Below are 43997 nucleotides of genomic sequence, written 5' to 3' on the forward strand. Positions count from 1 at the left end.
CCTCCTTTTCGGTATCCTCATGACCCTGCCCATCGGGGGCGGGGACATGCCGGTGGCCATCAGCTTCTACAACGCCTTCACCGGTATGGCCGTGGGCTTTGAGGGCTTCGCCGTGGGGAACCCGGCCTTGATGGTGGCGGGTACCCTGGTGGGGGCTGCGGGTACCCTCCTCACCGTGCTCATGGCGAGGGCCATGAACCGCTCGGTGTGGAGTGTCCTGGTAGGGGGCTTTGGCGTGGAGCAGGAGGCGGGGGAGGTCAAGGGAAGCCTCAAGCCCATCGACGTGGAGGACGCCGCCGTCATGCTGGCCTACGCCAGTAAGGTGGTCTTCGTGCCCGGCTACGGCATGGCCCTCTCCCAGGCCCAGCACAAGGTGAAGGAGCTGGCGGACCTTTTGGAGAGCAAGGGGGTGGAGGTGAAGTTCGCCATCCACCCGGTGGCGGGGCGGATGCCCGGGCACATGAACGTGCTTTTGGCGGAGGCTGGGGTGGAGTACGACAAGCTCAAGGACCTCGAGGAGATCAACCCCGAGTTCCCCACCGTGGACGTGGCGGTGGTCATCGGGGCCAACGACGTGGTGAACCCTGCCGCCCGCCGCCCGGGAAGCCCCCTTTACGGCATGCCCATCCTGGATGTGGATAAGGCCAAGAACGTGATCGTCATCAAGCGGGGCCAGGGCAAGGGCTTTGCCGGGGTAGAAAACGAGCTCTTCTACGCCGACAACACCCGGATGCTCTACGGGGATGCCCAGAAGGTGTTGACCGAGTTGATCCAAGCCCTGAAGCGGCTCTAGCGGTTCGCTGCCCCATGCGCCCCCCGGGTTTGGCCGGGGGGCACTTCCCTTGGGGTCAGGGGGCTTCTTGACCGCCTGCCTTGCCCCTGGTATAGTGCTCTCTGCGGTCGGTCCGCGGTAGCTCAGCAGGTAGAGCGGCCGGCTGTTAACCGGTTGGTCGCAGGTTCGAGTCCTGCCCGCGGAGCCAGATGGGGGCCCTAGGGCCCCCTGGGTCTTTTTTTGGGGAGGGGAAGAGGGTATAATCATCCTTCGTGCGGCCTGCCGGGCCCGGAGAGGAGGTGTAGATGCGCAAGTACGAGGTGAACGTCATCCTGAGTCCCAACCTGGACCAAAGCCAGCTCGCCCTGGAGAAGGAGATCATCGGGAAGGCCCTCGAGGCCTTCGGTGCCCGGGTGGAGAAGGTGGAGGAATGGGGAATGCGCCGCCTGGCCTACCCCATCGCCAAGGACACCCAGGGCTACTTCCTCTGGTACCAGGTGGAGATGCCCGAAGACCGGGTGAACAACCTGGCCCGGGAGCTCCGCCTGCGCGATAACGTGCGCCGGGTCATGGTGGTGAAAACCCAGGAGCCCCTCCTCACCAAGGCGTAGACTGTTCCCATGGCAAGAGGCCTGAACCGCGTTTTCCTCATCGGTACCCTTACCGCCCGTCCGGACATGCGCTACACCCCGGGGGGGATGGCCATTCTGGACCTGAACCTGGCGGGTCAGGATACCCTCCTGGATGCTTCCGGCCAGGAGCGGGAGGTGCCCTGGTACCACCGGGTGCGCCTTCTGGGCCGGCAGGCGGAGATGTGGGGGGACATCCTGGAAAGGGGCCAGCTGATTTTTGTAGAAGGCCGGCTGGAATACCGGCAGTGGGAGCGGGAAGGGGAGAAGCGGAGCGAGGTCCAGATCCGGGCGGATTTCATTGATCCCTTGGAGGGGCGGGGCCGCGAGACCCTCGAGGACGCCCGGGGCCAGCCCAGGCTTCGCCACGCCCTAAATCAGGTGATCCTCATGGGCAACCTCACCCGCGATCCCGATCTGCGCTACACTCCCCAGGGGACGGCGGTAGCCCGGCTGGGCTTAGCCATCAACGAGCGCCGCCCGGGCCAGGGACCGGACGGGGAGCTGCTTCCCCGTCAGGGGAACATCTTGAGGACCCACTTCATAGAGGTTCAGGCCTGGCGCGACCTGGCCGAGTGGGCCGGGGAACTCAAGCGGGGCGAGGGGCTTTTGGTGATCGGCCGTTTGGTGAACGACTCCTGGACGAGCTCCACCGGGGAGAGGCGCTTCCAGACCCGTGTGGAAGCCCTCCGGTTGGAGCGACCCACCCGTGGGCCTGAAAGGACCGGCGGAAGCAGGCCCCAAGAGCCAGAGCGCTCTGTCCAGACGGGTGGGGTGGACATCGACGAAGGACTGGAAGACTTCCCGCCGGAGGAGGATTTGCCGTTTTGAGCACGAAGAACGCTAAACCCAAGAAGGAGGCGCAGAAGCGCCCTTCCAGGAAGGCCAAGGTCAAGGCCAGCCTGGGGGAGTTTGACCTTAAGGATTACCGTAACGTGGAGGTGCTGAAGCGGTTCCTGTCGGAGACGGGGAAGATCCTTCCCCGCCGCCGCACGGGGCTTACCGCCAAGGAGCAGCGCATCCTGGCCCGCACCATCAAGCGGGCGAGGATTCTTGGGCTTCTTCCCTTCACGGAGAAGCTGGTGCGCAAATAGGGGGTGGACATGAAGGTCATCCTGCTTGAACCCCTGGAGAACCTGGGCGATGTGGGCCAGGTGGTGAACGTGAAGCCCGGCTACGCCAGGAACTACCTCCTGCCCCGGGGCCTGGCGGTCTTGGCCACGGAGAGCAACCTGAAGGCCCTCGAGGCCAAGATCCGCGCCCAGGCCAAGCGCCTGGCGGAAAGGAAGGCGGAGGCGGAGAGGCTTAAGGAGATCCTGGAGAACCTCACCCTCACCATTCCGGTGCGGGCGGGGGAGACCAAGATCTACGGCTCCGTGACCGCCAAGGATGTCGCCGAGGCCCTTTCGCGCCAGCACGGCATCACCATTGATCCCAAGCGCCTGGTGCTGGAAAAGCCCATCAAGGAGCTGGGGGAGTACGTCCTCACCTACAAGCCCCACCCCGAGGTGCCGATCGCCTTGAAGGTGAGCGTGGTGGCCCAGTAGGGGCCTGGGGATCCGGCAGGCTGCCTTGGGACCCCTGGGATGCCGGGGGTCCTTAAGCTTTTCCTATGGGGGCTGTGCTCATCACGGGAGCGGGTAGCGGCATTGGCCTGGCCACGGCCCGGCTCTTGGCGGAAAGGGGTTTTCGGGTCTATGGCGGGGTGCGCAAATCCGAGGATGCAAAGGCCCTTCGCGCCCTGGGGGTGGTGCCCCTTTTCCTGGATGTAACCCAGGAGGAAAGCCTTGTGCAGGCCAGGAGGCTTCTGGAGGGGGAGGGGTTGGAGGGACTGGTGGCCAATGCGGGGATTGCCGTGGCGGGGCCCTTGGAGCTTATTCCCCCTTCCGTCTTCCGCCAGGTGCTGGAGGTGAACGTCCTCGGGGCCTTCGCCACGGTGAGGACCTTTTTGCCCCTTCTTCGAAAGACCCGGGGGCGGGTGGTGCTCATGGGCTCGGTTTCCGGCCTGGTAGCCCTGCCCCTGGCGGGACCCTACGCCGCCAGCAAGTTCGCCCTCGAGGCCCTGGCGGATGCCCTGAGGGTGGAGCTCCTTCCCTTTGGGGTGAGGGTGGTCTTGGTGGAACCGGGGCCCGTGGCCACCCCCATCTGGGAACGTTCGGAACGCTGGGCGGAAACCTATTTGGAACCGCCTCCTTCCGGTACGGAAAGGGTTTATGGCCGCTACCTGGAGGTGGCCCGCAGGGCAGCCCGGGCTAGCGCCAGAAGGGGCCTGCCCCCCGAGAGGGTGGCGGAGGTGGTGCTTAAGGCCCTCCAAGACCCAAGGCCCAGGGCCCGCTACCTGGTGGCCCCTAGGGGGTGGCAGACCCTTCTTCTCCGCCGCCTCCCTGAGGCCTTACGGGACCGGCTTCTGGCCCGCTTTCTGGCCTAGGCCAGCTCCAGGTTCACCAGAAGGATCAGGTGGCCCTCCTGCCGCTTCAGGATGCCCTCGAGGCTCCGCACGGGAAGGTGCTGGCGGAAAACCGCCAGCACCTCATCCATCAGCCTCTCCGCAAGCCCTGGGTCCAAGGCCTCGGGGTCAAGCTCCAAAAGCATCTCCAGCCGGGTTTCCAAGTCCATGCCCCTAGCCTAGGTCCCTGGGGTCAGAGGCCGGTCAGGGCTACCTGGCAGCATGCTTGCGCAAGCCAGCGAAGCTGGGCCCGGTGAGGCCCGATACTTTAAGGGAGCTTTCCCCTGGCGTATGCTTAAGGACGTGGAGTTTCTGGTGGAGGACCTGGGCCTTTTGCCCTACCCCCAAGCCTGGGAGTACCAGAAAAAGGTGCACAAGGAGGTGGTGCGGGGCGAGCGCCCCCCCACCCTGCTTCTTTTGGAGCATCCCCGGGTCATCACCCTGGGGAGAAAGGCCACGGGGGAGAACCTCCTTTTTCCCGAAAGCTGGTACCGGGAAAACGGCTTTGAGGTCTACTGGGTGGAGCGGGGTGGGGACGTCACCTACCATGGGCCCGGGCAGCTGGTGGGCTACCCCATCTTTCCCGTGGGCCGGGAGGTGCGCCGCTTCCTTCGGCAGATAGAGGAGGCCATCGTCAAGGTGGCGGCCTCCTATGGCCTGAAGGCCTACCCCACCCCGGGGTACGCGGGGGTCTGGGTGGGGGAGGACAAGCTCTGCGCCATCGGGGTGGCGGTGAAGGAGGAGGTGAGCTTCCACGGCTTTGCCCTCAACGTGAACACCGACTTAAACGACTTCTCCGTCATCATCCCCTGCGGGCTAAAGGGGAAAGGGGTCACCTCCCTGGAGCGGCTTTTGGGCCGCAAGGTTCCCATGCCGGAGGTGAAGGACAAAGTGGTGCGGGCCTTCGCCGAGGTTTTCGGAATGGAGCCCCGTGTAAAGGAGGATCATCGTGAAGCCCAAGTTTGAAACCGTGGAGCTCCTTGCCCCCACCGGGGAGGTGGTGGAGCTCAAGGTGGTGAAGCATGGCCTAGCCCAGGCCCGGCCCGAGCCTGTGGATCGGAATAAGCCCGCCTGGCTCAGGGCCACCCTGCCCACGGGGGCCAAGTACCAGGCCCTGAAGGCCACGGTGAACGAGCTCAAGCTCCACACCGTCTGCCAGGAGGCCCTCTGCCCCAACGTGGGGGAGTGCTGGAGCCACGGCACCCTCACGGTGATGATCCTGGGAAGCATCTGCACCCGGGCCTGCAAGTTCTGCGCCGTGGACACGGGAAACCCCAGAGGCATTGTGGACCCGGAGGAGCCCCGTAGGGTGGCTGAGGCCATCGCCCGGCTCCATATCCGCTACGTGGTCCTCACCAGCGTGGACCGGGACGACCTTCCCGATGGCGGGGCGGCCCACTTCGCCGCCACCATCCGGGCCATCAAGGAGAAGGCCCCTGGGGTCTTGGTGGAGGCCCTTACCCCCGACTTCCAGGGGGACCTCAAGGCGGTGGAGACGGTTTTGGATGCGGGCCCTGAGGTCTACGCCCAGAACCTGGAGACCGTGCGCCGCCTTACCTCCAGGGTAAGGGATCCCCGGGCGGGGTACGATCAGACCCTTAAGGTCCTGTCCCACGTCAAGCGCTATCGGCCTGACGTTCTTACCAAAAGCAGCCTCATGCTGGGCCTGGGGGAAACGGAGGAGGAGATCCTCGAGGCCATGCGGGACCTGAGGGCGGCCGGGGTGGATATCCTCACCCTGGGCCAGTACCTGCGCCCCACCCCCGCCCACCTGCCCGTGGAGCGCTACGTGCCCCCGGAGGACTTCAAGCGCTACGAGGCCTGGGGGTACCAGCTGGGCTTCCGGGAGGTCTTCGCCGGGCCTTTGGTGCGGAGTTCCTACCGGGCGGATAGGGTCTTCCTGGAGGCTTCAAAGAAGTAAGGGGCCTTCCACCTGGTAGGCTAAGGCCATGACCGGAGGCCGCACCGCTGGCATGTCCCTTTTTCTTCTGGACCTCTTGGCCCTTCTCCTCTTTGCCGGAGCTGGGCTTCTTTCCCACGGGCTTCCCATCACCCTGGGGGGCCTCGCCCGGAACGTGCTTCCCGTGCTTTTCGTGTGGCTACTCCTTTCCCCTTTTCTGGGAACCTACCGCCAGCCCACCTGGAAAAACCTCCTCCTCACCTGGGCCATTGCCTTCCCCGCGGGGCTTTGGCTTAGGCAGATGGTCCTGGGCGGGAGCTTTGGGGTGGGGTTTTTCGTCTTCCTGGGCGTGGCCATGGCCTTTGGCCTTCTCTTCCTCCTCCTTTTCCGGGGCCTCGCCAAGCTTTTGAAGTTCTGGTAAAACGGGAACATGGAGAAGCTGGCCTTCCTCGGTCTTGGGGCCATGGGTTACCCCATGGCTGGCCATCTGGCCAAGAGGTTTCCCACCCTGGTTTGGAACCGCACCTTCGCCAAGGCCTTAAAGCACCAGGAGGAGTTCGGTTCCAAGGCCGTGCCCCTGGAAAAGGTGGCGGAGGCCCAGGTGATCTTCACCTGCCTGCCCACCACCAAGGAGGTGGGGGAGGTGGCGGAGGCCCTTTGGCCCCACCTGAGGCCCGGCACCTACTGGGTGGACGCCACCAGCGGGGAACCCGAGGGAAGCCGCAAACTGGCGGAGCGCCTTTTGGAAAAGGGCGTGGTTTACCTGGATGCCCCGGTATCCGGTGGGACCATAGGGGCGGAAAAGGGTACCCTCACGGTGATGATGGGGGGGCCCGAGGAGGCAGTGGAGAGGGTGAAGCCCTACCTGGCCTACGCCGCCAAGGTGGTCCACGTGGGGCCCGTGGGGGCGGGGCATGCGGTGAAGGCCATCAACAACGCCCTTTTGGCGGTGAACCTCTGGGCGGCTGGGGAGGGATTGGTGGCCCTGGTGCGGCAGGGGGTGTCCGCCGAGAAGGCCCTCGAGGTCATCAACGCCTCCAGCGGCCGCTCTAACGCCACGGAGAACCTGATTCCCCAAAGGGTGGTCACCCGGGCCTTCCCCAAGACCTTCGCCCTGGGCCTCCTGGTGAAGGACCTGGGGATTGCCATGGGGGTTTTGGATGGGGAAAAGGCCCCAAGCCCCTTGCTTCGCCTCACCCGGGAGGTGTACGAGATGGCCAAAAGGGAGCTGGGCCCGGAGGCCGACCACGTGGAGGCCTTGAAGCTTTTGGAGCGCTGGGGCGGGACGGAGATCCGCTAGGGATGGGGGAAGGCCTGCGGGCTGCCTGGCCCATCGCCCTGGGCTACTTCCCCGTGGCCGTGGCCTTTGGCGCCTTGGGGGCCCAGGCGGGGCTTGGCTACCTTTGGATCCAGCTCACCTCCCTTCTGGTCTTCGCCGGGGCCAGCCAGTTCGCCCTGGTGGGGCTTCTGGCCCAGGGGGTGCCGCCCCTTTTGGCGGCCTCCCTGGGCCTTCTCCTTAACCTGCGCCACGCCTTCTACGGCCCGGCCCTGAGGCCCTACCTGAAAGGAGGCCCCCTGGAGGCCTTTTTCCTCACCGACGAGGTCTTCGCCCTGGCCTTAAGGACGCTTCCCGGCCTTTCCCCGGAAAAAAGGCGGGGCTACTTCCTGGGCCTGGGTTTGGGAGCGTACCTTTCCTGGAACCTGGGCACCGCCTTGGGGGCCTTGGGGGCTAAGGGGCTTCTGGCCTGGCCCCGCCTGGGGGAGGCCCTTGCCTTTGCCCTTCCCGCCCTTTTTCTCCTCCTGGCCCTGCCCCACCTGCGGAACCCAGTGGCCCTTCTGGCGGGCGGAGTGGCGCTGGGGTTTCACCTCCTGGGCCAGACGGCCTGGGGTCTATTCCTGGCAGGGGTGGTGGGGCTCCTTTGGAAGGAGCCCTGGAAAGGGAGGGGGGCATGACCCTGGCCCTTCTCCTTCTGGCTTTGGGCACCTTTCTCCTCCGCTTTCTGCCTTGGCGGGGGGAAAAAAGCCTGAAGGCGGGCCAGGCAGGGCCCGCCTTGGTGGTGGCCCTCTTCCTGGTTTCCGCCTTTAGCCCGCCTCCTTCTTCCGAGTGGGTCCGGGCGGCCTTGGCCCTTCTTGGCACCTATCTGGGGCTTAGGCTCACCGGGAACCTGGGCGTGGCCGTCTTCCTGGGGGCAGGGCTTTACGGGCTTCTCGGGGCCCTGGGCTTTTAAGGGCCCGGTGGGGCAGAAGCCCCACCGGGAACTCCCAAGGAACCTGGTTGGGTCAGCGGTTCAGGATGTGGATGGCCTGTTTGTGGAGGGCTTCCGCCGCCTCCATGAGGCCCTCGGAGAGGGTGGGGTGGGGGTGGATGGTGAGGCCCAGGTCGGAAACCGTGGCCCCCATCTCCAGGGCCAAGGTGGCCTCGGCGATGAGCTCCCCCGCTTGAGGACCCACCACGAAGACCCCGAGGAGGAGGTCGGTTTCCGCATCCCCCACCACCTTCACCAGGCCCTCTGCCCCACCCAGGGTAAGGGCCCGGCCGCTGGCGGAAAAGGGAAACTTCCCCACCTTGACCTTATACCCCGCCTTCTTTGCCTCCTCCTCCGTGAGCCCCACCCCGGCCCATTCGGGGCCGGTGTAGACCACGCTGGGCACCTGGAAGTCGAAGAGAGCGTTCTTGCCGGCGGCGTTCTCGGCGGCCACCAAGCCCTCCTTCATGGCCTTGTGGGCAAGGAGGGGGGGCCTGGCCACATCCCCGATGGCGTAGACCCCGGGGGCCGAGGTTTCCATGCGGGCGTTCACCTGGATGAAGCCCCGTTCGTCCACCTTCACCCCAGCCTTTTCCAGGCCGAGCCCTTCCGTGCGGGGCCTGCGGCCCACCGCCACCAGGATTTTGTCCACCACGATCTCCTCTTGGCTGCCTCCCTGGGCGGCCTCGAGGAGCACGTGGAGGCCGTCCTGCTTCTTCTCGTAACCCACCGCCTTGGTGCCCGTGCGTACCTTAAGGCCTTCCTTCTCCAGGGCCTTGCGCAGGAGGGCGGCGGTTTCCCTGTCGCCTGCGGGGAGGATCTCCGGCATGTATTCGATCAGGGTCACCGCCGAGCCCAGGCGGTGGTAGATCTGGCCAAGTTCCAACCCCACCGCCCCGCCCCCGATCACCAAAAGGCGCTTGGGGATGCCCTCTTCCACCCTTAGGGCCCGGGTGGAATCCCACACGTCCTCCCCGAAGGGAAAGCCCTTTAAGGGCATGGGCTCGCTTCCCGTGGCGATGATGAGGCTTTTCGCCCCATAGACCTCGCCGTTTACCTCGATCTCCTTAGGCCCCCTAAAGCGGGCGAAGCCCCGCAAAAGCTCCACCTTATTGCCCTTTAAAAGCCCGGCCACGCCCCCGGTGAGCTTCTTCACCACGCCATCCCGCCAGGCGCCGAGCTTGTTGAAATCCAGTTCGGGCTTGGCCTTCAGGCCAAAGCCCTCGGCCCCCTTGAGGTGGTGTACGGTTTCCGCGGCGTGCAAAAGCGCCTTGGTGGGGATGCACCCCACGTTCAGGCACACGCCCCCCACCTCGGCGGCCTCCACCGCCAGAACCTTAAGCCCGAGCTGCGCTCCCCGGATGGCGGCGTGGTAGCCGCCGGGTCCGGTGCCGATCACGATGAGGTCGTAGGTCTTCATGGGGTCCATCCTACATTTCCAGAAGGAGCAGGTCGGGGTTCTCCAGGAGCCGGATCACCTCCCGGGTGAAGGAGGCCGCCTCGGCCCCGTCCACCAGGCGGTGGTCAAAGGAGAGGGAAAGGTACATGATATCCCTCGCCTGGATGGAGCCATCCGGCATCACCCAGGGCCGCTTCCGGATGGAGTGCACCCCCAGGATGGCGGCCTCGGGAACGTTGATGATGGGGAAGCTCATCAAAGCCCCCACGGAGCCAATGTTGGTGACGGTGAAGGTGGAACCCGTGACCTCCTCGGGGGAGAGCCTTCCTTCCCGGGCCTTGGCGGAGAGCTCGGCGATCTCCTGGGCCAGCTCCAGGATGTTTTTCCGGTCCACGTCCCGCACCACGGGCACGATGAGCCCCCTTTCCGTGGCCACCGCCAGGCCCAGGTGGTAGTAGCGCTTGTAGACGATCTCCTGCCTTTCCTCGTCCAGGCTGGAGTTCAGCATGGGGTACTTCTTCAAAGCCCGCACCACCGCCTTGAAGATGAAGGGGAGGTAGGTGAGCTTCACCCCCTGGCGTTCGGCCTCGGGCTTCAGGCGCTCCCTCAGGGCCACCAGTTCCGTGAGGTCGGCCTCGTCCACGTTCAGGGTGCGCACGGTGTAGAGGTGGCTTTGCCAAAGCCCCTGGGCGATGGTGCGGCGGATGCCCCTTAGAGGGATGCGCTCCTCCAGGTGCTCGTAGCCCTTGGGGGGGGTGTAGCGGGGTGGGGGCGGGAAGCCCGTGGGAAGGGGTGCTGGGGCCTCCTTGGGGCTTGGGGGCGGGGGTGCGGCCTGGGCCTTAAGCTGTTCGGCATAGGCCCGCACGTCTTCCACCCGGATGCGGCCCATGGGGCCGGAGCCGGGGATGGCCTCGAGGGGAATCCCCAGCTCCCGGGCCAGCTTCCGGGCGGCGGGCACCGCCAGGATGCGGCCTGGAGCCTGGCCTTCCCTGGGAGCCTGCTCCGCTTGGCCTCTTAAGAAGGGGTTCTTCACCGCCACCTGGGTGGTGTCCGGTTTGAAGAGGGAGAGATCCTCCTTTTCCTCCTTTGGGGGAAGCCCGGGCTCCACGATGGAGCGCTCCTCCACCGCTTGCACGGGCGGAGCCTCCTCCTTTACCTCCTTTACCCCAGCCACGGCTTCCCCGGGCTCCGCCAGGAGGGCGATGGGGGCGTGGACCTTGACCACCTCCCCTTCCTTGGCCAGTTTCTTCAAAAGCACCCCCTCGTAGGGGGAGGGTAGCTCCACCGTGACCTTGTCGGTCATCACCTCCACGAAGGGCTGGTCCTTCTTGAGGTAGTCCCCTTCCTCCACCAGCCACTTGAGGATCTCGCCTTCCACCACGCTTTCCGCCAGTTCGGGCATGAGGATTTCCTTGGGCATAGGCCTCCTTACAGGTCTAAAAGCTTAAGAAGCTCTTCCCGGGTTAGGTTTCGCGCCTCCGCAATCTCCCGTAGGATCCCCGCCAGGGTGCCCAGCTTTAGGGGATGGTGGCGGGGGATGGTGAGGTGGTGCTCCTGGTCTCCTTTGTTCCAGGTGAGGCGAATGTGGCTTCCCGTCTGCCGCACCACCTGGTACCCCAGGCGGGACAAGCGCTTTGCCAGCTCCTCCCCATGGAGATCCCGGGGAAGCTTCACGGGGCCAGAACCTCCTCCCGGACGAAATGCAAGCGGATAACCCTGGGGGCTTCCCCTTCGGGGAAGTGGCAACGCACGGCATCCCGCACCATCTCCTTAAGCTCCTCCCAGGTTTCCCCCTGGGTGAAGATGGGTTCCTCGAGGGCCCGGGCCACGTAGCCTCCCTCCTCCGCTTCCTCTACCAGGAAAATAAGCTCCTTGGGCATATCAGTAGTCTAACGCCCGCTTGGCGGCGTTGAGGATGCGGGTGACGGTGGGCAGGTACAGCTTGTCCTGGGCGTAGGGATACGGGGTGTCAAACCCCGTCACCCGGATGGGAGGGGCGAGAAGCATGTCCAGGATGTCCTCGGCGATGGTGGCCGCCACCTCGCTGACGAAGCTGGCGTGCCGGGGGGCGTCGGACACCAGCACGGCCCTTCCTGTTTTGGCCACGGAGTTCATCACCGCCTCGTAATCCCAGGGCATGAGGGTGCGGAGGTCCAGAACCTCGGCGGAAACCCCCGCCTTCTCCAGCTCCTCCGCCGCCTGGAGCACCTCGGGCATGACGGTGCCGTAGCCGATGAGGGTGAGGTCCTTCCCCTCCCGCCTGATGGCGGCCTTGCCCAGGGGCAGGACGTAGTCCTCCTCCGGCACCTCCTCCTTCACCGAGCGGTAAAGCCTTTTGGGCTCCAGGAAGACCACGGGGTCCTCGTCGCGGATGGCTGCCTTTAAAAGGCCCTTGGCGTCGTAGGGGGTGGAAACCGCCACCACCTTGAGCCCGGCGGTGTGGACGAAATGGGCCTCGGGGCTTTGGGAATGGTGGTGTCCTCCCTTGACCCCGCCCCCGGAGGGCATCCGCACCACCAAAGGGGCGGTGAACTGCCCGCCGGAGCGGTAGCGGAGCTTGGCCACCTGGCTCACCAGCTGGTCGAAGCCGGGGAAGATGTAGTCGGCGAACTGGATCTCGGCCACGGGCCTTAAGCCGTGGGCGGCCATGCCCAGGGCAGCTCCCACGATGGCGGCCTCGGAAAGGGGGGTGTCCATAACCCGGTCGGGGCCATACTTCTGCAAAAGGCCTTCCGTCACCAGGAAGACCCCGCCCCTCTTGCCCACATCCTCTCCCAGGACCACCACCCGGGGGTCCAGGGCCATCTCCTCGTCCAGGGCCCGGTTCAGGGCTTGCACCATGGTCATGAGGGCCATGGGGACCTCCTTAAAGCTCTTCCTTGAGAAGGGCCTCCTGGCGCTTTAGGTGCCAGGGCTTTTCCGCAAGGACGTCGTCGAATATCCACTCGGGGGGTACGGCGCCGGCCTCCTCGGCTTCCTTCAGGCCCCGCTCCAGCTCGGCGCGGATCTCCGCCCTCAGGTCCTCCTCCCATTCCAGGTTCCAGAGGCCCCTTCCCTCCAGGAAGCGCTGGAAGCGGAGGATGGGGTCCCGTTTCCGCCAGGCCTCCACCTCCTCCTTGGGGCGATAGCGGCTGTCGTCGTCCGCGGAGGAGTGGGGGCCATAGCGGTAGACCCTGAGCTCCACCAGGCTCGGGCCCTCTCCCATGCGGGCTCGCTCCACCGCCTCCTTCACCACGTAGTAGGAGGCCAGGACGTCCATGCCATCCACCAGATAGCCGGGGATGCCGAAGGCATGGGCCTTGTCGGCGAGGGTGGGGCTGTGGGTCTGGCGGCTATAGTCCACGCTGATGGCGTAGAAGTTGTTCTCGGCGATGAAGACGGCAGGGGCGCCCTGCACGGCGGCGAAGTTGATCCCCGCATACCAGTCCCCCTCGCTGGTGGCCCCGTCCCCGAAGGTGCAGACCGCCACCTGGCCCGTGCGCAAGAGCTTCATGCTGATGGCCGCCCCGGCGGCGGGGGGTACGTGGGAGGCGATGGGGCTGGCCACGGTGAAGTAGTTGAGGGCCTTGGACCCCGGGTGCTCGGGCATCTGCCGGCCCTTGTTGGGGTCGGCCTGGGTGGCCAGCATCTGGCCGAAAAGCTCCTTGGGCGGCAGGCCCAGGGCCAGGGCCAGGCCGTGGTCGCGGTAGTAGGGGAAGACCCAGTCAAAGCCCGGCCTTATGGCGTGGGCGATGCCCACCTGGGCGGCCTCGTGCCCGGCGGCGGGGGCGATGAAGCTGGTCTTGCCGGTGCGGATGAGGATGGTGTAGCGCTCGTCCAACATCCGGGCCGCCAGCATGTCCCGGTACAGGCGGCGTAGCTTATCCTCGTCCAGATCCAAGGGGAAATCCCCCAGCCACTCCCCCTTCTCCCCGATGAGCCTTATGGGCTCGGGGGTGAAGGGCTGAAACCGGTGGGTGTCCTTTACCATAAACCCTCCTTTTCCGGCGCTTTTGGCGCCCGTAGAGCCTGCCCTGGGTAAGGGCCTGGGGCTCTTTTATCGGGGTGGGTGAGGTCCCACTTTCCCTTCGCCCTGAGTATACCCTGGCCCTAAAATGGGGAGGTGCGCCTTAGGGTGGTGGCGGTGGGCAAACCCAGGCTGGATTACGCCCGGCTGGGGGTGGAAGAGTATGCGATGCGCATCCGGAAATATGCTCCCCTCGAGGTCCACTTCGTCAAGGAAGCCCAGGACCTCCTGCCCAAGGCGGAGGGCCACCGCAAGGTGGTCCTGGACGAAAGGGGAAAGCTCTTCACCACGGAGGGGCTTCTGGAAGAGTTGAGGCGCTGGGAGGGGGAACGGGTGGCCTTTTTGGTGGGGGGTGCCGAGGGGTACCCTGAGGGGGTACGTGAGGGGGCCGACCTCCTCCTTTCCCTTTCCCCCCTTACCCTGCAGCATGAGCTGGCCCTTTTGGTCCTCATGGAGCAGCTCTACCGGATCCTTACCCTGAGGGCCGGGCATCCCTACCATCGGCCATGACCTACGAGGCCTTTGTGGCGCTGGTGGAAAGGCTTTGGGCGGAGATCCCCGAGGCCTTCAAGCGGGAGCTTCAGGGGGTGCACGTCCTGCCGGAGGCCAGGCCCGAGCCCGGGCTAAAGGGGGTGTGGCGGCTTGGGGAATATCTGGACCCCGGCCCTCCTTCCACCTTCCGGGGATTTGAGGGGCTCGGGCGGCACATCGCCCTCTACTACGGTTCCTTCCAAAAGGTGGCGGGGCCGGGGTTTGACTGGGAGGAAGAGGTCTGGGAAACCCTCCTCCACGAGTTAAGGCACCACCTGGAGTCCTTGGCGGGCCAGGACGACCTGGTGCGGGAGGACCTTAGGCGCCTGGCCGAGTTTCGCCGGGGCGGGAGGCCTGGGGGAGAAGGCCATTAGGTTCTCCCTTTAAGGGGCGCCGCTCGGCAAACCCCCCCGCCAGGGGATGGTAGTGGGCCACCTCGGGTTCGCCTTCCTGCCAGCAGAGAAAGACCACCTCGCCGCCCACCCGGCTGGGGAAGTCCACCAGGCCCCGGTCCAGGTCCTTGAGGAAGACGCCCAGGGAGGCCAGGTAACGGGCGTCGGCTTCCAAGGAGCCCAGGAGGAAGCGGGCCTCCTCCTCCAGGGCCCTTCGTTCCAGCCCGCGGGCCTCGGGAAGCCGGGCCTGCACCTCGGAAAGCTCCTTCCGGGCCTGCCGCATCTGGGAGAGGACCCGCTGGATCTCGGGCAAGAGGGCATCGGCCTCTTCCTTGGTGAAGATGCGGGCAAACATACCTAGCCTTATCCTAGCACAAGCGCTTTGGGAAATCTAAGCCTGGAATACTCAAGGGTCGGATCCTTCGGTCCGGAGGGGGGACACGAGGGCCACCTCGCCCGCGCCGATCCTGACCCCCTCCACCTGGAGGCTGCCGTCGGGGAGGATGGCCTCCGCCACCCCCTCCACCACCCCCTTAGGGGTTTGGACCCGCACCCTTCGGCCCAGGGTGTAGGAGGCCTCCCGGTAGAGGGAGAGGAGGGTTTCCGGGCTTTCCAGAAGGGGGAGGAGGCTTTCCAGGTGGAGGAGGAAGCCCGAAAGCACCTCCCGCCGGGAAAGGGGAGAGAACTCCCTCAAGGCGGCGGCGCCCTCGGGGGCCCAGTCCACGTTCACCCCCACTCCCAGGAGGACGTAGGCCACCTCCTCCCCCTCGGCCTTGGCCTCCAAAAGGACCCCGGCCAGCTTCCGGCCATCGGGGGCCAGGAGGTCGTTGGGCCACTTGATCCCCCCCACTCCCACCGCCCGCCAAAGGGCCAGGCCGGCAAGAAGGGGAAGGAGGCCCATGGAGGAGAGGGGAAGGGTGGGACGGAGGAGGAGGGAGAAGGTGAGGCTTTCCCCCGGGCGGCTTGCCCAGGGCCTTCCCCGCCTGCCGCGGCCCCTTTCCTGCACCTCGGCCAGGACCAGGGCTCCCTCCTCGGCTCCTTCCTCCGCCCAGGCCCTTAGGACATCCTGGGTGCTTCCCACCCGCCCCAGGTAGCGGTAGGGCCGGCCGAGGCGCCCTGAGGGGTGGAAGAGGTGGGGAAGGGGAGTGCCGGGCCGGATGCGGTAGCCCTTCCGGCTCATCTCCACGGGGAAGCCCTCGGCGAGAAGCTTTTTCGCCTCCTTGGAAACCGCCTGGCGGCTTACCTTTAGGCGCTGGGCCAGGGCCTCGCCGCTTTGGTGGTCCTCGGTGAGGAGGTCCAGAAGCCGGGCCATGGGGGGTGCTCTTCAGGCCAGCTCCACCTGGGAGAGATCCCCCAGGATCAGGCGGTGGGCCCGGGGGAGGCCATCGCGGTTTTTCACCTGGGCCCCCACCCCCAGGATGCTTTCCTGGAGGCGTAAGGCCACGTCCTCCAGGATGGCGTGGTCCTCGAGGATGGAGTACTCCACCTCCGAGCGCACCACCTTGGCCCCGGGCCCTAAGGAGGTGAAGGGCCCGATGTAGGCTCCTTCCACCACCGCTCCCTCCCCGATGAAGGCGGGGCCGATCACGGTGCTTTTCCGTACCCTAGCTCCTTTCTCCACCACCACCCGCCCGGTGAGCTGGCTTTCCACCACCTCCCCCTCCACCTGGGGTTCCAGTTCTTCCAGGATGAGGCGGTTGGCGTCCAGGAGGTCCTGGGGGCGGCCGGTGTCCTTCCACCATCCCTCCACCTCCACCCCCACCACCCTCTTCCCCCGGTCGATGAGGCCCTGGATGGCGTCGGTGATCTCGTACTCTCCCCGGGCGGAGGGCTTGAGCCCCTCGATGACCTCCAGCACCTCCGGGGTGAAGACATAAACCCCGGCCACCGCCAGGTCCGAGGGCGGCTCCTTGGGTTTTTCCAGAAGGCGCACGATCCTTTCCCCTTCCAGCACCGCCACCCCGAACTGGCTGGGGTTTTCCACCCGCACCAGGGCGATCACCGCACTCACCCCCGGGGTAAAGGCCTGGAGAAAGCGGGCGATTCCCTTCTGGAAGAGGTTATCCCCCAGGTAGAGGACGAAGGGGCTTTGGCCCAGGAAATCGCGGGCCACCGCCACCGCATGGGCCAGGCCCTGGGGCTCCTCTTGCAGGATGTAGCGCACGTGGTAGCCCGAAAGGGCCTCCCGGATGTCCTTTTCCGTTTCCGGGGAAACCACCACCCCGATCTCCTCTATCCCCGCTTGCAGGAGGTTTTCCAGACCGTAGTGGAGGATGGGCCTTCCCGCCACCCGGATCACGGGTTTGGGCCGGGTGTGGGTGAGGGGGCGGAGCCGGGTGCCCCGTCCGGCAGCCAGAATGAGTCCTTTCACGCCGGGAAGTATACCCCGTAAAATGAAAAGAAGGATGCCCAGGGCCTCCGTGCGTATGGCTTACGCCTACGACCGCCTCCGGGCCTACCCCCCGGAGGTGGCGGGCCGCATCGCCACCGCCATAGGGAATGCTCTGGGGGTGCGGGGGGAGGAGGCGGTGCTCCTGGAGCTTGGGGTGGGTACCGGGCGCATTGCCCTGCCCCTCATCGCCCGGGGATACCGCTACCTGGCCCTGGACAAGGATCCCGGCATGCTGGAGGTCTTCCGCCAGAAGGCGGCGGGGGTTATGCGCAAGGTGCGCCTTATAGAGGCCGATGCCCGGGCCATTCCCCTGCCCGATGAGAGCGTGCACGGGGTGATCGTGGTCCATCTCTGGCACCTTCTCCCCGACTGGCCCAAGGCCCTGGCGGAGGCCCTGAGGGTGCTGAAGCCGGGAGGGGTGCTTCTGGAAGGCTGGGATGAGATGGAGGCGGAGGAGGAGCGCCTAATCCAGGACAGGTGGCGCTCCCTGGTGGAGGCGGAGGGCGTGGGGGTGGTGCGGGGCTTGCACAGAAAGCGCCTCGAGGAGGTGGAGGAAGCCCTAAAGCGGCTTGGCCTCAGGCCCAAGACCAAGCAGGTGGTCCAGTGGCGGGAGGAGCGCACCCTGCGCCAGGCCCTCGAGGCCCTGGAGGAAAGGCTTTACTCCTTCACCCAGCTGGTTCCCGAGGAGGTACACGAGCGCATCATGCCCGGGCTCTGGGCCTGGGCCCAGGGGGAGTTCGGCGATTTGGACCGCTCCTTCACCCTGGAACGGAGCTTTACCCTGCGGGCCACCCGCATGGCCTGATACCACCCCATCCTGGCAGGGCCACGCTTAAGCCCTTGCTTAAGGGATCTATTTTCTTGGCCCGATATGCTTAAAGGATGAAGGCCATCCGCATTTCCACCCCCAAGGAAGGTTTGGTGAACATCACCCGCCAGGTGGAGGAGGTCTTGGCCGGGCACACCGGCTTGGTGTACCTCTTCGTTCCCCACACCACCTGTGGCCTTACCGTGCAGGAGGGGGCGGATCCCGATGTGGCCCACGACCTTCTCGCCCGCCTGGAGGAGCTGGCCCCCAGGGTGCATCCCAAGGACCGGCATGCGGAGGGAAACTCACACGCCCACCTGAAAAGCCTCCTCACCGGGGTGCACCTCCTCCTTCCCGCCGAGGGGGGGCGGCTTCGGCTTGGCCGCTGGCAGCAGGTTTTTCTGGCGGAGTTCGACGGGCCGAGGATGCGGGAGGTGTGGGTCAGGCTCCTCTAGCCGGGCCCGCCTAGACCCAGCGCACCTCCTGCACGCTTTTCACGCCCTTTATGGCCTGGACCAGGGATTCCCGCTCCCCGTCCTGCACGGTGAGGCGGAGGCGGATGCGGGCCAGGGGTCCGAGGATCCGGGTTTCCGAGCCCAAGGCGCTCTTCCCCGCCTCGGCCACCACCTGCATCACGTCCCTCAGGAGGCCGGCGCGGTCCTGGGCCAGGACCTCGAGGGTGGCCACCTTGCCCCCCACCCCCTCCCAGTAGGCCCCGATGACCCGGTCTGCCTCCGGTCCCTGGAGGATGCGGCGCAGGTTGGGGCAGTCCGCCCGGTGGATGGTGACCCCCCGGCCCCGGGTGACGAAGCCCAGGATGGCGTCCCCCTTCATGGGCTCGCAACAGGAGGCCAGGCGGATGGGGGCCTGGAGGTCCTGCTCCAGGCGGATCCCCCACTCGTTCCTGGGGGGTGCCTTGGGCTTTTCCGGCTTGAGAAGGGCCTTGGGGTAGAGCTTCTCCGCCACCTGCTTGGGGGTGAGGCGGTTTAGGGCCAGGGCCAGGTAGAGCTCCTCGGGGGAAGGGGTGAGGCCCAGCTTCCTGGCGGCCTCCTCCAGCTGGCTGTCGCTGGGTTTGGGGAGGCCCCGGCGCTTAAGGTAGCGCTCCAGGAGGTTTTGCCCCCTCTCCAGGGTTTCCTGGCGCTCCTGGGTGCGGAAGTACTGGCGGATCTTGCTCTTGGCGCTCCGGGTTTTGGCGAACTCCAGCCAGTCCTTGGAGGGGTGGGCGTTTTTGGCGGTGAGGATCTCCACGATCTCCCCGTTTTGCAGCTCGTAGGAGAGGGGGACGATCCTTCCGTTCACCTTGGCCCCCACCATGTGGTGCCCCACCTCGGTGTGGATGTGGTAGGCGAAGTCCACGGGGGTAGCCCCCTTGGGCAGGTTGATGATCCGCCCCTTGGGGGTGAAGACGAAGACCCTGCCCCCGAGGAGGTCCCGGGTCACCGCCTCCACGAACTCCCGGGAGCTGCTGAACTCCTGCTGCCACTCCTGGATGCTTTTAAGCCAGGAAACCCGCCGCTTCAGCTCCTCGGGATCGGTGAGGCCCTCCTTGTAAAGCCAGTGGGCGGCAATCCCGTACTCGGCGATGCGGTGCATCTCGCGGGTGCGGATCTGCACCTCCAGGGGAAGCCCCTCCAGGGCGATGACCGTGGTGTGGAGGGACTGGTAGCCGTTGGGCTTGGGCACGGCGATGTAGTCCTTGACCCGCCCGGGGATGGGCTGCCAGAGGGCGTGGACCAGGCCCAGGACGTGGTAGCAGACCTGCTTTTCCCTCAAGGCCCTTCCTTCCTCCGTGGGGGCGGGCTTGGGGTCCAGGATGACCCGGACCGCCAAGAGGTCGTAAATCTGCTCCAGGGCCTTCCCCTCCCGCTCCATCTTCTTCCAGATGGAGTAGAGGTGCTTGGGGCGGCCCGTCACCTCCAGGCCTTGAAGCTGGGCCTGGAGGAGTTCATCCTTCCTTAGGGCTTCCTCCAGGGCCGCTATGGCTTTTCGGATGATCTCTTCCCGGGCCTCCTGGGTTTCCTGGATCCGGGAAAGAAGGGCGTGGTAGGCCTCGGGGTGGAGGTAGCGGAAGGAAAGGTCCTCCAGCTCCCACTTGAGCTGCCCCATCCCCAGGCGGTGGGCCAGGGGGGCGTAGATCTCCAGGGTTTCCTGGGCGATGCGCCTTTGCTTCTCGGGGGGCATGTGCTCCAGGGTGCGGAGGTTGTGAAGGCGGTCCGCCAGCTTCACGATGATGATGCGCACGTCCTCCGCCATGGCGATGAACATCTGGCGGAGGTCCTCGGCCCGTTTCTCCTCCCCCTCGAGGTTGGCCAGCTTGTAGAGCTTGCTGACCTTGGTCTCCCCCTCCACCAGCCTGCGCACCGCGGGCCCAAAGCGCCTTTCCAGCTCCTCGGGGGCCACCCCGCAGTCCTCCAGGGTGTCGTGGAGGAGGCCCGCCATCACGGTATCCGCATCCATGCGCAAGGAGGCCAGGATCTCCGCCACCGCCACCGGGTGGGTGATGTAGGGCTCCCTGCTTCGCCTGAGCTGGCCCCGGTGGGCCTCCTCGGCGAAAAGGTAGGCCTCCCGCACCTTTTCCCGCTCCCCTGCCGGGAGGTAGTCTAGAAGGGGTGCAAGCTTTTCCCAAAGAGCCGAGACGGATACCACCATTTTTCAGTGTAGCACCCCTAGGAGGTGAGCTCCAGGAGGAAGGCGGACAGGCTGGTTTTTTCCAGCAGGGCCACCAGGATGCGGCCCTTGCGGGGGGCCAGGACCAAGGCCTTCTCTCCCAGGAGGATGGCCGCAGGCCCCCGGGTCTGCCCCAGGCTTTTATCCAGCTGGTCCAGGGCCTGGACCAAGGCCTCCAGGGGTTCCCTGGGCAGGGGGAGGGCCTCCCCCAGGTAGCCCAGCACCTCCACCCCGGGAAGGCGCAAGGGGGCGAGGTCCGCTTCCAGGTCCATGGTAGAGGGTGCCTCCGGTGGCTTTGCCTGGGCCGGGGTCCTGCCCTGGTCGAAGACTCCCAGGAGGGCCTCGAGGTCCTCGCCTCTGATCTCCTGGAGCACAGCCTTGGCCGCCTCCCGCTCCTTTTCCAGCTCCCGGAGAAGGGCCTCCGCCTGGCTTAGGGTTCTTTCCACCTGGAGGAGGCCTTGGGGTCCCAGGCGGGGTAGCTTTTCCTGGGCGCTTTTCAGCACCGGCAAAAGGGCCTTTAGGCGGCGGTTCGTTTCGCTTTGGAACCCCTCGAGGCGGGCGTAAGCCTGGAAGAAGGCGGTGAGGCGGGTGGTGAGCTCCTCCCGCTTCACCTCCATCCGCCGCTTCAAGGCCTCCAGGGCCCGGGCAATGGGGGTGGGGTCGGGGAGGGGCTTGCCCTTTTCCTCGGCGATGGCCCGCAAGACCCCTTCCCCCCCGAAGCCGCGGAAGCGCTCCGCCAGGGCCTGGAGGCGGGAGAGCTCCAGAAGGGCTTCCTGCCGGGCCTGAGCCTTGGCGTCCTCCAGGCTTTTCCGTAAGGACCCCAGGTCGGGAAGGTTCCCCTGGGCCAGGAGGGCTTCCGCCTCGGCCACCTTCTCCTTTAGGCCCAGGGCCAGGGCCTCGGGCTTTAGGGCCTCCAGGGCCTTGGCCGCCTCGGCGAGCTTGGCCCTTAAGGCGGCCTCCTCCCCCTGGGCCTTGAGGAGCTCGGCATAACGGGCCCGCACCTCGGGAAGCCTTTGGGGAAGGGCCTCCAGGGGGAGCGCCCTCAGTTCCTCCAGGAGGGGGCGGAAGGCCTCGCCCTTTTCCTCTAGCTCCTTCACCAGGGCTTCCTTTTCCTGGAGGAGGCGCTTTTCCTCCTCCGCCTTGCGCCGGGCCGCCTCCTCCAGGCGCCTGAGCTCCTCCTCCAGGGGAAGGAGGTCGGGGTAGCCTCCCTCCTCGAGGGTTTCCTCCGCCAGCTGCAAGGCCCGCTCTAGGGGGAGCTTGGCTTCCTCGGGCAGGGAAAGGAGGCGCAGGGCCTCCTGAAGCTGGATCAGGCGGGCCCGCTTCTCGGCCCGGAGGTTTCTCTCGGCCTCCTGGAAGGCTTCCTCCAGGGCTTTGAGCTTTTCCCCCACGGGGGTGCCCGCATCCAGAAGGGCCTGGACCTCGGCGAGAAGGGGGCTTACCGTGGCCCGCTCCACCAGGGGGGCGAAGCGGCTTAGGAGTTCCTCCAGCCTGCGCTTCTCCTCCTCCACCTCCAGGGCCAGGATCCTCTGGCTGGCCTCCTGGGAGAGGGCCTCGAGGTCCACCAAAAGCTCCCCTTCCAGCTCGGAGGCCTCCTCCACGGTGAGGAAGACGTCGGTGGGATGGGAGGGGGTTTCCGCCTGGGGTGGGGTTTCCGGGGGAGTTTCCTGGGTTTCAAAGACGATCTCCGGCAGGGTAGGGGCCTTGACGGCGCTGGACTCCAGGAACTTCCGTAGCTCCAGGGCCAGACTCCGGGCCCGCTCCACCTCCGCCTGGGCCAGGATGCCCTCCCTCTGGGCCTGGCGGATGGTTTCCACCAGGCTTTCCAGCCGCCGTACCTTGGGCCCACCCAGGTGGCGCACCCTTTCCAGGGCCTCCTCCAGGTGGGCCAGGTCCTTGGCCTGGCGCAGGAGGGCCTCCTCCAGCTTCTCCTCCAGGGCCTCTACAAGCTCCTCCCCCTCCGCCAAAAGCCCGGGGTCCGGGGCCTGGCGCAGGCGGTTGACCAGGGCCCGGAGGCGGGCCACCTCCGGCCAGTCCACATAGAGCCCGAAGCGCTTCAAGCCCTGTTCCAGCTTGGCCAGCCTGGCCCCCTGCCCTTCCATTTGGGCCAGGACCCCCTCCACCAGCCGCCTGGCCTCCTCCGGGCGCATGCGGGCCTGGAGCTCGCGGTAGACCAAGCCCTTCAGGAGGTGGGCCCCATCCGCCGGGGTGAGCTCGGAGGGCCGCTTGCCCAGGCGCTTCAGCCCTTCCTCCAGCACCGCCTCGGCCCTGGCGCCCAGGTGGGGGTGGATGGCCTCCAGGATGGTTTTGTAGACGTCCGGCATCCTTACGCTCCTTTTTCCAGCCTAAGGGGTTCGCCGAAGTAGAGCTTCTGGTGGGGATAGGGGATCTCTATGCCCTCGCGGTCCAGGCGGTTTTTGATGCGGCGGCGGAACTCCCGGGCCACGGCCCACTGTTCCGCGGGCTTGGTGCTGAAGAGGACCCGGATGACCACGGCGCTTTGGTCCAGGTTCTGCACCCCCAGGACCTCCGGGGGTTCGGTGAACCGGTCCTGCCACTCCGGATCCTGGTGGAAGCGGGCCACCTCGTCTTGGAACACCGCCAAAACCCGGTCCAGGTCCTCCTTGTAGGCCACGCCCACGTCCACCACCGCCCGGCTCCACTCCTGGGTGAGGACCGTCACCTGGCGGACCTCGGAGTTGGGGATGAAGTGGACCCGGCCCTCCAGGTCCCGCAGGACGGTGAGGCGCAGGTTGAAGCGCTCCACCCTCCCCCCCACCCCGTTGATGAGCACGATATCCCCCACCCCGTACTGGTCCTCCAGGAGGATGAAAAACCCGTTGATGAAGTCCCGGATCAGGTTCTGGGCGGCGAAGCTGATGGCCAGGCCCACCACCCCGGCCCCCGCCAGGAGGGCGGTGACGTTGAAGCCCAGGTTGGAAAGGAGGAAGAGTCCCCCCAGGGTGAGGATGGCCCCCTTCAGCACGGAATCCGCCACCGCCCTCAGGGTTTTGCGCCGCACCGCTTCCCGGGTGAGCTCCCCTTCGGGCTCGGGAAGCCGGGCGAGGAGGAGGGGCACCAGGCGGTAGGCCACCAGGGTGAGGCCCACCACCGCCAGGATGGCCAGGCCCCGGCTTCCCAGCCACTGGGCGAGGGCCTTCCCCCAGGTGGCCAGGGGCTCCAGGGGCCAGGCGAGGGCGTGGGCCAGGTAGCTCAGGGCCAGGAGGACCATCACCCCCCACCAGAGGAAGCCGAGGACCCGGAAGAAGCGGTCGTCCCGCTCCGTGGGGGTGAGGCGCCCCAGGGCGTTCAGGGCCCTGGCTCCGTAGAGGCCTAAAAGCCAGGCCAGAAGGAGGGCGAGGGCTACGTGTAGGGCCACCATGGTGGGAGTATATCCCCGGGTATATTGGGGGCATGGGAGGTCACATTCCTGAGCCCACCTTTACCCTCGAGGGCTGGCACATCCTTCACGACTTCCGCCGCCTGGACCATGCCGCCTGGTTCTCCGCCCCCAAGGAGGAACGGCAGGCCGCCTGGGGGGAGCTTTCGGAGATCCTGAAGGAGTGGGAGAAGGTGGAGGCGGAGGGCAGGGGGTCCTTCGGCGTGTACCAGGTGATCACCCACAAGGCCGACCTCCTCTTCCTGAACCTGAGGGAGAGCCTGGATGCCCTCCTGGAGGTGGAGGCCAGGCTCAACAGGAGCCTTTTCGCCCGCTACCTAAGCCCCGCCTACGGGTTTTACTCGGTGGTGGAGCTGGGAAGCCAGACCGGGCCCTTGGATCCCGAGGCCCCCTACATCAAGCCCCGCCTGACCCCCAGGCTGCCCAAGACGGGCTACGTCTGCTTCTACCCCATGAACAAGCGCCGCCAGGGCCAGGACAACTGGTACCTCCTCCCCGCCAAGGAGCGGGCGGAGCTCATGAAGGCCCACGGGGAAACGGGAAGGAAGTACCAGGGCAGGGTCTTGCAGGTGATCAGCGGGGCCCAGGGCCTGGACGACTGGGAGTGGGGGGTGGACCTCTTCAGCGAGGACCCCATCCAGTTCAAGAAGATCGTGTACGAGATGCGCTTTGACGAGGTATCCGCCCGCTTTGGCGAGTTCGGGCCCTTCTACGTGGGCAAGCGCCTCAGCCAGGAGGCCCTGGCCCGTTTCCTGGAGGTGGGGTGAGGCATGCCGCGCCTTTGGGGGTTCAGCCTCTATAGGCTTTTGCCGGAGTTCCGCCGCCTCGAGGCCGAGCACCAGGAGCACCTTAAAGAGGAGTTCGCCCAGTTCCTGGCCCGCTGGCAGGAAAAGGAGGGCTTTTTCCAGGTCTACAGCCTGGTGGGGCTTTCCCCCGAGGCCGACTTCCTCCTCTGGCAGGGGGCCTCGCACCCCAAGGCCCTCCAGGCCCTGAGGCGGGAGATGCACCGCACCCGCCTCATGGGGTTTCTGGAGCCCGTGGCCCTTTACCTGGACCGGGGGGAGGGGGAGCCAGGGGAGGGGTTTTTGGCCCTGTTCCCCTTTGGCCTGGAGGGAGGCCTGCCCGAGGGAGCGAGGGTCTTCCAGGGGGAGGGGCTTTTGGCCCTCGAGGGGCCCTGGGAGGTCCTCTTCCCCCTGGTTCTGAGGGAGGGGGGTTACCTGGCCGCCCGCCGCACCCCCAGGGAGGCGTTGGACGAACTCTAGCCTAGCGTAACCGCTTCAGGGCCTCCTTGATGAGCTCCTGGGCGTTGGCCGAGGGGCGCTTGGCCAGGAGGTCCAGGACCACCCCCCGGGCCTGGCCCTCCTTGAAGCCCAAGGCGGTGAGGGCCAGGATGGCCTCCTCCGCCGCCTGGCTTTCCACCTTTTGCCCGCTGAGGAGGCTTAGGGGTACCTTCCCTTTGAGCTCCAAAGCGATCCGCTCGGCGAGCCTTCTTCCCACCCCGCTTGCCGCGGTGAGGAGGCGCAGGTCCCCCTGGGCCAGGGCCTGGGCCAGAAGCCTGGGGGTGAGGGCGGAGAGAAGGGAGAGGGCCACCTTGGGCCCCACCCCGCTCACGGAAAGGAGGAGCTCAAAGAGGAGGAGGCTTTCCTCATCGGGAAAGCCGTAGAGGAAAAGGCCCTCCTCCCGGAGCTGGAGGTGGGTGTGGACCGCCACCTCCTGGCCCTCTTTGAGGCTTTGCAGAAAGGTCTGGGGGGCTTGCACCAGGAAGCCCACCCCGTTCACCAGAAGGAGAAACCCCCCTTCCTCCCTCTTCAGGACCGTGCCCCGGAGGTAGCGGATCATCGGCCCACGAACCTGGGCGGGCGTTTTTCCCTAAAGGCCCTTACCCCCTCCTCGTGGTCCTGGGTGCGCCCGGCCTCCCCCTGGAGGATGGCCTCGAGGGCCAGGGCCTCCGTCAGGGAAAGCCGGTAGGTTTCCAAAAGGAGCTTCTTGGTGAGGGCGTAGGTCCGGGTGGGCCCCTGGGCCAGCTCCCGGGCCAGGGCCAGGGCCTCCTCCAAAAGCCTTTCCCCCGGCACCACCCGGTGCACCAGGCCCAGGGCCTGGGCCTCCTCGGCGGAAAGCCTGGGGGAGAGGAGGAGGAGTTCCTGGGCCTTGGCGAACCCCACCAGCCGGGGCAGGATAAAGCTCATCCCCGAGTCCGGCACCAGGCCGATGCGCACGAAGGCGGGGGTGAAGCTGGCCTCCAGGGCCGCCAGGCGCAGGTCGCCCCAAAGGGCCAGGCTCATCCCCGCTCCCGCCGCCACCCCGTTCACCGCCACCACCAGGGGCTTCTCCAGCCCCGCCAGAGCCTCCACCACCCGGTTGTAGCGGCGGAGGTGGGCCTCGTAGTCGGGCTTGCCCTCCCCGAACTCCCCCAGGTCCTGCCCCGCACAGAAGGCCCGCCCGGCTCCCGTGAGGAGGAGGGCCCGGACCCCGGGGTCTTCCTGGGCCTCCTTTAGGACCTGGTAGAGTTCGTCCAGCAGGGCACCGGTTATGGCGTTCAGCTTTTCCGGCCGGTTTAGGCTGAGGATAAGGACGCCTTCCTGTCTCTCCTTCAGGACCATGGCCCTATTGTAAAGGTCCTAAAGCACCTACACCGCTTTTTGGTGTAGCGTAGATGAAGGGGGTATACGCCCCCTTCTTGGGAGGTAGGATGGAGCTCACGTTGGAAAGCCAAGGCTACCTGGAGGCCCTCTACCGGGCCTATCTGGAGGATCCCTTCTCCCTGCCGGAGGAGTGGCGCCGCTACTTTTCCGCCCTCGCCCTGGAGGGTTCCCGAAGAGAACCCCTCGAGGACGGCCGACGAGCCACCCCCGCTCCCCTGGCCGAGGCGGTGGACCTGGCCTTCCTCCTCAAGGTGGAGCGCCTGGTCCAGGCCTACAGGGAGCTCGGCCACCTGGCGGCCCGCATCGATCCCTTGGGGCGGGAGCGGCCTAGGCCCAAGGAGCTTTCCCTGGAGGCCCACGGCCTTTTGCGGGAGGATCTCTTTAGGTCCCTTCCCCCCTTCTTCGGCGCCCCCACCCTGGGGGACCTCTTGGGCCGCCTGGAGGAGGTTTACCTGGGCCCGGTGGGGTTTGAGGTGGTCCATACCGAGCCCGAGGAGCGGGCCTGGCTTCTTTCCCGCATCGAGGCCCCCTGGCCCAAGCCTCCCCGCGAGGGGCGCCGGCGCATGCTGGAGCGCCTCATGCAGGCGAGCCTCTTTGAAGCCTTCCTGCAACGCAAGTACCTGGGGGCCAAGACCTTCAGCCTCGAGGGCCTGGAAGGCCTGGTCCCCCTTCTCTTGGAGGCGGTGGAGGAAGCCGCCCGCCACGGGGTCAGGGAGGTGGTCCTGGGCATGGCCCACCGGGGGCGGCTCAACGTCCTGGCCCACGTGGTGGGCAAGCCCTTTGAACGCATCTTCCGCGAGTTCGAGGAGATCTTCCCCGAGGGCTACTCGGGGGATGTGAAGTACCACCTGGGCTTCTCCAACGACCTCACCACCCCCTACGGGAAGGTGCACGTTTCCCTCAACTTCAACCCCAGCCACCTGGAGTTCGTGAACCCCGTGACCCTGGGGAGGCTTCGCGCCAAGCAGGACCGCTTCGGCGATCGGGAGCGGAAAAGGGGCCTGGCCATCCTGGTCCACGGGGACTCGGCCTTCATCGGGGAGGGCATCGTCCAGGAAACCCTTAACCTCTCCCGGCTTCCCGGCTACCGGGTGGGGGGGACCCTCCATGTGGTGGCCAACAACCAGCTGGGCTTCACCACCCTGCCCGAGGAGTACACCTCCTGCCGCTACCCCACGGACATCGCCAAGATGCTTTCGGTCCCCATCTTCCACGTGAACGCCGAGGCTTTGGACGAGCTCTGGTTCGTGCTGGGCCTGGCCCTGGAGTACCGGAAGCGCTTCGGGAAGGACGTGGTCATCGACCTGGTGGGCTACCGCCGCCGGGGCCACAACGAGACGGACGAGCCCACCTTCACCCAGCCCCCCATGTACGCCCTCATCTCCAAGAAGCCCGAGCCCTGGAAGGTCTATGCGGAGAGGCTCCTTGCCGAAGGGGTGGTGGCGGAGGGGGAGCTTAAAGCCAAGGAGGAAGCCTACCTGGCCAAGCTGGAAAGCGAGTTCGCCCGGGTCAAGGCGGAGCCGGGCCCCGTGGTGCCCCACGGCCTTTCCGGCATCTGGCAGGGGTACGTGGGTGGGCCCGACCACCTGGTGCCCGAGGTGGATACCGGGGTGCCCCTGGAGGCGCTAAAGGAGCTCCTTCTCCGCCTGAGCGCCGTGCCCGAGGGCTTCCAGGTGCATCCCAAGCTGAAGCGGTTCCTCGAGGCCCGAAAGGAGATGGCCGAGGCTAAGCGCCCCCTGGACTGGGCGGCGGCCGAGGCCTTGGCCTTCGCCTCCTTGGCCGCCGAGGGGCACCGGGTGCGCCTCACGGGGCAGGATGCCCTAAGGGGCACCTTCACCCAGCGCCACGCCGCCCTGTACGACTACCAGACGGGAAGGCCCTACATCCCCTTGCAGCACCTGGCCGAGGGGCAGGCGGAGGTGGAGATCTACAACTCCCCTCTTTCCGAGGCCGGGGTCTTGGGCTTTGAGTACGGGTACAGCCTGGACTACCCCGAGGCCCTGGTCCTCTGGGAGGCCCAGTTTGGGGACTTCGTCAACGTGGCGCAGGTCTACATCGACCAGTTCCTGGCCAGCGCCGAGGCCAAGTGGAACCGGCTTTCCGGCCTGGTCCTCCTCCTGCCCCACGGCCTCGAGGGCCAGGGCCCCGAGCACTCCTCCGCCCGGCTGGAGCGCTTCTTGCAACTTGGAGCCAAGGACAACCTCCAGGTGGCCTACCCCACCACCCCCGCCCAGTTCTTCCACCTCCTCCGCCGCCAGGTGAAGCGCCCCATCCGCAAGCCCCTCGTGGTCCTCACCCCCAAAAGCCTCCTCCGCCACCCCGAGGTGGTTTCCAGCCTGGAGGAGCTGGCCCAGGGGCGCTTCCAGAAGGTGATCCCGGAAAGGGTCAAGGGGGCGAGGAAGGTCCTTCTCACCTCGGGGAAGGTCTACTACGACCTCCTGCAAAAGCGGAGGGAGGTGGGGGCGGAGGACGTGGCCTTGATCCGGCTGGAACTCCTCTACCCCTTCCCCGAGGCCGAGCTCAAGGAGGCCGTGGGCTTCTACCCCAAGAAGACCCCGGTGGTCTACGTCCAGGAGGAGCCGGTGAACCAGGGGGCCTGGTGGTACCTCTCCGCCCGCTTCTGCGGGGAGATCTACGGCCACCCCTTCAGCGTGGTGGCCCGGCCGGAGTCCCCAAGCCCCGCCGTGGGTTCCTCCAAGGTGCATAGAGAGGAACAGGAAGCGCTTCTTGAGGAAGCCTTTAAGTGAGGAGGTAGACGGTGCAGGAACTGAAAGTGCCCTCCGTGGGCGAGTCCATTGTGGAAGTGGAGATCGGCGCCTGGCTGAAGAAGGAAGGGGAGAGCTTTGCCCAGGATGAGCCCCTGGTGGAGCTCATCACCGACAAGGCCACCCTGGAGCTCCCCGCCCCCTTTGCGGGAACCCTGGAGCGGATCCTGAAGCGCACCGGGGAAACCGCCAGGGTGGGGGAGGCCATCGCCCTTCTTAAGGCCTTGGGAGAGGCGCTTCCCCGGCCTGAGCCCGAGGCTGTGGTACCCCAGGCACCCGAGCCCCAGGAGCCCCTGGCCATGCCCGCCGCGGAGCGGGTTTTGCGGGAGGCGGGGGTATCCCCCGGGGAGGTGGTGGGCACGGGCCTGGGCGGGCGGATCCTCAAGGAGGACGTGGAGCGCCACCTGGAGGAGAGGGCCAAGCAGGCCCCGCCCCAGGCGGTGCCTCCCCGGATGCCGGAGCCCGCGCCGCTTCCCGCCCAACCCCCGGCCGACCGCCCCTGGCGGGTGAGCGAGGCGGTGCCCATGAGCCCCTTGCGCCGCCGCATCGCGGAGAGGCTCCTCATGGTGCGGCAGACCACCGCCATGCTCACCACCTTCAACGAGGCGGACATGTCCGCCATCATCGCCTTGAGGAAGGAGCTCGGGGAGGCTTTCCAGAAGAAGCACGGGGTGAAGCTGGGCTTCATGAGCTTCTTCGTGAAGGCGGTGGTCCAGGCCCTCAAGGAGATCCCCGAGCTCAACGCCGAGATCCGGGACAGCACCATCCTCTACCACCGCTACTACGACATCGGGGTGGCCGTGGGCGGGGGAGAGGGGCTGGTGGTGCCGGTCATCCGGGATGCCGACCGGCTTTCCTTCGCCGAGATCGAGCGCCAGATCGCCGACTTCGCCGAAAGGGCCCGCACCAAGAAGCTGAAGCCCGAGGAGCTCATGGGGGGCACCTTCACCATCACCAACGGGGGGGTGTACGGCTCCCTCAACTCCACTCCCCTTCTCAACCCACCCCAGGTGGGCATCCTGGGCATGCACGCCATCCAGGAAAGGCCCGTGGCCCGGGAGGGGCAGGTGGTGGTCCGGCCCATGATGTACCTGGCCCTTTCCTACGACCACCGCATCGTGGACGGCCGGGAGGCGGTGACCTTCCTGAGGCGGGTCAAGGAGCTGGTGGAAAACCCCGTGCGCCTGATGCTGGAGGTCTAGCGTGGAGGCCTACGACCTGTTGGTGATCGGGGCGGGGCCCGGGGGGTACGTGGCCGCCATCCGGGCCGCCCAGCTGGGGATGAAGGTGGGGGTGGTGGAGAAGGAGAAGGCCCTGGGGGGCACTTGCTTGCGGGTGGGGTGCATTCCCTCCAAGGCCCTTTTGGAAACCACCGAGCGCATCTACGAGGTGAAAAAGGGCTTGATCGGGGCTAGGGTGCAGGGCCTCGAGGTGGACCTTCCCGCCCTTCTCGCCCACAAGGACAAGGTGGTCCAGGCCAACACCCAGGGGATCGAGTTCCTCTTCAAGAAAAACGGCATCGCCCGCCACCTGGGAAGGGCCCGCTTTCTCTCGGACCGGAAGGTTTTGGTGGAGGAAACCGGGGAGGAGCTTTCCGCCCGCTACTTCCTCATCGCCACGGGGAGCGCCCCCCTCATCCCCCCTTGGGCGGAGGTGGATGGCAAGCGGGTGGTGACCTCCACCGAGGCCCTTTCCTTCCCGGAGGTGCCGGGCCGCCTCATCGTGGTGGGGGGCGGGGTCATCGGCTTGGAGCTCGGGGTGGTCTGGCACCGCCTGGGAGCGGAGGTCCTCATCCTGGAGTACCTGGACCGCATCCTCCCCACCATGGACGCCGAGCTATCCCGGGCGGCGGAAAAGGTCTTCCGGAAGGAGGGGCTTGAGATCCGCACCGGGGTCAAGGTGAAGGCGGTGCGCCCCGAGGGCCGGGAGGCCCGGGTGGAGCTGGAGGGGGGAGAGGTCCTCACCGCCGATAGGGTGCTTCTCGCCGTGGGCCGCAGGCCCTACACCGAGGGCCTGGACCTGGAGAGGGCAGGCCTTGCCACCGACGAGAAGGGGCGCATCCCCGTGGACGAGCACCTCAGGACCCGCGTCCCCCACATCTACGCCATCGGGGATGTGGTGCCGGGGCCCATGCTGGCCCACAAGGCCAGCGAGGAGGGGATCGCCGCCGTGGAGCACATGGCCAAGGGGTACGGCCACGTGGACTACCTGGCCATCCCCAGCGTGGTCTACACCCACCCCGAGGTGGCGGGGGTGGGGTACACGGAGGAGGAGCTCAAGGCGAAGGGGATCCCCTACAAGGTGGGCCGCTTCCCCTACTCCGCCTCGGGCCGGGCCCGGGCCATGGGGGAGACGGAGGGCTTCGTCAAGGTCCTGGCCCACGCCAAGACCGACCGCATCCTGGGGGTTCATGGGATCGGGGTCCGGGTGGGGGATGTGCTGGCCGAGGCGGCCTTGGCCATCTTCTTCAAGGCCAGCGCGGAGGACCTGGGCCGGGCCCCCCACGCCCACCCTTCCCTCTCCGAGATCCTCAAGGAAGCCGCCCTGGCCGCCTGGGAAAAGCCCATCCACCTTTAGGGCGGGGAGAGGCTGAGGGTGAAGCGGTAGGGCCCGAGGCTCCAGGTGCCGAGGGCAAAGGCCAGGGGCATCTGGAGCCTGAGTCCCCTTTCCCGGTGGTGAAAGGAAATGAGAAAGCCCGTGGCCTCCCCGGTGAGGGGGAAGCGGGCGGTTCCGTCCTTGTCGGTGAGGCGAAGAATCCCTTTGCCAGAGGGCATGCGGTTGGGGGCCATGGGTTGAAGGACCACAAGGATGCCTGGTGTGGGTGTTTCCCCAAAGAGCACCCGCACTTCCAGTACGGGAGGGCTTAGGGGTTCCTCGGGAGGGCGGGGCCTGGGAATAGGAGCTTCCGGTTTTTGGGCCAGGGTCGCGGAGAAGACCATGGCCAGGATCCAAGGTAAGAGGGAGGTTCTCCCCATGGGTTTCCCCCAGTTAAAGAAGTTAGGCCTCGAGCTTTAGTTGGCTCGAGGCCCATTCCTCCCTTACTGGCCTAAGAGGGTGTCCAGGCTGGCCTTGGCATCCACAAGGCCATAGCCGTACTGGCCGCCTGCGGCGTAGTCGGGCTTGGCCGCTTGGCCGGTGAGCCGGGCGTTGGCTCCCTGTTCCAGGGCCAAGCGGATTTCCTCGGGGGTTGCGGTGGGTTTGGCGGAGAGGAGGAGGGCCACCACCCCGGTGACATGCGGGGATGCCATGGAGGTACCCTGGAGGAAAGCGTAGGGGTTATTGGGGTTTTGCGCCACAGGCACAGTGGAGAGGATGGCAGCCCCCGGAGCCACCACGGTGACATAGGGGCCGGTGCTGGAGAAGCCTGCCCGGCGGTTGTCGTTGCTGGAAGCCCCTACCCCAATCACCCCGGGGAGGAGGGTACTGTAGAAAACCGGGTAGGAGGGCCGGTTACCCGTGCGGTAGGAGTTGCCCGAGCTGAAGACGTAGACCACACCCTTCTTGGTCCCATACTCCAAGACATCCAGGAAGGCCCGGCTACGGGCTCCCGAGCCCCAGGAGTTGTTGACCACTTTGGCCCCGCAGTCCGCGGCGTACTTCAGGGCCCGCACCAGCATGTAGTTGGTGCCGCCAAAGTAGCCCAGACCCCGGAGGACCATGAGCTTGGCCTCAGGGGCTACCCCTACCACACCGATGCCGTTGACAGGAGCGGCAATGGTCCCCGCCACATGGGTGCCGTGGCCCCCCGAGTCGGAGGGATCGGGATCGTCGTCCACGAAATCGTAGCCGTGCTCCCCAGGGCAGGTTAGGCTGTTGGGGTTGGGGTTTTGCCAGAGGTTAGCGGCGAGGTCAGGGTGGTTTAGATCCACCCCCTCGTCCACCACCGCCACCACCACTCCTTGGCCCCGGTAGCCCTCGTTCCACACCTCAGGGGCTCGGATGCGGTAAAGGCCCCACAAGTAGGGCACACTCTGGTACTGGGTTCCATCCACGCCCGTGGCCGCCAAAGGATCCCCAGCCGGTACCTGGACGAAGTAAGGGTCGGTCACGTTATCCGAGTACGCCTGCGTGCGAAGCCCTTGGGGTTTCCCAGGCAGACTTAAGGTGCCCAGGACTTCCCGGGCGGGGTTGGCCACCCAGTAGTTGGGCTCGGCGTACTCCACCCCGGGCCTGGACGTATAAGCGGCCACGTACGCTTCCTCTTGGCCCACGGGTACCTTGATTCGGGCCAGCTCACCCCAGGTGGGGTCGGAGAGGGCCTCGAGCCTCTGGCTTTCCCCCAGGGGCGTGAGGCTTTGGGGGCTGAGGCCGGGGCGGTATTTGACCAGGATCTCTCCCGCCACCGCAGGCCCTTCCCCGGTTTGGATAAGCCCCGGCTCCCCGGGAACCCGGCCCTGAGGGGCTTGGCTGCAGGCGGCAAGGAGGAGCGAAAGAAGGAGAAGCCTTTTGCTCGTCCGCATCTTTATCCTCCTTACTGAACGGTGAAGGAGCGGATTTCGCTCACGGACTTCCGGTAGCCGTTTTGCAGGAGCTTCTGGTAGGCCCCTTGGGGGATGTACCCAAGGTTATCCAGATAGGCCTTAGCCAGCTCGCCCCTTTGCCGATTTACCGGGTTGGTCCGCAAGGACTTTAGCCGTACCAGGTGTTTCGTGTCCAGGTATAGCCGTGCCTGGAGGGCCGCAGGGTCCATGCCGATGTAGTCCAGCATCTCGGTTTGATCGTCGGTGTAGACGTCCCAGAAGTAGGAAGCCCCGGTGGCGAGAGGGAAGGGCACGACGAGGGAGGTGTTCGGGGTGAAGCCTGCCCACACCAGGTTGCCGCCCTCGTCGTACACCGATACCACGTACACCTTGGCCCCGGCCACCGGGTTCCAGGTCAAGGTAGGGGTGGCTCCCAGGGTGGTCCCATCTTCAATCCCCAGTTTGGGGGTGTCCAGGAAATGGACGGTGAGGGGGTTGGCCAGGTTGGTGCCATCCCGCCAGTTTTGAGCTTGGGAAAGGTCGAGGACCTCGAGGGTGTTGTCGACGATTCGGAAGCGGATGGCGATGCTGGTTACCGCGACCTGCTGGGCGCTGGCCCCCGGGGGCAGCTTGTAGACCCGAAGGGTTTTGCTGGCCTGCCCAAAATAGTAATACTGGCCGAGCTCCACCTCGTCAGAGTGGATGGCGTGGTTGAAGGTGGGAACACTTACCGAGAAGGCGTTCCATCCCGGGCTGGTGGGATCGGGGTTGTATCCGGAAAGCCCCGAAAGGTCGTGGGTGACCTGGAGGGTGGTAACCCGGCTGGGGTTGGCCTGGGGGTCAAAGGCCTCGAGGGCCATGTCCTGTTGCGTGGAAGACCCGTTCAGGTACACCCAGGCATCGGGCACGTACCGGAAGTGGCTCCAGTAGTATTCGGTGGCCGTGTTGCAGTCCCCCGTGTCGGTGCCCGTGTAATTGCCCGCCCACACGCTTCCCGAGGCGGCATAGAGGTTGTTGGTGGAAACTACCGGGATCTGGTACTGGCCGTTGGTATCCGTGGTGACGGTCCGGAAACCGCCAAAGACCACTAGGCCGTCCTCACAAGGTGTGGGAGGATCGAAGAGTTGGTTCAAGGTTCGCGGGGTGGAGCTGGCTACCGGCTGGCCTCCCAGGGTTACCGTACCGGTGAGGTAGCCAGTGCGTGGGGGATAGCCAGGAAGGATTCTTGAGGGAGGTGCGGGAAGGTAGATATTCATTTCCGAGGCGGCGCCGTAGGGGGAACGGTAGGCGCTTAAAGGGACCTCCGCGAAGGTCAAAGCGGCCATACCCTGGCCTGCAGGGGGAATGACGGTGAGGGTGAAGGTCTGGGCGTTACCGGGTATTTGCAGGGAGAAGTACCCATCCAAGCTGGTGGTGGTCTCCACCCTCCGGCTTCCCACCTGAGCGATCACCCTGGCCCCGTGAACGGGCTGCCCCCCGGCGCTGGGGCTAGTAAAGACATTTCCCTGGAGGCCCTGGGGCGGTGGTGTACAGGCCCAAAGGCCCAGCAAGCCTATGCCTATGGCTACGAACCCGAGTTTTTTCATAATCCCTCCTTTCTTTACGGGGCAAACATACCCGGACCGGGATGGCCTGTCAAGGAGGAGGTGCAGAGCCAGAGGGGTTCCTGTATACTTATGCATACCCCCCTCGAGGGGGTAGACTAGGGGTTGGCATGAAGATCGTCCTGGCATACTCCGGCGGGCTGGATACCAGCATCATCCTCAAGTGGCTCAAGGAAACCTACAAGGCCGAGGTCATCGCCTTCACCGCGGACATCGGCCAGGGGGAGGAGGTGGAGGAGGCCCGGCAAAAGGCCCTCAGGACCGGGGCCTCCAAGGCCATCGCCCTGGACCTAAGGGAAGAGTTCGTGCGGGACTTCGTCTTCCCCATGTTCCGCGCGGGCGCGGTGTACGAGGGGTACTACCTTCTCGGCACCTCCATCGCCCGGCCCCTCATCGCCAAGTACCTGGTGAGGATCGCCGAGGAGGAAGGGGCGGAGGCCGTCTCCCACGGGGCCACGGGCAAGGGCAACGACCAGGTGCGCTTTGAGCTCACCGCCTACGCCCTGAAGCCCGACATTCGGGTGATCGCCCCCTGGCGGGAGTGGAGCTTCAAGGGCCGGCAGGAGATGATCGCCTATGCGGAGGCCCACGGCATCCCCGTTCCCGTGACCCAGGAGAAACCTTATTCCATGGACGCCAATCTCCTGCATATTTCCTACGAGGGAGGGGTCCTCGAGGACCCCTGGGCCGAACCCCCCAAGGGGATGTTCCGCATGACCGTGGATCCCGAGGAAGCCCCCGATGCCCCGGAGTACGTGGAGGTGGAGTTTGAGCGGGGGGATCCCGTGGCGGTGAACGGGGAACGGCTCTCCCCGGCAGCCCTGCTGCAAAGGCTCAACGAGATCGGGGGCCGGCACGGGATAGGCCGGGTGGACCTGGTGGAAAACCGCTTCGTGGGCATGAAGTCCCGGGGGGTCTACGAAACCCCGGGGGGGACCATTCTCTACCACGCCCGGCGGGCGGTGGAAAGCCTCACCCTGGACCGGGAGGTCCTGCACCAACGGGATGCGCTTTCCCCCAAGTATGCGGAACTGGTCTACTACGGCTTCTGGTACGCCCCGGAGCGGGAGGCCTTGCAGGCCTACTTTGACCATGTGGCCCAGGCGGTCACGGGGGTGGCCCGGCTCAAGCTCTACAAGGGGAACGTCTACGTGGTGGGGAGAAAGGCGCCGAAAAGCCTTTACCAGAAGGACCTGGTCTCCTTTGACCAGCTCGGGGGCTACCACCAGAAGGACGCCGAGGGCTTCATCAAGATCCAGGCCCTGAGGCTTCGGGTAAGGGCCATGGTGGAAGGGAAGGGCCATGGGGCATAGGACCTGGGGTGGCCGTTTTGCCGAAGGTCTAAGCGAGCTTGCCGCCCGCTTCAACGCCTCCCTCCCCTTTGACCGGGCCCTATGGCGGGAGGACCTCTGGCAGAACCGGGTGCACGCCCGCATGCTCCACCGGGTGGGGCTTCTCAGCCAGGAGGAGCTGGAGGCCATCCTCGAGGGCCTGGAGCGGATAGAGAAGGAGATAGAGGCGGGCACCTTCCCCTGGCGGGAGGAGCTTGAGGATGTACACATGAACCTGGAGGCCCGCCTCATCGAACTCGTGGGCCCCCCGGGCGGCAAGCTCCACACCGCCCGGAGCCGGAACGACCAGGTGGCCACGGACTTAAGGCTTTTCCTGCGGGCTGCCATAGACGAGCTTTCTGCCCTCCTTTTGGGGCTCCGGCGGGTTCTCGTGCGGGAGGCAGAAAAGTACCTGGACCCTCCCCAGGTCCTCCCCGGCTACACCCACCTGCAAAGGGCCCAGCCCGTGCTCCTCTCCCACTGGTTCCTCGCCTACTACGAGATGCTCGGTCGGGACGCGGGGAGGCTAAGGGACGCCAGGGAGCGCCTCAACGAGAGCCCCTTGGGGGCTGCGGCCCTAGCGGGGACGGGGTTTCCCATAGACCGGCACTACACCGCTAAGGAGCTTGGCTTTGCCGCACCCATGCGGAACTCCTTGGACGCGGTGGCAAGCCGGGATTTTGCCCTCGAGGTGCTTTCCGCCTTAAATATCGGCATGCTGCACCTCTCCCGCATGGCCGAGGAGCTCATCCTCTATAGCACCGAGGAGTTCGGCTTCGTGGAGATCCCCGATGCCTTCGCCACCGGCTCCTCCATCATGCCCCAAAAGAAAAACCCCGACATCCTGGAGCTCATCCGGGCCAAGGCGGGAAGGGTCTTAGGGGCCCTGGTGGCCCTCTCCACCGTGGTGAAGGGCCTGCCCCTTGCCTACAACAAGGACCTGCAGGAGGACAAGGAACCCCTGCTGGACGCCCTTTCCACCTACCGGGATAGCCTTAAGCTCCTCACCGCCCTTCTTCCTGGGCTTAGGTGGCGGCGGGAGAGGATGTGGCGGGCGGCGGAGGAGGGCTATGCCTTGGCCACGGAGCTCGCCGACTACCTGGCGGAAAAGGGGCTTCCCTTCCGGGAGGCCCACCACGTGGTGGGGCGCCTGGTGCGGAGGCTTGTGGAGGAGGGAAGGGCCCTCAAAAGCCTAACCCTGGAGGAGCTAAGGGCCCACCACCCCCTCTTCGCCGAGGATGCCCTGCCCCTTCTTCGCTTGGAAACCGCCATCCACCGGCGCAACTCCTTCGGGGGCACGGCCCCTTTAGCGGTGCGGGAAAGGATCTTGGAGGCCAAGAAGGAGGTGGGCCTTGCTTGAAGCCCGGATAGAGCTACCCACGGTTTCCTTGCCCGAGGTGCGGCGCCAGGCGGGGGTGGAGCTCAGGAAGGCCAGGCTGAGCGATGTGGACGCCATCTACTGGCTCATCCGCTACTGGGCGGAGAAGGGCCTGATGCTCGTCCGGAGCCACAGCCACCTCTACGAGAACATCCGCGACTTCCAGGTCCTCGAGGACGAGGACGGGAACATCGTGGGCACCGTGGCCCTGCACGTGCTCTGGCGGGATCTGGCGGAGATCCGGGGCCTGGCGGTGCACCCCAACAGGCAGGGGGAGGGGCTTGGGCGCTGGCTGGTCCTGGGGGCGGAACGGGAGGCCCGGGATCTGGGCCTGCCCCGGGTCTTCGCCTGGACGCTTCAGGTGGGCTTCTTCCGCTCCTTGGGCTACCAGGTCACCACCCGGGAGGCCCTGCCCCCCAAGGTGTGGAGCGAGTGCAACGCCTGCCCCTTCTACGAGAACTGCCGGGAGATCGCCGTCATCAAGCACCTTTCCCCGGGGGCCTTCGGGGGCTAGAATGGATGGGATGGGCACCCTGACCCGCTACTTGGAGGAGGCCATGGCCCGGGCCCGCTACGAGCTCATAGAGGACGAGGAGCCCTACTACGGGGAGGTTCCGGACCTGCCCGGGGTCTGGGCCACGGGGAAGAGCCTTAGGGAGTGCGAGGCCAACCTGCAGGCCGCCTTGGAGGACTGGCTTCTCTTCCTGATCTCCCGGGGCGAGGCCCCTCCGCCCCTGGGCGAGGTTCGCATCGATTTGCCTCATGGCGAAGCGGCTTAGGCCGGTTTCCCGGAGGGAGCTGGTGGCGAGGCTAAAGACCCTGGGATTCGCCGGGCCCTACGCAGGAGGACGGCACCAGTTCATGGTGCGGGGCTCCGTGCGCCTCATCCTGCCCAATCCCCACCGGGGCGGGATCAGCGTGGACCTTCTGAAGCGCATCCTAAAGCAAGCGGGCATCGAGGAGGAGGAATGGCTGGAGTAAAGGAACGGGCGGTTTTGGTCCTGGAGGACGGCACCGTTTACCACGGCTACGCCTTCGGGGCCCGGGGGAAGACGGTGGGGGAGGTGGTCTTCAACACCGCCCAGACCGGCTACCAGGAGATCATGACCGACCCCAGCTACCACGGGCAGATCGTGGTCATGACCTACCCCCACCAGGGCAACTACGGGGTCAACGTCTACGACATGCAGTCCAACCGCCCCTGGGTGAAGGGTTTCGTGGCCAAGGAGTTCAGCCGCATCGCCTCCAACCCCAGGGCCCAGCAGACCCTTAAGGAGTTCATGGAGTTCTACGGGGTGGTGGGGATCGAGGGGATCGACACCCGGGCCCTGGTGCGCAAGATCCGCGAAGGAGGGGTGCTCAAGGGTACCATCGCCCACGCCAGCCTTTTCGGGGATCCCCAGCACGCCTTCACCCCCGAGGAGCTCGAGGCCCTCCGCCAGGAGGCCAAGGCCTGGACGGACATCGACGGGCGGGACATGACTCCCGAGGTCTCCACCCCCTTGCCCTACGCCTGGCCCACCCTGAAGTCGGGGCGGCGCATTGTGGTCATGGACTTCGGCATCAAGCACGCCATCGTGGAGAACCTGGCGGCTTTGGGCTTCGAGATCCTGGTGGTGCCGGGCAAGACCCCGGCGAGCCAGATCATGGCCCTGGAGCCCCACGGGCTTTTTATCTCCAACGGCCCCGGGGACCCCTCCATGCCCCGCTACGCCCACGAGACCATCTGGAAGCTCATGGGGCTACTTCCCACCTTCGGCATCTGCCTGGGGCACCAGCTCCTGGCCCTGGCCGCGGGGGGGCGCACCTACAAGATGAAGTTCGGCCACCGGGGGGCCAACCACCCGGTGAAGAACCTCCTCACCGGGAAGATCGAGATCACCAGCCAGAACCACGGCTATGCGGTGGACATCGACTCCCTGAAGGAGTTCAAGCCCACCCACATCAACCTGAATGACGGGACCCTCGAGGGCATGGCCCACGCCCGCTATCCCGTCTTCTCCGTGCAGTACCACCCCGAGGCCGCCCCCGGGCCCCACGACGCCCTCTACCTCTTCCGCCGCTTCCTGGAGGAGGTGGAGGCCTTCCACGGGGCCACGGGGCTTCCCGTGGAGAAGCAACGGGCGGACGGGCACGGGGTTTAGCCCGGCCCTTCCGTTTCCAGGCCGGGGCGGTCTCAGTAGTCCATCCCCCGGATGTTCCCCTCCTCGTCCACGTCGATCCCCAGGGCCTGGGGTACCTTGGGCAGGCCGGGCAGGGTCTCAATCCCTCCCATGTAGACCACCACAAACCCCGCCCCGAACCGGCACTTCAGGTCCGTGACCCGCACCCTAAAGCCCTTGGGCCGCCCCCGGAGCCTGGGGTTATCGGAAAGGGAGGTGGCCGCCTTGGCCATGACCACGGGAAGGGCCTCGCACCCCTCCTTCTTGGCGGCCTTGAGGGCTTTCTTGGCCTCCTCGCTCCACTCCACCCCCTCCGCCCCGTAGATGCGGGTGGCGATGGTTTCCACCTTGTCCTCGAGGGGCATCTCCAGGGGATAAAGGGGCCGGTAGGCGTGGGGCAGGGAGAGGGCCTCGAGGACCCTCTCCGCCAGCTCCAACCCTCCTTCCCCCCCTTTGGCGTAGACCTCGCTCAGGGCGAAGGGCAGGCCCCGTTCCCGGGTAAACTCCCGCACCAGGGCGATCTCCTCCTCGGCGTCCGTGGGGAAGCGGTTTAGGGCGATCACCGGCTTGAAGCCGAATAGCTCCACGTTCTCCACGTGCTTTTCCAGGTTGGCCAGGCCCCTCACCACCGCCTGGGGGTCCGGCATCTCGTAAGCATCCTGCCCCCCGTGGTAGCGGAGGGCCCGGATGGTGGCCACCAGCACCACCGCCTCGGGGACCAGGCCTCCCGCGCGGGCCACCACGTTCATGAACTTCTCCATGCCGAGATCCGTGGCAAACCCCGCCTCCTGCACCACGTAGTCCGCCAGGCCCAAGGCGAAGAGGCTTGCCCTCAGGGAGTTGGTGCCGTGGGCGATGTTGCCAAAGGGTCCCATGTGGATGAAGGCGGGGTTCCCCTCCGCCGTCTGCACCAGGTTGGGGAGGAAGGCCTGCCGTAAAAGGGCGGCCATAGCCCCCACCGCCCCCAGGTCCTGGGCGTAGACGGGCTTCCCCCCGTAGGTGAAGCCCACCCGGATCCTTCCCAGGCGCTTCTTTAAATCCTTGAAGTCCCGGGCCAGGCTCATGAGGGCCATGACCTCGCTGGCCACGGTGAGCTCAAACCCTCCCTCCCGGGGCACCCCGTGGGCCTTGCCCCCCAGGCCCAGGACGATGTGCCTTAAGGCCCGGTCGTTCATGTCGATGGCCCTCTTGAGCTCGATGCGCCTGGAGTCGATCCCGAGCTCGTTTCCCTGGTGCAGGTGGTTGTCCAGGAGGGCGTTCAGGAGGTTGACCGCGCTGGTCACCGCATGGAAGTCCCCGGTGAAGTGCAGGTTGATCTCGTGTCGGGGCTCCACCCGCGCCCGGCCGCCTCCCGTGGCCCCGCCCTTCACCCCGAAAACCGGGCCCAAGGAGGGCTCCCGGAGGGCCAAGGCCGCCCTTTTCCCAAGCCGCCATAGGGCGTCCACCAGGCCGATGGCGGTGGTGGTCTTGCCCTCCCCGGCCGGGGTGGGGGTGATGGCGGTGACCAGGATCAGCTTCCCTTTGGCCTTAGGGGGCTCCCCCAGGACCTTGGCCATGTGGGGGCCGTAGGGGTAGAGCCTGTCCCGGCTTAAGCCCAGCTTGCCGGCCACTTCCTCTATGGGTAGAAGTGCTTCCTTGACGATCACGGGCTAAGCTTACTCCGCCTTTCCAGGGAAAGAAGTCCCGCCTTGGGTGGCTAGGTGCCAAAGGTTCCGCATCAGCTCTGGCAAAGGGGTGGCCCGGATTCCCGGGGCCACGGGGTAGGCTTCCTCCCCTGGGTACACCACGAAGGCGGCCTGGGGCTTTAGGTCCGCCAGGGCTTCGTGGAATCCCCGGGAGGGCTTGGGCTCCAGGCTACGCTTCACCTCTATGGCCCAGAGGGCCCCCGAGGGGAAGAGGAGCAGGAGGTCTATCTCCGCTCCCGCATGGGTACGGTAGAAAAATCCCAGTACGCCCTCCGGCGCCACCCGGAGCAGGTTTTCCACCACAAACCCTTCCCAGCTGGCGCCCACCACGGGATGCCCCAGGAGGCTTTCCCGGTGGGGGATGCCGAGGAGGGCGTGGACCAGGCCGCTATCCCGCAGGTAGAGCTTGGGGCTTTTCACCAAACGTTTACCCACGTTGGCCTCGTATGGGGGGAGGCGCCTTAAGAGGTAGAGGTCCACCAGGTGGTCCAGGTAGCGGCCTACGGTTCTCCCATCCAGCCCTAGGTTCCCCGCTAGGCGGGAGAGGTGGAGGGTTTCCCCCTGCAGGTGGGCCAGCATGGTGAGGAAGCGGCGAAGGGTTTCCGCAGGCAGCCTGCCGCCCAGGGCGGGGATTTCTCGCTCCAGATAGGTGCGAAGGAAATCCTGCCGCCAGCGCAGGCTCTGGGCGTCGCTGGGTGCCAGAAAGCTTTCGGGGAATCCCCCTCGGAGCCAGAGGCGTTCCAGTTCCTCTGGCCCTACCTCCAGGGGGTCTAGGGGGGCGAGTTCCAGGTAGGTGGCCCGGCCCGCCAGGCTTTCCCCCGCTTGGCGGGACACCTCTGGGGATACGGACCCCAAAAGGAGGTAGAGGCCAGACTTCCTCCCTTTTCGCCTCGCCCGGTCCACCAGGCTCCTGAGCACGGGGAAGAGCCCGGGCATCCGATGCACCTCGTCCAGGATGACCAGGCGGTCCAGATACCCTTCCAGGTAGAGTTCGGGCGCGGTAAGCTTGGCCCTGTCCCTTTCGGACTCGAGGTCCACGTACACGGCCCCGAGCCTTTTCCCCACGGCCAGGGCCAAGGTGGTCTTCCCCACCTGCCTGGCCCCGGTAAGCACTACCACCGGCGCTTGACGGAGGCGCTCCTCCAGGACGGGTTGCAGGCGGCGGGGAATCATGCTTGAAAATATAGCATCATGATGTTGGATTTTCAAGGATGAGCCTTGCCCTAGGCCGGGGCACAAAACTCCCGGTTGCCTCCCGAAAGGAGAAGGGCCAGGACCCCAGGAAGCCTTTCCCCGTGCTCCAGCACCGCCGCCAAAGGCAAGGCCCCGGTGGGCTCCACCACCTGCTTCGTGCGGGTGAAGAGGAGGCCCTCGGCCTCCAGGATGGCCTCCTCGCTCACGGTGAGGATGGCGTCCACCTTCCTCTTCAGGATGGGGAAGGTGTGCTGGCCCAAAGCCAGGGTCCTTACCCCGTCCGCCCGGGTTTGGGGGGCCTGGGAGAGGCGCACGATCTCACCCTTTTCCAGGCTCCTTCGGGCGTCGTCCGCCCCTTCCGGCTCCACCCCCAGGACCAGGGTGCTTGGGGAGAAGGCCTTCACCGCCGTGGCTACCCCGGCGATGAGCCCTCCTCCCCCCACCGGGACCAGAACCGCCTCCGGGAAAAGGCCCATCTCCCCCGCCTGGGCCATGAGCTCGAGGCCCGCGGTGCCCTGCCCGGCCATGACCAAGGGATCGTCAAAGGGGTGGATGAAGGCGTAGCCGGTTTTCAGGAGAAGGGCCCTCGCCACCTCCTCCCGGTTCTCCACCGTGACCCCCTGGTCCACCACCTGGGCCCCGTAGGCCCGGGCGGCCTCCTTCTTGTAGGGGTTTGCCTCCTCGGGCATGACGATGAGGGCCTTGACCCCCAGGATCCGGGCGGCGTAGGCCACCCCCTGGGCGTGGTTGCCGCTGCTTACCCCCAAAAGCCCCCGGGGGCTCTCCAGGGTCAGGGCCTTGGCAAGGGCCCCCCGGGCCTTGAAGCTTCCGGTCTTTTGCAGGTGCTCGGCCTTGAGGAGGAGGCGCTTGCCCAGTAGCTCATCCATGAGCCTCGAGGTGAGGAGGGGGGTGCGGTGGATGTGGGGGCGGATGCGCTGGTAGGCGGCATGGATCTCGGTAAGCTCCACACCTCTTTATACCGCAGACTTGACCGTTATACCGCATAGAGCCCCAGGAACCTGAGGGCGGAGAGGGGATGGAAGGAGAAGGTCTCCAGGGCCGCCTTCTTCTTCCGCACCCCCCTGCGGTACAGCAGGGACACCAGAAAGGCCCGGAGGACCGCCAAGACTTGCGCCCCCACGCCCCGCACCTGGCAGGCGTCCTCATGGAGGAGGACGTCCCGTACCCAAA

Annotated in this window: 48 protein-coding genes, 1 tRNA gene and 1 pseudogene (1 of these 50 cut by a window edge); 28 read left to right on the plus strand and 22 right to left on the minus strand. The window is 66.3% G+C overall.

Features of this window, described 5'->3' with window-relative positions:
* From AC27GT_RS00350 to AC27GT_RS00380, 7 genes are all read left to right on the plus strand, one after another.
* Positions 1 to 793: the 3' portion of an NAD(P)(+) transhydrogenase (Re/Si-specific) subunit beta gene (locus AC27GT_RS00350; RefSeq protein ID WP_126165527.1), read on the plus strand. Its footprint begins 560 nt before the window's first position; only the last 793 of its 1353 coding nucleotides appear in the window; the start codon falls outside the window, past its left edge; its stop codon occupies positions 791 to 793.
* 111 nt (positions 794 to 904) lie between these two features.
* Positions 905 to 980: transfer RNA gene (locus AC27GT_RS00355), tRNA-Asn, on the plus strand.
* Positions 981 to 1077: 97 nt separating this feature from the next.
* The gene (gene rpsF / locus AC27GT_RS00360) at positions 1078 to 1383 is read left to right on the plus strand and encodes a 30S ribosomal protein S6 (RefSeq protein ID WP_019550445.1); all 306 of its coding nucleotides are present in this window, start codon (positions 1078 to 1080) and stop codon (positions 1381 to 1383) included.
* 9 nt (positions 1384 to 1392) lie between these two features.
* Positions 1393 to 2232 (plus strand): single-stranded DNA-binding protein, encoded by an 840-nt coding sequence (locus AC27GT_RS00365; RefSeq protein ID WP_019550444.1) that lies wholly within the window; start codon positions 1393 to 1395, stop codon positions 2230 to 2232.
* Positions 2229 to 2495, plus strand: coding sequence for a 30S ribosomal protein S18 (gene rpsR, locus AC27GT_RS00370; RefSeq protein ID WP_015716149.1), 267 nt, complete (start codon positions 2229 to 2231; stop codon positions 2493 to 2495). Before AC27GT_RS00365 ends, rpsR begins: the two co-directional genes overlap by 4 nt.
* 9 nt (positions 2496 to 2504) lie before the next feature.
* Entirely contained in the window at positions 2505 to 2948 is a 444-nt protein-coding gene (gene rplI / locus AC27GT_RS00375; RefSeq protein ID WP_019550443.1) for a 50S ribosomal protein L9, read from the plus strand.
* A gap of 65 nt (positions 2949 to 3013) precedes the next feature.
* Positions 3014 to 3829, plus strand: a complete 816-nt coding sequence (locus AC27GT_RS00380; protein WP_015716151.1) for an SDR family NAD(P)-dependent oxidoreductase — start codon at positions 3014 to 3016, stop codon at positions 3827 to 3829.
* On the opposite strand, the gene AC27GT_RS00385 is transcribed toward AC27GT_RS00380, so the two are convergent.
* Positions 3826 to 4017, minus strand: coding sequence for a hypothetical protein (locus AC27GT_RS00385; protein WP_015716152.1), 192 nt, complete (start codon positions 4015 to 4017; stop codon positions 3826 to 3828). The two genes, AC27GT_RS00380 and AC27GT_RS00385, sit on opposite strands and share 4 nt — an antisense overlap.
* 133 nt (positions 4018 to 4150) lie before the next feature.
* On the opposite strand from AC27GT_RS00385, the gene lipB reads away from it, so the two are divergent.
* Genes lipB through AC27GT_RS00415 form a run of 6 tightly spaced genes read left to right on the plus strand, consistent with a single transcriptional unit; the run spans position 4151 to position 7975 of the window.
* Positions 4151 to 4813, plus strand: a complete 663-nt coding sequence (gene lipB / locus AC27GT_RS00390) for a lipoyl(octanoyl) transferase LipB (RefSeq protein WP_487223368.1) — start codon at positions 4151 to 4153, stop codon at positions 4811 to 4813.
* On the plus strand, positions 4797 to 5768 hold the full coding sequence (gene lipA, locus AC27GT_RS00395; RefSeq protein WP_487223343.1) for a lipoyl synthase: 972 nt from the start codon (positions 4797 to 4799) through the stop codon (positions 5766 to 5768). The genes lipB and lipA overlap by 17 nt, the downstream gene beginning before the upstream one ends.
* 52 nt (positions 5769 to 5820) lie before the next feature.
* Positions 5821 to 6168 carry a DUF3054 domain-containing protein gene (locus AC27GT_RS00400; protein WP_370534192.1) on the plus strand — a complete coding sequence of 116 codons (348 nt, stop codon included), beginning with the start codon at positions 5821 to 5823 and terminating at the stop codon, positions 6166 to 6168.
* A gap of 9 nt (positions 6169 to 6177) precedes the next feature.
* Entirely contained in the window at positions 6178 to 7047 is an 870-nt protein-coding gene (locus AC27GT_RS00405; protein WP_487223344.1) for an NAD(P)-dependent oxidoreductase, read from the plus strand.
* 2 nt (positions 7048 to 7049) lie between these two features.
* Entirely contained in the window at positions 7050 to 7700 is a 651-nt protein-coding gene (locus AC27GT_RS00410) for an AzlC family ABC transporter permease (RefSeq protein WP_487223345.1), read from the plus strand.
* A complete protein-coding gene (locus AC27GT_RS00415) occupies positions 7697 to 7975 on the plus strand; it encodes a hypothetical protein (protein ID WP_038071945.1) in 279 nt (92 codons plus the stop codon). Before AC27GT_RS00410 ends, AC27GT_RS00415 begins: the two co-directional genes overlap by 4 nt.
* Positions 7976 to 8027: 52 nt before the next feature.
* Here the strand turns inward: AC27GT_RS00415 and lpdA (AC27GT_RS00420) are convergent, their stop codons facing one another.
* Genes lpdA (AC27GT_RS00420) through AC27GT_RS00445 form a run of 6 tightly spaced genes read right to left on the minus strand, consistent with a single transcriptional unit; the run spans position 8028 to position 13362 of the window.
* The gene (lpdA, locus tag AC27GT_RS00420) at positions 8028 to 9413 is read right to left on the minus strand and encodes a dihydrolipoyl dehydrogenase (RefSeq protein ID WP_487223346.1); all 1386 of its coding nucleotides are present in this window, start codon (positions 9411 to 9413) and stop codon (positions 8028 to 8030) included.
* Between the two features lie 10 nt (positions 9414 to 9423).
* Positions 9424 to 10812, minus strand: a complete 1389-nt coding sequence (locus tag AC27GT_RS00425; protein ID WP_487223347.1) for a dihydrolipoamide acetyltransferase family protein — start codon at positions 10810 to 10812, stop codon at positions 9424 to 9426.
* An 8-nt stretch (positions 10813 to 10820) separates the two neighbouring features.
* Positions 10821 to 11066 carry a type II toxin-antitoxin system HicA family toxin gene (locus AC27GT_RS00430; protein ID WP_487223348.1) on the minus strand — a complete coding sequence of 82 codons (246 nt, stop codon included), beginning with the start codon at positions 11064 to 11066 and terminating at the stop codon, positions 10821 to 10823.
* Positions 11063 to 11272, minus strand: coding sequence for a type II toxin-antitoxin system HicB family antitoxin (locus AC27GT_RS00435; protein WP_015716163.1), 210 nt, complete (start codon positions 11270 to 11272; stop codon positions 11063 to 11065). Before AC27GT_RS00435 ends, AC27GT_RS00430 begins: the two co-directional genes overlap by 4 nt.
* 1 nt (position 11273) lies before the next feature.
* On the minus strand, positions 11274 to 12248 hold the full coding sequence (locus tag AC27GT_RS00440) for an alpha-ketoacid dehydrogenase subunit beta (protein WP_015716164.1): 975 nt from the start codon (positions 12246 to 12248) through the stop codon (positions 11274 to 11276).
* A gap of 10 nt (positions 12249 to 12258) precedes the next feature.
* Entirely contained in the window at positions 12259 to 13362 is a 1104-nt protein-coding gene (locus AC27GT_RS00445; protein ID WP_487223349.1) for a thiamine pyrophosphate-dependent dehydrogenase E1 component subunit alpha, read from the minus strand.
* Between the two features lie 132 nt (positions 13363 to 13494).
* Here AC27GT_RS00445 and AC27GT_RS00450 point away from each other — a divergent pair, with 132 nt between their 5' ends.
* Positions 13495 to 13908 carry a 23S rRNA (pseudouridine(1915)-N(3))-methyltransferase RlmH gene (locus tag AC27GT_RS00450; protein WP_487223350.1) on the plus strand — a complete coding sequence of 138 codons (414 nt, stop codon included), beginning with the start codon at positions 13495 to 13497 and terminating at the stop codon, positions 13906 to 13908.
* Positions 13905 to 14303 carry a metallopeptidase family protein gene (locus tag AC27GT_RS00455; RefSeq protein ID WP_054392324.1) on the plus strand — a complete coding sequence of 133 codons (399 nt, stop codon included), beginning with the start codon at positions 13905 to 13907 and terminating at the stop codon, positions 14301 to 14303. The genes AC27GT_RS00450 and AC27GT_RS00455 overlap by 4 nt, the downstream gene beginning before the upstream one ends.
* On the opposite strand, the gene AC27GT_RS00460 is transcribed toward AC27GT_RS00455, so the two are convergent.
* Genes AC27GT_RS00460 through AC27GT_RS00470 form a run of 3 tightly spaced genes read right to left on the minus strand, consistent with a single transcriptional unit; the run spans position 14248 to position 16692 of the window.
* Positions 14248 to 14676: a DUF2203 domain-containing protein gene (locus tag AC27GT_RS00460; protein ID WP_015716167.1), complete on the minus strand. Its 429-nt coding sequence runs from the start codon at positions 14674 to 14676 to the stop codon at positions 14248 to 14250. The genes AC27GT_RS00455 and AC27GT_RS00460 overlap by 56 nt on opposite strands.
* A 51-nt stretch (positions 14677 to 14727) precedes the next feature.
* Positions 14728 to 15633, minus strand: coding sequence for a biotin--[acetyl-CoA-carboxylase] ligase (locus tag AC27GT_RS00465; RefSeq protein WP_015716168.1), 906 nt, complete (start codon positions 15631 to 15633; stop codon positions 14728 to 14730).
* A gap of 12 nt (positions 15634 to 15645) precedes the next feature.
* Positions 15646 to 16692, minus strand: a complete 1047-nt coding sequence (locus tag AC27GT_RS00470) for a glucose-1-phosphate thymidylyltransferase (protein ID WP_487223351.1) — start codon at positions 16690 to 16692, stop codon at positions 15646 to 15648.
* Between the two features lie 34 nt (positions 16693 to 16726).
* On the opposite strand from AC27GT_RS00470, the gene AC27GT_RS00475 reads away from it, so the two are divergent.
* Together AC27GT_RS00475 and AC27GT_RS00480 are read left to right on the plus strand one after the other, a co-directional pair.
* The gene (locus AC27GT_RS00475; protein WP_487223369.1) at positions 16727 to 17518 is read left to right on the plus strand and encodes a class I SAM-dependent methyltransferase; all 792 of its coding nucleotides are present in this window, start codon (positions 16727 to 16729) and stop codon (positions 17516 to 17518) included.
* A gap of 77 nt (positions 17519 to 17595) precedes the next feature.
* Positions 17596 to 17976 carry a secondary thiamine-phosphate synthase enzyme YjbQ gene (locus tag AC27GT_RS00480; protein ID WP_015716171.1) on the plus strand — a complete coding sequence of 127 codons (381 nt, stop codon included), beginning with the start codon at positions 17596 to 17598 and terminating at the stop codon, positions 17974 to 17976.
* Positions 17977 to 17986: 10 nt separating this feature from the next.
* Here the strand turns inward: AC27GT_RS00480 and AC27GT_RS00485 are convergent, their stop codons facing one another.
* The 3 genes from AC27GT_RS00485 to AC27GT_RS00495 are packed head-to-tail and all read right to left on the minus strand — an operon-like array spanning position 17987 to position 23567.
* Positions 17987 to 20170, minus strand: coding sequence for a RelA/SpoT family protein (locus tag AC27GT_RS00485; RefSeq protein ID WP_487223352.1), 2184 nt, complete (start codon positions 20168 to 20170; stop codon positions 17987 to 17989).
* A gap of 17 nt (positions 20171 to 20187) precedes the next feature.
* Positions 20188 to 22509 (minus strand): coiled-coil domain-containing protein, encoded by a 2322-nt coding sequence (locus AC27GT_RS00490; protein ID WP_487223353.1) that lies wholly within the window; start codon positions 22507 to 22509, stop codon positions 20188 to 20190.
* Between the two features lie 2 nt (positions 22510 to 22511).
* On the minus strand, positions 22512 to 23567 hold the full coding sequence (locus AC27GT_RS00495; RefSeq protein WP_487223354.1) for a mechanosensitive ion channel family protein: 1056 nt from the start codon (positions 23565 to 23567) through the stop codon (positions 22512 to 22514).
* Between the two features lie 32 nt (positions 23568 to 23599).
* On the opposite strand from AC27GT_RS00495, the gene hemQ reads away from it, so the two are divergent.
* Together hemQ and AC27GT_RS00505 are read left to right on the plus strand one after the other, a co-directional pair.
* Positions 23600 to 24352 (plus strand): hydrogen peroxide-dependent heme synthase, encoded by a 753-nt coding sequence (hemQ, locus tag AC27GT_RS00500; RefSeq protein ID WP_487223355.1) that lies wholly within the window; start codon positions 23600 to 23602, stop codon positions 24350 to 24352.
* 3 nt (positions 24353 to 24355) lie between these two features.
* Positions 24356 to 24847, plus strand: coding sequence for a chlorite dismutase family protein (locus AC27GT_RS00505; protein ID WP_487223356.1), 492 nt, complete (start codon positions 24356 to 24358; stop codon positions 24845 to 24847).
* A 1-nt stretch (position 24848) separates the two neighbouring features.
* On the opposite strand, the gene ruvA is transcribed toward AC27GT_RS00505, so the two are convergent.
* Positions 24849 to 25424, minus strand: coding sequence for a Holliday junction branch migration protein RuvA (gene ruvA, locus AC27GT_RS00510; RefSeq protein WP_038030729.1), 576 nt, complete (start codon positions 25422 to 25424; stop codon positions 24849 to 24851).
* The gene (locus AC27GT_RS00515; protein WP_028494698.1) at positions 25421 to 26185 is read right to left on the minus strand and encodes an enoyl-CoA hydratase-related protein; all 765 of its coding nucleotides are present in this window, start codon (positions 26183 to 26185) and stop codon (positions 25421 to 25423) included. The genes ruvA and AC27GT_RS00515 overlap by 4 nt, the downstream gene beginning before the upstream one ends.
* 89 nt (positions 26186 to 26274) lie before the next feature.
* On the opposite strand from AC27GT_RS00515, the gene AC27GT_RS00520 reads away from it, so the two are divergent.
* Genes AC27GT_RS00520 through lpdA (AC27GT_RS00530) form a run of 3 tightly spaced genes read left to right on the plus strand, consistent with a single transcriptional unit; the run spans position 26275 to position 31569 of the window.
* Positions 26275 to 28974 carry a 2-oxoglutarate dehydrogenase E1 component gene (locus tag AC27GT_RS00520; RefSeq protein ID WP_487223357.1) on the plus strand — a complete coding sequence of 900 codons (2700 nt, stop codon included), beginning with the start codon at positions 26275 to 26277 and terminating at the stop codon, positions 28972 to 28974.
* 11 nt (positions 28975 to 28985) lie between these two features.
* Positions 28986 to 30194, plus strand: a complete 1209-nt coding sequence (odhB, locus tag AC27GT_RS00525) for a 2-oxoglutarate dehydrogenase complex dihydrolipoyllysine-residue succinyltransferase (protein WP_487223358.1) — start codon at positions 28986 to 28988, stop codon at positions 30192 to 30194.
* A 1-nt stretch (position 30195) separates the two neighbouring features.
* Positions 30196 to 31569: a dihydrolipoyl dehydrogenase gene (gene lpdA, locus AC27GT_RS00530; protein ID WP_487223359.1), complete on the plus strand. Its 1374-nt coding sequence runs from the start codon at positions 30196 to 30198 to the stop codon at positions 31567 to 31569.
* Here the strand turns inward: lpdA (AC27GT_RS00530) and AC27GT_RS00535 are convergent.
* The 3 genes from AC27GT_RS00535 to AC27GT_RS00545 form a co-directional block, all read right to left on the minus strand.
* The gene (locus AC27GT_RS00535) at positions 31566 to 31967 is read right to left on the minus strand and encodes a hypothetical protein (protein WP_487223360.1); all 402 of its coding nucleotides are present in this window, start codon (positions 31965 to 31967) and stop codon (positions 31566 to 31568) included. The two genes, lpdA (AC27GT_RS00530) and AC27GT_RS00535, sit on opposite strands and share 4 nt — an antisense overlap.
* Positions 31968 to 32030: 63 nt before the next feature.
* On the minus strand, positions 32031 to 33452 hold the full coding sequence (locus tag AC27GT_RS00540; RefSeq protein WP_487223361.1) for a S8 family serine peptidase: 1422 nt from the start codon (positions 33450 to 33452) through the stop codon (positions 32031 to 32033).
* A gap of 11 nt (positions 33453 to 33463) precedes the next feature.
* Positions 33464 to 35038, minus strand: a complete 1575-nt coding sequence (locus tag AC27GT_RS00545) for a hypothetical protein (protein WP_487223362.1) — start codon at positions 35036 to 35038, stop codon at positions 33464 to 33466.
* 128 nt (positions 35039 to 35166) lie between these two features.
* Between AC27GT_RS00545 and AC27GT_RS00550 the strand changes: the two genes are divergently transcribed.
* The 6 genes from AC27GT_RS00550 to carA are packed head-to-tail and all read left to right on the plus strand — an operon-like array spanning position 35167 to position 39909.
* The gene (locus tag AC27GT_RS00550; protein WP_487223363.1) at positions 35167 to 36369 is read left to right on the plus strand and encodes an argininosuccinate synthase; all 1203 of its coding nucleotides are present in this window, start codon (positions 35167 to 35169) and stop codon (positions 36367 to 36369) included.
* Positions 36359 to 37747 carry an argininosuccinate lyase gene (gene argH / locus AC27GT_RS00555; RefSeq protein ID WP_487223364.1) on the plus strand — a complete coding sequence of 463 codons (1389 nt, stop codon included), beginning with the start codon at positions 36359 to 36361 and terminating at the stop codon, positions 37745 to 37747. The genes AC27GT_RS00550 and argH overlap by 11 nt, the downstream gene beginning before the upstream one ends.
* Positions 37740 to 38279 (plus strand): N-acetyltransferase, encoded by a 540-nt coding sequence (locus tag AC27GT_RS00560; protein WP_126170759.1) that lies wholly within the window; start codon positions 37740 to 37742, stop codon positions 38277 to 38279. The genes argH and AC27GT_RS00560 overlap by 8 nt, the downstream gene beginning before the upstream one ends.
* Before the next feature lies 1 nt (position 38280).
* On the plus strand, positions 38281 to 38544 hold the full coding sequence (locus tag AC27GT_RS00565; RefSeq protein WP_015716202.1) for a type II toxin-antitoxin system HicB family antitoxin: 264 nt from the start codon (positions 38281 to 38283) through the stop codon (positions 38542 to 38544).
* On the plus strand, positions 38528 to 38746 hold the full coding sequence (locus AC27GT_RS00570; protein ID WP_019551520.1) for a type II toxin-antitoxin system HicA family toxin: 219 nt from the start codon (positions 38528 to 38530) through the stop codon (positions 38744 to 38746). The genes AC27GT_RS00565 and AC27GT_RS00570 overlap by 17 nt, the downstream gene beginning before the upstream one ends.
* Positions 38734 to 39909 carry a glutamine-hydrolyzing carbamoyl-phosphate synthase small subunit gene (carA, locus tag AC27GT_RS00575; protein ID WP_038030751.1) on the plus strand — a complete coding sequence of 392 codons (1176 nt, stop codon included), beginning with the start codon at positions 38734 to 38736 and terminating at the stop codon, positions 39907 to 39909. The genes AC27GT_RS00570 and carA overlap by 13 nt, the downstream gene beginning before the upstream one ends.
* Positions 39910 to 39941: 32 nt before the next feature.
* Here carA and AC27GT_RS00580 read toward each other — a convergent pair whose 3' ends face one another.
* From AC27GT_RS00580 to AC27GT_RS00595, 4 genes and pseudogenes are all read right to left on the minus strand, one after another.
* The gene (locus AC27GT_RS00580) at positions 39942 to 41573 is read right to left on the minus strand and encodes a formate--tetrahydrofolate ligase (protein ID WP_487223365.1); all 1632 of its coding nucleotides are present in this window, start codon (positions 41571 to 41573) and stop codon (positions 39942 to 39944) included.
* A 9-nt stretch (positions 41574 to 41582) separates the two neighbouring features.
* Positions 41583 to 42785, minus strand: a complete 1203-nt coding sequence (locus tag AC27GT_RS00585) for an ATP-binding protein (RefSeq protein ID WP_126204937.1) — start codon at positions 42783 to 42785, stop codon at positions 41583 to 41585.
* A 50-nt stretch (positions 42786 to 42835) separates the two neighbouring features.
* Positions 42836 to 43774 (minus strand): threonine/serine dehydratase family protein, encoded by a 939-nt coding sequence (locus AC27GT_RS00590; protein WP_487223366.1) that lies wholly within the window; start codon positions 43772 to 43774, stop codon positions 42836 to 42838.
* Positions 43775 to 43800: 26 nt separating this feature from the next.
* Positions 43801 to 43997, minus strand: a pseudogene (locus AC27GT_RS00595) (transposase); the annotation flags it as partial.

The sequence above is a fragment of the Thermus sp. KWY1 genome, from assembly GCF_057547025.1.

Bases quoted from the DNA above. Each gene is read 5' to 3' on its own strand.
- AC27GT_RS00540 (WP_487223361.1), bottom strand. From the start codon at position 33,452: ATGCGGACGAGCAAAAGGCTTCTCCTTCTTTCGCTCCTCCTTGCCGCC.
- AC27GT_RS00365 (WP_019550444.1), top strand. From the start codon at position 1,393: ATGGCAAGAGGCCTGAACCGCGTTTTCCTCATCGGTACCCTTACCGCC.
- AC27GT_RS00505 (WP_487223356.1), top strand. From the start codon at position 24,356: ATGCCGCGCCTTTGGGGGTTCAGCCTCTATAGGCTTTTGCCGGAGTTC.
- lpdA (WP_487223346.1), bottom strand. From the start codon at position 9,413: ATGAAGACCTACGACCTCATCGTGATCGGCACCGGACCCGGCGGCTAC.
- rplI (WP_019550443.1), top strand. From the start codon at position 2,505: ATGAAGGTCATCCTGCTTGAACCCCTGGAGAACCTGGGCGATGTGGGC.
- AC27GT_RS00415 (WP_038071945.1), top strand. From the start codon at position 7,697: ATGACCCTGGCCCTTCTCCTTCTGGCTTTGGGCACCTTTCTCCTCCGC.
- AC27GT_RS00440 (WP_015716164.1), bottom strand. From the start codon at position 12,248: ATGGCCCTCATGACCATGGTGCAAGCCCTGAACCGGGCCCTGGACGAG.
- AC27GT_RS00565 (WP_015716202.1), top strand. From the start codon at position 38,281: ATGGATGGGATGGGCACCCTGACCCGCTACTTGGAGGAGGCCATGGCC.
- hemQ (WP_487223355.1), top strand. From the start codon at position 23,600: ATGGGAGGTCACATTCCTGAGCCCACCTTTACCCTCGAGGGCTGGCAC.
- AC27GT_RS00480 (WP_015716171.1), top strand. From the start codon at position 17,596: ATGAAGGCCATCCGCATTTCCACCCCCAAGGAAGGTTTGGTGAACATC.
- AC27GT_RS00435 (WP_015716163.1), bottom strand. From the start codon at position 11,272: ATGCCCAAGGAGCTTATTTTCCTGGTAGAGGAAGCGGAGGAGGGAGGC.
- argH (WP_487223364.1), top strand. From the start codon at position 36,359: ATGGGGCATAGGACCTGGGGTGGCCGTTTTGCCGAAGGTCTAAGCGAG.
- AC27GT_RS00410 (WP_487223345.1), top strand. From the start codon at position 7,050: ATGGGGGAAGGCCTGCGGGCTGCCTGGCCCATCGCCCTGGGCTACTTC.
- AC27GT_RS00520 (WP_487223357.1), top strand. From the start codon at position 26,275: ATGGAGCTCACGTTGGAAAGCCAAGGCTACCTGGAGGCCCTCTACCGG.
- AC27GT_RS00380 (WP_015716151.1), top strand. From the start codon at position 3,014: ATGGGGGCTGTGCTCATCACGGGAGCGGGTAGCGGCATTGGCCTGGCC.
- AC27GT_RS00490 (WP_487223353.1), bottom strand. From the start codon at position 22,509: ATGCCGGACGTCTACAAAACCATCCTGGAGGCCATCCACCCCCACCTG.
- AC27GT_RS00550 (WP_487223363.1), top strand. From the start codon at position 35,167: ATGAAGATCGTCCTGGCATACTCCGGCGGGCTGGATACCAGCATCATC.
- carA (WP_038030751.1), top strand. From the start codon at position 38,734: ATGGCTGGAGTAAAGGAACGGGCGGTTTTGGTCCTGGAGGACGGCACC.
- AC27GT_RS00400 (WP_370534192.1), top strand. From the start codon at position 5,821: ATGTCCCTTTTTCTTCTGGACCTCTTGGCCCTTCTCCTCTTTGCCGGA.
- AC27GT_RS00475 (WP_487223369.1), top strand. From the start codon at position 16,727: ATGCCCAGGGCCTCCGTGCGTATGGCTTACGCCTACGACCGCCTCCGG.
- AC27GT_RS00460 (WP_015716167.1), bottom strand. From the start codon at position 14,676: ATGTTTGCCCGCATCTTCACCAAGGAAGAGGCCGATGCCCTCTTGCCC.
- AC27GT_RS00570 (WP_019551520.1), top strand. From the start codon at position 38,528: ATGGCGAAGCGGCTTAGGCCGGTTTCCCGGAGGGAGCTGGTGGCGAGG.
- AC27GT_RS00455 (WP_054392324.1), top strand. From the start codon at position 13,905: ATGACCTACGAGGCCTTTGTGGCGCTGGTGGAAAGGCTTTGGGCGGAG.
- AC27GT_RS00385 (WP_015716152.1), bottom strand. From the start codon at position 4,017: ATGGACTTGGAAACCCGGCTGGAGATGCTTTTGGAGCTTGACCCCGAG.
- AC27GT_RS00405 (WP_487223344.1), top strand. From the start codon at position 6,178: ATGGAGAAGCTGGCCTTCCTCGGTCTTGGGGCCATGGGTTACCCCATG.
- ruvA (WP_038030729.1), bottom strand. From the start codon at position 25,424: ATGATCCGCTACCTCCGGGGCACGGTCCTGAAGAGGGAGGAAGGGGGG.
- AC27GT_RS00495 (WP_487223354.1), bottom strand. From the start codon at position 23,567: ATGGTGGCCCTACACGTAGCCCTCGCCCTCCTTCTGGCCTGGCTTTTA.
- AC27GT_RS00425 (WP_487223347.1), bottom strand. From the start codon at position 10,812: ATGCCCAAGGAAATCCTCATGCCCGAACTGGCGGAAAGCGTGGTGGAA.
- rpsF (WP_019550445.1), top strand. From the start codon at position 1,078: ATGCGCAAGTACGAGGTGAACGTCATCCTGAGTCCCAACCTGGACCAA.
- AC27GT_RS00585 (WP_126204937.1), bottom strand. From the start codon at position 42,785: ATGATTCCCCGCCGCCTGCAACCCGTCCTGGAGGAGCGCCTCCGTCAA.
- AC27GT_RS00465 (WP_015716168.1), bottom strand. From the start codon at position 15,633: ATGGCCCGGCTTCTGGACCTCCTCACCGAGGACCACCAAAGCGGCGAG.
- AC27GT_RS00515 (WP_028494698.1), bottom strand. From the start codon at position 26,185: ATGGTCCTGAAGGAGAGACAGGAAGGCGTCCTTATCCTCAGCCTAAAC.
- AC27GT_RS00485 (WP_487223352.1), bottom strand. From the start codon at position 20,170: ATGGTGGTATCCGTCTCGGCTCTTTGGGAAAAGCTTGCACCCCTTCTA.
- AC27GT_RS00545 (WP_487223362.1), bottom strand. From the start codon at position 35,038: ATGAAAAAACTCGGGTTCGTAGCCATAGGCATAGGCTTGCTGGGCCTT.
- AC27GT_RS00445 (WP_487223349.1), bottom strand. From the start codon at position 13,362: ATGGTAAAGGACACCCACCGGTTTCAGCCCTTCACCCCCGAGCCCATA.
- AC27GT_RS00535 (WP_487223360.1), bottom strand. From the start codon at position 31,967: ATGGGGAGAACCTCCCTCTTACCTTGGATCCTGGCCATGGTCTTCTCC.